This is a genomic window from Alistipes sp. AM16-43 (assembly GCF_003435745.1).
GTDB lineage: Bacteria > Bacteroidota > Bacteroidia > Bacteroidales > Rikenellaceae > Alistipes > Alistipes onderdonkii.
The window spans coordinates 1-57,671 of record NZ_QTUQ01000002.1; the positions used below are offsets into that span (position 1 = coordinate 1).

The window sequence follows — 57,671 nt, forward strand, 5'->3', positions numbered from 1 at the left end:
CCTGCCGCTAGCGTTCATCCTGAGCCAGGATCAAACTCTCCATTGTATAAAATGTTTTGTTTTTAAATCTTTAGCTCAAATCTCAAAGGTATTGTTTGAAATTCACTCTCTCGCGAGAGTGGAAAACTTTTAGCTGCTCAAATACTTCAAAGAACGCTGTTCAAATATATTGCTATAAAGAACAATTTCTTTCTTTTTGCCGGGTCTGTCCTTGCGGCTTTTCCCGTTGTTCCGACCGCTGATTTTTCAGCGGAAAGTGGTGCAAAGATAAGTCATCTTTTTGAAACCACCAAATCTTTTCGAAAGATTTTTTCAGAAATTTTCAGAACCTTTTTTCTTATCGTTTCGAACCGTATTTCTTATTCGAAGCGGGTGCAAAGGTAAGTCATTTTTCCGAATCTCCAAAAGATTTTGGAACTTTTTTCAAAATTTTTCAGAACCTGTTTTTTCCGCCCCGGAGCAGTATTTCTCTCTCGAAGCGGATGCAAAGATAAGGGCATTCCGGAGTTATTTCCAAATAATTCCGGGACTTTTTTTCGACAATTTCACCACCTTTTTTACACACGGCTATCGGTCAGCGAGTTAGTTGTGAAAAATTTTTAATATATTTGCAAAAACGAACAGCGGAGACTATGAAACAGGCTTTAATATATATAGGTATGCTTCTGCTGGTCATTTCCTGCGGCCAAAACCGCGATCGCCTGCACACGGGCGACCTGCTCTTCCAGGCCGGAAAAAACACGGAGATGACCGGGGCGATCACGGCGGCGACGGGCGAAGAAGGGCCGCTGAATTTCTCACACGTGGGGATCGCCGTCGTAGGCGGAGGGGCGGATTCGGTGCTCGAAGCCACGACCGACTGCGGCGTCCGACTTACAGTACTGGCGGAATTTCTCGGACGCTCCGCAAAAATCGACGGACACCCGGCAGTAGTTGCCATGCGGTTGAAGGACACGGCCGGCATCGCGGCTGCCGTCCGCCGTGCGCGCAGCTTCCTCGGAGTCCCCTACGATTATTCGTTCCGGCCCGGAAGGGAGAAACTCTATTGCAGCGAACTGGTGTGGGAAAGCTACCGCGCCGAAAACGGCACCCCGCTTTTCACGGCGCGGCCGATGAACTTCCGCGCCGCGGACGGAACCCTGCCGCAATTCTGGGCCGACCTGTTCGACCAACTGGGCGAGCAGGTTCCCGAAGGGCTGCCCGGCACGAACCCCAACGACATGGCACGCGAGGAGCTCCTCGAAGAAGTGTACCGTTATTTCTGACCGATGGGCACCGGCACACACCACCATGACACGGCGTTCTCGATCGTCAAGGCCCTCGGCATCGTAGCGGTGGTGATTTCACACGCCGCGATCCTGACACCGCTGGAAACCTTCACCTACTATTTCAACACGGCCGTCTTCTTTTTCGTCGCGGGCTATTTCTTCGACGACGGACAGACCGCCGCCCCGGGGCGTTTCATAGGCCGCAAGCTCCGACGCCTCTACCTGCCCTACGTCATCCTGGGCACGCTCTTCGTGCTGCTGCACAACCGATTCCTGGAGTGGCACCTGATCGCCTATGACTTCTCCGCCCGGGAGGCCATCCTGCCCTACGACACCCCGGAGCTGCTCCGGACGCTGGGCCGGGTATTCCTGTTCCTGCACCACGAGCAGATGCAGGCGCCCTTCTGGTTTCTGCAAGGGCTGTTCCTCGGGCTGATGCTCTTTTTCTGCATCACGCTGGCAACCCGCAAACTCGCCCCGACGCCGACCGTGGCGGAACGGCTGCGCGGGGGCTCCATCCTGTTCCTGTTTACGGTCGCCATGCTGCTCGCCCGCCATCCGTCGGGCATTCCGGGCGAGTGGATCGCCGTCCGGACATTCGCCATCACGGGGATAATCTACCTCGGAAAACTCTTCCGCATCTTCCGCGCGCGGCTCCCGCTGGACGGGCGCATCGCAACGCTCTGCCTGGTCATCCTGCTCGCGGCGGCAGCCGCAGGCTGCCGCATCAACCTTGGCGGGAGACTTTTCGGCAACCCGGTGCTCTTCGTCGTGCTGGTGTGCACAGGATGCTACATGCTCGTCACCGCCGCAAGCCGCCTCGCGGCAACCGGCAACAGGCTGACACGGATGCTGGACTATACGGGACGGCACACCATGGCGATCATGCTGTGGCACATCCCCGCATTCAAACTGGTGATACTCTTTCAAATGTGGGTTTGCGACTACCCGCCCCGCTACCTGGCCTGCCACCCGGTCATCCCCACGGGGTCGCCCTGGTGGTGGATACCCTACACCGTGGTCGGAATCACCCTGCCGCTGGGCTTCTGCCTGCTGTACGACCGGCTCATACGATCCGTTCGACGGTAATGTCGGGATTCTCACGCAGCAGGTCGACATAGCGGTCTTCATCCGTATTCCCCTTGGCACGGATGACCAGGGTGGCCCGGTAGACGATGCCGTCGGCGCTGCGCTGTGCCTCAACCTCATAGGAGATCACGGCATATTCGCGGCTCTGCAACTCGTTGAACATCTCGTCGACCGCAGCACGCTTCGTAGCCGAAAAGACCACCATCGTCCTGCGGCGCCCCAACCCGCCAAAGACCAGCGTAAGCACTTCGAGCGCGAAGAGCGTCAGCACCGTAGCAGCTGCAGCCACGACATACATATGCGCCCCGGCCGCAAGGCCGATGCCGGCCGTCGCCCAGAGGCTTGCCGCCGTCGTAAGCCCGCGCACCAACTGGCGGTGGATGATGATCGTACCGGCGCCGATGAAGCCGATGCCGCTCACCACCTGTGCAGCGATACGGCTGGGGTCGAGCCCCACGCCTGTATGCGTCAGGATGTCGCCGAAGCCGTACTGCGACACGATCATTATCAGCGCGCTGCCCAGCGCAACCAGGAAATGGGTGCGGAAACCCGCATCCTTGACCCGGTATTCGCGGTCGAGGCCGATCACCGTGCCGCAAAGGCCTGCCACGCACAAGCGTATGATAAAATCCCACTCCATCTCCATCGTCCTGCGTTTTTTGATTTACCTATTCAAATATACGGAAAATTATCGGGATCGGCAAACCGACCTGGGGCACAGGCGGCGGACAGCCCCCGGCGTTTCCCTGCAATAACTGCGCAACGGGAATAAAAAGAGGGAGATTTTTCAGCCCCGCGATTGCGGTATGCCGAATTTTTGTTATCTTTGCAGGCTAAGTTTAACTAATTAACTATTTACGACAATGCCGAAAATGAAAACCAATGCCGCTGCGAAGAAGCGTTTTACCTTCACCGGCACAGGAAAGATCAAGCGTAAACACGCTTATCACAGTCACATCCTGACCAAAAAGACGACGAAACAGAAGCGTAACCTCTGCTACTCGGGTACGGTTTCTGCGGCCGACGAGGCCAAAATCAAGAACCTGCTGGTCAAATAATCGACCTGCGGAATTTATTAACTGGAGCGAATCAGCCCCGAAGAACGCGGGAGAACCGCGTCGCTGACAGCTCTTCAAAAACTTTACAAGTATGCCACGTTCAGTCAACGCCGTTGCATCACGCGCACGTAGAAAAAAAGTTTTGAAACTTGCCAAAGGTAACTTTGGTTCAAGGGGAAATGTTTGGACCGTTGCGAAAAACACGGTCGAAAAGGGTTTGCAGTATGCATATGCACACCGCCAGCTCAAAAAGCGGACATTCCGCTCGCTGTGGATCATGCGTATCAACGCAGCAGTCCGCGCACAGGGAATGACCTATTCACAATTTATCGGCAAACTCAACGCCAAGGGCATCGCACTGAACCGCAAGGTTCTGGCCGACCTGGCAATGAACGAGCCAAAAGCATTCGAGGCAATAGTTAAAGCAGTTAAATAAACCCTTCACGGAAGGGTTTGCAGCGGCGGACACCTCGGTGTCCGCCTTTTTTGGCACCACAGCGCAACAAGCATGGAAAACTGGAAAAAGACATTCGGGATTATCTGGAGCGGGCAGCTCGCCTCGATCCTCAGCAGCTCGGTCGTCGGCTATGCGATCATCTTCTGGATGAGCATCGAGACCGGTTCGGCCGAGGTACTGGCACTGGCCGCGATCGCGGGTATGCTGCCCCAATCGCTGCTGGGCCCGTTCGTCGGGGTCTATGTCGACCGATGGGATCGCAAACGCACGATGATCCTGGCCGACAGCTTCATCGCGTTCTGCACGCTTATCCTGGCCGTGCTTTTCTGGTTCGACGTGGCGCAGATGTGGCATATCTACATCCTGCTGGCCTGCCGCTCGGTGGGCTCGGCCTTCCATACCCCGTCGATGCAGGCTTCCGTGCCGCTGCTGGCTCCCGAAGCCCAGCTGACCCGGGTGGCGGGCGTCAACCAGATCATCAATTCGCTGTCGAACATCATCGGCCCGGCATTGGGAGCCGTGCTCATCAGCTTCACGGGCATCGGCAATATCCTGCTTCTGGACGTCGCGGGCGCCATCATCGCCTGCACCTCGCTGCTGTTCGTACGCATTCCCAATCCCGTGCGGGGCACGCTCAAACCTAATCTCTGGCGGGAGTTCCGCGAAGGGTTCAGTGCCATGCACGCCGTACCGGGCATGGGTTGGTTCTTCACGCTGGCCATCCTCGTCTGGTTTTTCATCATGCCCGTCGGGGTAATGTTCCCGCTGATGACGCTGCAACATTTCGGCGGCAACACCTACGACATGAGCCTCATCGAGATCGTATGGGGCGGCGGGGCACTTATCGGCGGCGCCATCATGGGCGCACGCGTCTACCGGGTAAACCGCATCGTCCTGGTGAACCTGATGTACCTGACCATCGGCATGTCGTTCACCCTCTCGGGGCTGCTGCCGCCCACGGCGTTCGTCTGGTTCGCAGTACTATCGGCCATCGAGGGCATTACCAGCAGCGTTTTCAATTCGTCATTCGTCTCGGTCGTACAGACCCGCATCGACGCGGGTGTCCTGGGGCGCGTGATGTCGCTCTATTACAGCTTCGGGCTGCTTCCCTCGGCTATCGGACTGCTCGGCACGGGGTTCCTGGCCGAACAGGTCGGGCTTACCACGACCTTCGTCATCGCAGGGCTGGTGATCTGCACGCTCGGGCTCACGGCTTTCTGCATCCCCTCGGTCATGCGGCTCGACAGGCGGGTGAAAAACACGGAGCCCCAGACAAAGGCAACGGACGGGAAATAAATCCCGGGCAGGGCACGGAACGACAGTAAGCAACCACGTATCCGGGTTACCCCGGAGCAACCTCCCGGCAAAACGCCCCCTGGTACGACCGGGCAGCACCGGAGCCACCGCCCACGAAACATCACCGGAACAAGTACCCGGCAAACATACCCGGGCAACACCGGGCATACGCCCGTAAATACGCCTCGGATACCACCGGAGCCACCGCCCCGGAATATGCAGGGAACAGCCCACCAGACAACAGACCGCCCGGCAATCCGCCAGTCAACCGGCCACTTGGCTAACAGGCCGCCCGGAAAATAAAAATGCGGTGCGAAAATTCGCACCGCATTTACTTTTTACAGTCAGAATTAGATCGTCACCGTATTCCCATTGTAAGAGATCGTCGTCAGCAATTTCTTGCCGTCGGCACTTACGGCATATTGCACCGTCACTTTCGGAGAGGGGAAGGCCATAAAATCGTACCCGCCGGTCATCATCGCCTCGAACTTACCCTCGCGGATGCTCGACCTCGTGTAATACTCGACATCCGTCAGCGTCATGCTCAGTTCCAGAGGCGTTGCATTGTCCATCGTATAGAACGAAGGGCCGTAAATCGCACCCGTCGTGTTCACGACGAACTTCTCACCCACGCAATCCGAATAGGTGAAATTCATGTTATCGGGCTTCAACGTCATGCGGCCGCCCCAATTCGAGGTGAAATTGCTGCCCGAATCGAGGTAGCATGCCTGATTCGCAAGGCTGATCGCATAGGCTCCGTTCTCATCGTTGTAGAGCTGCGTGGAACCGCCCACCAGCGAAGCCTTTATCGACGTATTGCCGTTGGTGGCAACCAGCACCAGTTTTTCGTCGAACGTCACCGACCAGACCTTTCCGGCCACGGCCTCTTCGAGCAGCGGGGCACCGCCCGTATCGATCAGTACAGCGCCCTCGCGCGAATAGCCGTCCATGTCCATATATGCAGGATTGAAGGTGATTTTGTAACCGGTGGTCGTCTTTTCGATCTTCGAAGAAGTGCCGAGCAACTTGCCCTTGATGGAGATGCCTTCGATTTTCACGTCCTCGAAGTTCTCCACCCCCTGCTTGTGGGCTTCGGCCACAAGCATCGCCATACGCAGACCGATGTTGGCCTGCTCGGCCGCCATGGAATACTGGCTGGATGTCCAGTTGTAGATGTTGATCCCCTTCTCAACCGGTTGCAACTTCTTATAGGTGTCGTCCTCGTTGATACACCCGGTGAAAACCATCGACGCTACCGCCGCCACAAACAAAAAATTTTTCATCATATACAATTTTAATAATACTTTACTCCTATAAACGTCCCGATTCGAAAAATACTGCGCCCGGGCATGAAAAATGTGCGAATTATTCTATTTCCATCCTGCAAACCGGGCATCCTGCCTCAAAGCATCCGCCGCCCAAAGGTGCGCCAGGCCCGGCTCAGAAAACTTCCCGGAAACCGCCCCCCCCCGGCAAATTGTCCTGCCCCGGTGCGCCGCATGGCCCTCAGCAAACCGTTCCGCCCCCGGTGCGCCGCATGGCCCTCAGCAAACCGTTCCGCCCCCGGTGCGCCGCACGGCCCCCTGCAAAACCAAAGGAGTATCCCCCAAAAGAGGGATACTCCTTTTTTCCATCCGGAAAGGCCGGGCTATTTACGCTCCCTGCCGACGATATTGCGCTCGACGACAAACGAAACGATCAGTCCGACACCGCCGAAGCAGAGAACCGACCCGCCGTAGACGATGCTCCGCATTTCGTACGAAGCATCATAGGCACACCAGTTCAGCAACATGAAGGCGAAGAGCAGCCCGAAACCGATGCCCAGCAAAAGGCAACCGGCCTTCAGGGTTCCGGACACCCCGCCCGACACGGGACGCACCGACACGGGAGCGCCGATCCTCACACCCATCGGTACGAACTTCAGGTAGTCGATCAGGGCATTGCCGTCCATTTTATCAATGATCATGCGGCGCTCGCGACGGCACACGAGCAGTTCGAAGAACTTGTAGATTCCCAGCGTAATCACGCCTACGACCAGGGGAACAAAAATAAAATCCATCATAATTTTTTAAGTATTAGAGATTAGCGATTCGTTTTTTGCGATCTTTGCCTTATTAGACGCAGCTCCGGGAAAAAGGTTACAGGTTCCGGAAAAACGGCGTCGGCATGTAACCTTTCCAGGCAAAATGCGTCTAACCGGATAGCAATGCAACAACAGGAGGAACTGGAGCTGATCCGACGGATCGTAAACGGAGAAACCGATCTGTATGCCATCCTTGCCCGGCGGTACGGGCGGGTGGTCTACACGCTGGTTTCCCGCATCGTCGGCTGCGCAGAGGATGCCGAGGAGCTGGCTCAGGACGTTTTCCTCAAGGCGTTCCGCAACCTGCACAGGTTCAACGGGCGCAGTTCGTTCCCGACCTGGCTCTTCCGGATCGCTTACAACACGGCGGTCTCCGAGACACGGCGCCGCAAACGCGAATGGGTCTGCATCGACCAGGCGCGGCTGGCGAACCTGCCCGACAGCGATGCCGAGCGGATGGATGCCTGGGAGGGAAGGCAGGAATACCTCGACGCTCTGGCCCGTGCCGTCGGAGCGTTGGAGCCCGAAGAGCGGGCGCTCGTCACACTCTTCTACTACGAAGAGTACTCCGTAAGCGAATGCGCCGGGATCACGCAGATATCGGAGTCCAACGTCAAAGTACGGCTTCACCGCATCCGCAAAAAACTGTATATACTGGTAAATACGCAACTGCATGGAAGCGAAAAATAACATAATCCGCCGCGCGCTGGAGCAAGCCCCGGGTACGCAACTGCCCGAAGGGTTCTGCGAGAGGCTCATGGAACGTCTGGAACGCGAATCGGCGCGGCGCGAACGGCGCGAAACATGGTTGCTGGGCACGGCGGGCGTACTCTGCCTGCTGGCGGTGATCGCCGGGCTCGCCTGGTATTTCTGGTACGAACCGGACGTCGGGCTGCATCTGCCCGACATGCCCTCACTCCCCGACATGCCCGCGTTCACAGGCCCGGGCTCCTTAAAATTTCCCGAACCGGATTTCCCGGCCGAAAGCAGGCGGCTGTCCCTGTTCTACGTCTTTATCGCCGCAACGTTCCTCGGCCTCGCAGGGCTCGACCTCTACCTGCGCAGGCGCAGGCACAATGCCATGAAAACAAACGGGCACCCGCACCGATAAACCGGGCATACCGGCAGCCGGGCGGATTCCGGGCAAGCGGAACGCATCCCGGCCGTCGTTCGGCATGCACCGGCCCTTATCGGCTGTCGTCCGGAATCGTACGGTAGACAGCAGACGGTGGATAGCGGGCAGTGGATAGCGGATCGGGGGGGGGAAACCGACGGCAGTACAGGAGCCCGCCCAACAACCGAAACAAAAGGGAGGACAATGGTGTCCTCCCTTTCCAATAACAAAACCCGCCGGCGTTATTTCTTCGCGCCGGCTTTTTTCGGTTCGGCCTTGACCTTGATCGAAGCAAATCCCTTGACGATATTCTCGTCGCTGTTTTTCGCAGAGTCATAGACCACGGTCACCTCCTTCTTAGGCAGGTCGACCTTCACGTCCTTGACGCCCTTGCCGAGCGAGGGGACATTGTTCATGATCTTCTTGACACAGTGTTCACAGTCGATGTCGGTCGTGAAAACCGTCGTCACCGTCTTTTTGTCGGCAGCCTTCTGCGCTGCACACATGCCCACACCCATCACGAGTGCAAGGCACAGCATTAAAATTTTCTTCATCCTGGTGTTTATTTAAAGGTTAATCAATACAAATTGAACCGCAGGCCGATATAGAACTTGCGCCCCATCAGCGGCCCCCATACGTTCATCGAGTTGAAACCCGTCGAGTAGGGGTTGTCCGCATTGAGGATCGGGTCGTGCTGGCGGTAGTCGGCGATGTTCTCGCAACCGGCATAGATGTCGAACTTGCCGACCTTGCGGCTTATCTGGGCGAAGAACATCGGGTAGCGCGGCGAATACTTGTCGTCGGCCAGGTCGCCCGTCTGCGTCGGGATGCGTGCAGGGCCGTTCAGCTGTGCCGTCGCGTCGAACACCCAGCGGCGGAATTTCGTGGCGTACTGGATGTTGAGCAGCGTCTTGTACTGGCTCACCAGCGGCCGTTCCACGCGGGCGGTCTTTCCGTCGGGGCGGTCGATCGTCATCTCGCTGTCCGTATAACGGAACGTGGCGAAGATGTCCAACCGTTCGACGGGCGTCCACGAAAAGTCGATCTGGTAGGTATCCGTATAGGAACGCTTGTCCGAATTATAGAGCACGATCTGGTCGGCGCTGTACTCCTGGTCGGCGATCACCGAGTTGTAGAACTGCGTGCGGAAATAGTCGAAACTCAGCGTCGCGTCGCCGGAACTGACCAGCCCGAAGGTCTGCGTGAGGCTTCCGCCCACCGTGAGCGCCTTCTCCAGCCGGTTGAAGCCATCGAAATCGGGGATCACGATCTGCCGTCCGGTCGCCAGCATACCGATGTTGTCGGTGATGACGTTGGTCGAACGGTATCCCAGGCCGGCCGAGCCGCGCAGCGTGGTCGAGGGGGTGATGTTCCAGCGGATATGCCCGCGGGGAGTCACGAAGAACTTGTCATAAAACGCATTGTAATCACCGCGGATACCCGCCACGACCGAGAACTTGTCCTTGATCGAATAGGTATACTCGGCATAGGCACCCACTTCCTGCTCGTTGCGGTCGAAGTCGTAGAGCGTAGCCGGAGCTGCCGCAATCCACGGGGTGTTGTTGGCAAAACTCTCGCGGTAGTACTGCAAATGTCCCTGTGCACCGACGATCAGCGACGACCGGTAGGTGAAATAGTGGTTGTACATGAGGTTCAGCGAGAGCGTATTCTCATTGCCGCGGTAGTGGTTCAGCCCGAAATAGGCGTTCTCGTTGAAGTGGTCGAAATCGGCCACGAAAGCCAGGTTCGAACGCATCTCGTCCTGCTCGTCGGCATCGTAGACCGACGGGCCGACGGGCATACCTATTTTAAAATAACCGTTCGCGCCGCGGTTGCGGATCTTCGAACCGTAGAGGGGCATATCGGCGCCCGTCTCCTTCCAGTTCCAGTTCTTCTCCATCTCGCCGCGCATCGAATTCTTGTAGTCGAGCATACCGCCCAGGCGGTTCTCCTGTACGAATTTCCATCCCCAGCGGATCTGCGTACCGTTATCGGCCGCATAAAGCCACTTGTTGGCCACGTTGATCTGGTCGGAGAGCGGCAGGTCGCGGAATCCGTCGTCGTTGTGATCCATCTTACGGACGTCGGTATCCATCGAACCGTGGAGCAGGATGACGCTCGACAGTTTCTTGTCCTTCGTGACGGGGAACGCCGTCGAGATGTTGGCCTCGGGGCGCAGTTCGTCGTCCAGATAGAGGTTCACGAACAGCCTCTCGTCGTCCGTCGGCTTGCGGTGCTCGAGGTTGATCTGCCCCGTGATGGCCTCATGCCCGGCCGTCACCGACGCCACGCCCTTCGATACCTGAATCGAATTGAGCCACATGCCGGGCGTGTAGCTCAGTCCGTAGGGGGCGCTCAGCCCGCGCATGATCGGGCGGTTTTCGTCGAGGATCTGGGTATAGGTACCTGCCAGGCCGAGCATCTTGATCTGCCGTGCGCCCGAAATGGCGTCGCTGTACCCGACGGTCACCGACGCCGAGTTCTCGAAGCTCTCGGCCAGATTGCAGCAGGCCATCTTGCAGAGGCCCGCGAACGAGATCATCTCGCCCTTGACGATGCCGTCACGCTTGACGAAGTTGCCGCTCAGATTACCCTCGACCACCACGTCCTCCAACGCCACGCCTTCGGAAGCGAGCGTGAATTCGATACGCTCCGCACCGCCTGCCACACGCAGCGTGTCGTTCACATATCCCAGATACGAGGCGACCAGATTGTCGTAACCTTTTACCCGATGGAGCAGGAACGCCCCCTGGGCATCGGTGCTGGCACCGATCGTAGTACCCTCCCAGTAAACCGAAGCGCCCACCAGCGGCTGGTTGTCGGCGTCGCGGACTACACCCCGCAAATCCTGTGCGCTGAGGGTTCCGCACACGGCAAGGGAAGAAACAGATAAAATGATTTTGTTGATTTTCATTACATTCCGTTATTGGTTAAAACTATTTGCGGGCGGATGCGCGCAGCATCCGTCCCAAAAAGGTTTTAAGCCAATACGGGAGGGGCACGAAGGCCTGCGGAGCGCACATGGCCCCGCATGACGAAAGGATCGCCGCGTTCGGGAAGCGTCTCCCCGAAGAACTTGAGGACGGCCGCGACCGGAGCCTCCGCAACCAATGCGGGCGGCAGGTCGGTGACCGTGCAGCGGATGAATCTCTCGTGGTTATCGGAAGAAGAACCCGTATAGAGTTCGATTTCGGTCGAATGGTGGTTACCGCAGCAGGGAGCCTTCAGCGACTCGCCGGCACCCGCGGCATCGGCGCTGTGCTGGCAGTGGTGGCAGCAGACATGCGACGACATCGTGACGCACTTGCACGAAAGCGACACATACGCAGGGCCGCCCCACGCCGTCAGGTAGATGGCGAGCAGCAACAGCGATATGAGTCTTTTCAATTTCATGCTACCTTTCAGGTTTTCCGCCCGTGCAGCGGACACGTGCCGCGCAGGTTACTCCAGCACGCCGCATTCGGCGAGCTTCGCAGCCCAGGCCCCGGCATCGCGCTGTGCGGTGGCTTCGTCCACGTCGTAACGCTCCAACAACAGGGCGGCTGCGTCCCCGGTGGTAAAGTCCTTGCCGCCGAGCGCCTCCCAAAGATAGAGCGACGAATCGTTGAGCGCCAGGATACGGGTCATGTCGGCACCGCAGCGGCCCGGCATGATAATCACATGCTCCCCCGCCATCTCGCGCACTTTGAATTTTTCGCTTATCTTCATTTGTCGAACGTCTAATCCGATGCAAAAGTATAAAAAATTCCGGGAAACACCTAATTTTTCCTACCTTTGTATTCATGGAAAGGCCAGCGGACAAGATATACGACGTACTGAAACGCTACTGGGGCTTCACCGAATTCCGCCCCGTACAGGAGCGTATCATCCGTTCGGTGATGGACGGGCGCGACACCCTGGCCCTGATGCCCACGGGCGGCGGAAAGTCGCTTACCTACCAGATCCCCGGGCTTGCGCAGGAGGGGCTGTGCATCGTCGTGACGCCCCTGATCGCCCTGATGAAAGACCAGGTCGACCGCCTGCGGGCACGGCACATCCCGGCCGTGGCGATCCATTCGGGGCTCTCGCCGCGTGCAATCGACATCGCGCTGGACAACTGCGTCTACGGCGACGTCAAGTTCCTTTACGTCGCCCCCGAGCGGCTCGCAACGGAGGCCTTCCGCCTGCGCGTCGTGCGCATGAACGTATCGCTCGTGGCCGTCGACGAAGCCCACTGCATCTCACAGTGGGGCTACGACTTCCGCCCTTCGTACCTGCGCATCGCCGAGCTGCGCGAAAAACTGCCCGGCGTCCCGGTGCTGGCGCTCACGGCCTCGGCCACGAAACTCGTGGCCGAAGACATCATGCGCCACCTGCATTTCGCCGAACCGCATATCCTGCGGAGCAGCTTCGCACGTCCCAACCTTTCGTACAGCGTCCGCCACACCGACGACAAGAACGGGCAGCTGCTGCGCCTGGTACGCAACGTCCCCGGTTCGGGCATCGTCTACGTCCGTACGCGCGAAGGCACCGAGCAGGTCGCCGACATGCTGCGCAGGGAGGGTATAACGGCCGCGGCCTACCACGGGGGCATGGGGCATGCCGAACGCTCGCTACGACAGGAGGAGTGGGTCTCGGGCAGGACGCGCGTGATGGTCGCCACCAACGCCTTCGGCATGGGCATCGACAAACCCGACGTGCGCTTCGTCGCCCATTACAGCATGTGCGACTCGCTCGAGAGCTACTACCAGGAGGCCGGCCGAGCGGGCCGCGACGGCATGCGGAGCTACGCCCTGCTGCTGGTATCGTCGGACGACGGCGAACGCATCGTGCGGCGTTTCGAGCAGGAATTCCCGCCGCTCGAAAAGATCAAGGACATCTACGAACGGGTCTGCTCCTACCTGCAGGTCGGCATCGGCGACGGTGCCCAGGCGTCGTTCCTGTTCAACATCCACGACTTCTGCGCCCGCGAGCACCTCTACTCCGGCACGGTCGTGAGCGCCCTGAAGCTCCTGCAACAAAACGGGTACATGACGCTGACCGACGCACAGGAAAACCCGGCACGGATCATGTTCTGCATAAGCCGCGACGACCTCTACAAACTCCGCGTACAGCGCGACGAGCTGGATCACTTCATCCGCACGCTGCTGCGCCTCTACAACGGGGTCTTCACCGAATTCCGGCAGATCGACGAGGGCGAGATCGCCACCTGGAGCGGCTATACCGTGCAGCGGGTCAAGGAGCTGCTCAAACGCCTCTGGCAGTTGCGCGTGATCCGCTACGTCCCCTCCAACCGCTCGCCGATCCTCTTCATGGACGAGGAGCGGCTGCCCCGCGCCGACCTCTACATCGCCCCCGAGACCTACAAACGGCGGCAGGAGCTGATGCGCGAACGCTTCGAACACATGCTCGCCTACGCCGCGAACGAGACCCGTTGCCGCAGCGCCGTTCTGGAAGGGTATTTCGGTGAAGGCGCCCCTGCGGCATGCGGCGTATGCGACATCTGCCTCGCACACAAACGTGCCGGGAAGCGGCAGGCGCAGGGAGGCACAGCGCCGTCGTCCGACGGCGGGCTGCGCGAAAAACTGCTCCAAAGGTTGTCCCGCGGGGCTGCCGACCCGCACGAACTGGCCGCGGAATTCCCCGGGGAGGCACAGCAGATAGGCCGGGCGCTGCGCGAATTGCTCGACGAAGGCATCGCCGGCACGGGCAGGGACGGGAAAATCGGGTTAAAATAGGGTCGTAACCGCCCGCGGGGATGTAAAAAATCGCCCCGCATGCCGTTTTCCGGAAATAATTCCCTATTTTTGTGAGAATGTTCCACGGCATGACTACGACAAACAACTTTACGGATAAGATCAGCAACGAGGAGGCCGCAGCGCTTCCGGCCATCGAATTCAGGGGCGAAATACGCATCGTCGACAACGAGCGCGACATCGTCCCCGCCTGCAAATTCCTGATGAAACAACGCGTCATCGGTTTCGACACCGAGACCCGCCCGTCGTTCCGGCCCGGGGTGACGTTCCGCGTGTCGCTGCTGCAACTCTCCACGCCGCAGCTATGCTTCCTTTTCCGGCTGAACAAGATCCCGTTCGCTAAGCCGATCCTGCAGGTGCTCGAAAGCAAGGAGATCCTGAAGATCGGCGCCGACGTCGCCGGCGACCTGCGCTCGCTGCGCCAGATACGCCATTTCCGCGACGCAGGGTTCGTCGACCTGCAAACGATAGCCCCCCAGTGGGGCATCGGGGAGAAGAGCCTGCGCAAACTCTCGGCCATCGTGCTAGGGCAGCGCGTATCGAAAGCCCAGCGGCTGAGCAACTGGGAGGCCGCGACATTCACCGACAAACAAAAACTCTACGCCGCGACCGATGCGTGGGTCTGCACGGCGATCTACGACCGACTGCTTCACACACCCAAAATCAAACATCCCGAATTATGACACCCCAAGTATACCTGCGCAAAGGCAAGGAAGAATCACTCATGCGCCGCCACCCGTGGATTTTCTCGGGCGCCATCGACCACATCAAGGCTGAAGACGAATCGGAAATCACGGAAGGCGCCCTGGTCGAAATATATACCCGCACGGGCGATTTCATCGCCCTGGGACACTACCAGATCGGCTCGATCGCTGTGCGTGTGCTTACATTCGACAAGGAACCGATCGACCAGGCCTGGTGGAACCGGCGCATCGCCGTGGCCTACGACGTACGGCGCACGCTTGGACTCACGGACAACCCCGACACGGACTGTTACCGCCTCGTCCACGGCGAAGGCGACGGGCTGCCGGGGCTCGTGGTGGACATCTACGGCACGGTGGCCGTCGTCCAGTGCCACTCCGTCGGCATGTACCTCGCCCGTCAGGATATTGCGCGGGCGATCCTGGCTGCCTACGGCGACCGCATCACGGCCATCTACGACAAAAGTTCGCAAACCGTGCCCTTCAACGCCAGGCTGGGTGCCGTGGACGGATACCTGTGGGGGAGCTCCGACCATTCGGCGCACGTGGTGACGGAGAACGGCGAGAAATTCCTCGTCAACTGGGAGCAGGGGCAGAAAACCGGGTTCTTCCTCGACCAGCGCGAAAACCGGGAGCTGGTCAAACGCTACTCGAAGGGGCGCACGGTGCTCAACACCTTCTGCTACACGGGGGGCTTCTCGGTCTATGCCATGGCCGGTGGCGCCGAGAAGGTCTGCTCGGTGGACTCTTCGGAACGCGCCGTCGTGCTGGCCACGGAAAACATGAAACTCAACTTCGGCCCGCAGGCCAACTTTACGGAAACGGCCGCCGATGCCGTGGAGTACCTCAAGGACATCGAAGACAAATACGACCTGATCATCCTCGACCCACCGGCCTTCGCCAAGCACCACAAGGTGCTGGGTAATGCCATGCAGGGCTACAAGCGCCTCAACGCCCGCGCCATATCGCAGATACGCCCCGGCGGCATCCTCTTCACGTTCTCCTGCTCGCAGGCGGTGTCGAAGGAGCTGTTCCGCACGATGATTTTCTCGGCCGCGGCCATCGCGGGCCGCAACGTGCGCATCCTGCACCAGCTGACGCAGCCCGCCGACCACCCGGTGAGCATCTACCACCCCGAAGGCGAGTACCTCAAGGGACTGGTGTTGTATGTAGAATAAGGAAAGACCGCCCCGAACGGACATGGAAAAAACCGCACACCCGACCTATGCCCACTGCCCGATCCGCCATATCGTCGACCGCTTCGGGGACAAGTGGTCGCTGCTGGTACTCTACAACCTCCATACGAGCGGGTGCCTGCGTTTTTCGGAAATCCACCGCCGGACGGCCGACATCTCGCAGAAGATGCTCACATCGACACTCCGCAAGCTGGAACAGGACGGGCTGCTGTCGCGCAAGGTCTACCCCGAGGTACCGCCCCGCGTGGAATATGCGCTCACGCCCCGCGGCGAGTCGCTCATGCCCCACCTCACAGCGCTTATCGGGTGGGCAGAGGAAAATTTCGACGCCATCCTCGAAGACCGGGAGCGGGAAAAGATATAGCGACGGCCAGGGTCTGCCCGGCAAATCAAGCGGATACCCGCGGACAGCCCCCTGTCGTCAGCCGACAGCAAAACGTTGTCAGCCGACAGCAAAATAAGGACGCTCCCACAACGAGCAACGGGAAACGCCCATCCGCGGAACCGGGCGCCCCGCAAGCAAGACAGCGGGAGCCAGTCGCCCCCCGGAAATGCGCCCGCAAAGGCATCGGCTGGCGGCAACGAGATCGGCATCCGGCACATACCCTCAACAAAAAAAGTCCCTTCCGGGACTTTTCCTATTTTACCTTTTCATAGACATACACCTCGTGCAGTTCGCTTTCGTACCCCGGGTAGAAACCCCTGACCATTCCCAGCACGATGCGCGAACCCCGGTTCGAAAGTACCAGCAGTTCGTCCGTTGCAGGGTCGACGGTCAGCCCCTCGATCTCGCCCGCGCGCCGGAAATCGGACATCATGCGGAACGGCAACACCGTGGCATAGCTTTTCCCGTCGCGCAGGTCGGCAATATAGAGGTTGTCCGGCTCGTCCAGGTCGGCATCGCCGTCGTCGGCCGAAATGAGCATCTGCCCGTCGGCCATATATATCCCTTGCTGCCACTGCGGCACCGGACGCAAGTGGACTTTGCGCACATACTTGCCCGTCGCCAGGTCATAACCGTACAGGTAGCGCCCGTCGACCCAGTCGGCCATCCAGACCATATTCCGGTCGCGGTCTACGGCCAGCCCGCACACCTCGACCTGACCCGAGGCCGGTTCCCAGTCGATCGACCGCTTCCACGTCAGGTCGTCGGCATCGTACACGGCGACCTGGATATGCTCGCCCTTGCCGTCGTCGAAAGTCTCGATGCCGGCATAAATCTCACCGTTCCAGACGTCGATATCGCCGATATGGTTCGCGGCGAGCGGCAACCCTTCGAACGGCTGTCCGTTACGGGCGACCAGCCGCCCCTGCTTGTCGTACTTGTAGAGCGCCGTACTGCCCGAAACATAATAATAGTTCGAGTCGGCGGCGATTCCCTGCCGGCCTTCGACCGGGAAAACCCGTGACAGGCGGTACTCCCCGCCCAGTGTCTGCGCCCTAAGTACGGTTCCGCCCGCCAACAGGAGCAATACAAAAAAAGTTCGTTTCATCATGGCTGCAATACTATTTGGCAATCATATACTTGACACGTTCGGCCTCACGGCCCGGATTTTCGTTTCCCACCCTGTGCCCCTGGATTTCCGTGCTCCAAATTCCGCGCCCCGGATTCACACCCGGCTTCGTACTCCGGCAGCTGTCGTGTCCCCCCCCCGGCCGCACCCGAAACACCGTCCTGCCCCGAGGCAACTTCGGCCTTGCTGCCCGGATTTTTTCATCCCCGGCTGCGCGCCCCGGCAACTGTTGTGCAGCGCCCCGGCTGCACCCGCGGCCCGATCCTCCCCGGAGCGCTTCCCCGAGGGGACTTCTGCCTCGCCGTCCGGCAACACCTGAAAAGGCCGCCGCCGCGTAGTCGGGATATACGATCGCAAACCCGACGGAGCAAAAACGAGGCCGGAGCCGGATACCCGCATCGCAGGAACCGCCTCCGGCCTATTCATATTCGCGTATCGTCGGGCTTCGCGGAACCGCGCGGGCCACCGGGCTTCACGCATCGGCCTGCACCGTATCCGGCAATCCCCGCCGCCGGCCCTGCGCCGGTGCGAACCGTTTACTTGCGTTTGGTACGCTGCTGCGCCTCCTGCTGGCGGAGGAGCTCCTCGTAGCGCTGCTGGAACTTCGACTTCTTGCCCTTGCTCCGTTTGGCGGCATTGGCCTGCATGACGGCATGGATCTTATCGTCGTCGACCATGCGGCGGATCAGCAACGTCTGGCCGATGGTAAAGAGGTTCGACAGCAGGTAGTAGTAGCAAAGGCCGCTCGAATAGCTGTTGAACCACAACAGCATCATGATCGGCATCATGTAGACCATCATGAACTTCATACCGGCCATCTGGGGCTGGGACGAAGCCGTCTGTTGGTAGTTGAAATACGAATACCCGAACAGCGACACGGCCATCAGCAAGGCGAAAAGGCTCACATGGTCGCCGTAGAACGGGATCGAGAACGGCAGGTTCACGATGCTGTCGTACGACGAAAGGTCGTCGGCCCAGAGGAACGGCTGTTCGCGCAGCTCGATCGAAGCCGGGAAGAAGCGGAACATGGCGATCAGGATCGGCATCTGGATCAGCATGGGGATACATCCGCCCATGGGGTTGATGCCCGCTTTCTTGTAGAGCTCCATCGTCGCCTGCTGTTTTTTCATGGCGTCCTCCTTCTTGGGGTATTTCTTGTTGAGCTCGTCCACCTGCGGTTTTATCAGGCGCATCTTCGCCATCGAGACGTAACTCTTGTACGTAAGCGGAGAGATGACGAGTTTCACCAGGATCACCAGGATCAGGATGATGATGCCGAAGCTGGCGATATAATTGCGTAGGAAGTCGAAGACCGGGATCACGCACCAACGGTTCACCCAGCCGAAGATACCCCATCCCAGCGGGATCAGGCGCTCCATGTGCAGTTCCTCGCCGTCCGCAGCGACGACCTTCTTGAGGATGGCGTATTTGTTCGGGCCGAAATAGAATGCAAAGTCATACCCTTCGGTCTGCACCGTATAGGGCACGGTCATCTGCGCCGAAAAACTCTTCAGTAATTCCGAACCGGGAGCCGCCGTATCGAACGCCAGGTTGGCGTTGGTGACATTTTGCGGGGCGATGAACGCCGACGAAAAGAACTGCTGCTTAAAAGCCACCCAGTTGACCGATGTGGAGATGCTCTTCGACTTGGATTTTTCGCTCATCCCCAGATCCTCGATCGAGCTCTCGCCCGGGAACCGGTACGAGATCGTCGTGTACATGTTCTCGTTCTGGAATCCCTTTTCGTTCTGGTAGGAATTGTTCGACCAGTCGATACCGATCGACGCCTGGTTGGCCATCTGCGGCGCCATATTCACCAGCCGCACGTTGAAGTCCACGAGGTAGTCGCGCTCGGGCACCTGCTTATTATATATAAGGTACTCATATTCGAGCCAGGCATCCGCTGCCACAGGCAGGCGCATCACCACCCTCCGGGCATCGCCTTCGACCTGTTCGGGCTGGGCCCGGAAGACATAGTCCATCGTGTTGACCTTGACGTTATTCAAGCCGTTCTTCACGTAGAACGAAAGGTCGAACCTGGCACTCGCGGGATCCATCAGCTCGATCAGCTGGTCACGCTTGCCGCGGGGTGCATACTTGGTGTAATCCTTGAGCGTCACGCCCGTGATCCGGCCGCCGCGGGTCGAAAAGGTCACGATCATCACATCGTTCTCGACGGTAAACTCCTCCGCCTCCGCGTCGCGCGCACCGGCGAGGTATTCGCCCAACGCAGCGACCTGCTGCCGGCGTACGGCATCGGCGGCATTTGCCGCAGCCTCGGGCGCAGCCGTATCCGAAGCCGCCACGGCCGTACTGTCGGCTACGGGGACTACGGGGCGCGTCGCAGCGGCCACAGAATCCTGATAGGCCTGATACGCGGCCATTTCCTGCTGATATTTCTCCTGCTGTTTGGTATTGAAATAGGCGAACCCCAGGAAAAGCGCCGCCACGACGACAATACCTAAAATTGTTTTTTTATCCATTTAAAATTGTTTCGTTCTTTCGCTGTTATGAGTGTTGATATTATTTCTTCCCGGCATATTCGAGTGCCGCTCCCACAAATGCCACGAACAGCGGCGAGGGGCTCAGCACCGTACTCTTATATTCGGGATGGTACTGCGTACCGACGAACCAGGGATGCCCCTCGACCTCGACGACCTCGACCAGCCCCGTGTCGGGATTGATACCCACGGCCTGCATACCGGCACCTTCGAACGCAGCCAGGTAATCATTGTTGAATTCGTAACGGTGACGGTGACGCTCCGAAATATGGAGCTTGCCGTAGGCCGCCGCGACTTTCGAACCTTTCTTCAGCGTACAGGGATAAGCGCCCAGACGCATCGTGCCGCCCTTGGCCGTCACGCCCTTCTGCTCTTCCATCAGGTCGATCACCGGATGGGGCGTAGACTCCATTTCGCTCGAATTCGCATCGGCCAGACCCAGCACGTTGCGTGCGAATTCGATCACGGCGCACTGCATACCGAGGCAGATTCCCAGGAACGGGATCTTGTTCTCACGTGCATAGCGCACAGCGACGATCTTACCTTCGATACCGCGGTTGCCGAAGCCCGGGGCCACGAGGATACCGGACATCCTGCCCAGCTTCTCGGCCACATTCTCGGCTGTGACCTTTTCCGAATTGACATAGCGCAACTTGACCTTGCAGTCGTTCACGGCCCCTGCATGGATGAATGATTCGCAAATCGACTTGTAAGCGTCGGGCAATTCGGTATATTTGCCGACCAGCGCGATCTCGATCTTCTTGGCCGGGTGCTTCACCTTCTCCACGAAGGCCGTCCACGCCGCCATGTCGGGTTCCTTCTCGGCCGGCAGGTTCAGCTTGTCGAGCACCACCTCGTCGAGGTGCTGTTCGTGCATCTTCAGCGGCACTTCGTAGATCGTCGGCACGTCGATCGACTCCATCACGGCGTTGGCGTCGACATTGCAGAACAACGCCACCTTGCGGCGCAGGTTGGTCGACAGCGGATGCTCCGTGCGCAGCACGAGGATGTCGGGCTGCAACCCGTTTTCGAGCAGGGCCTTGACCGAATGCTGCGTGGGCTTGGTCTTCAGTTCGCCCGAAGCGGCCATATAGGGGATCAGCGTCAGGTGCACGAGCGCCGTGCTCTTGTAGCCCAGCGAATAGCGCAGCTGGCGTACCGATTCGATGAACGGCAGCGACTCGATGTCGCCCACCGTACCGCCGATCTCGGTGATGATCACGTCGTAAACTTTCTTCTGCGCCAGCATCTGGATACGGCGCTTGATCTCGTCGGTGATATGGGGGATGACCTGCACGGTCTTGCCCAGGTACTCGCCCTTGCGCTCCTTCTCGATCACGCTCTTGTAGATCTTGCCCGTCGTGACGTTGTTGGCCTTCGACGTGGGCTGGTTCGTGAAACGCTCGTAGTGCCCCAGGTCGAGGTCGGTCTCGGCGCCGTCCTCGGTCACGTAGCATTCGCCGTGTTCATAGGGGTTCAGCGTGCCGGGGTCGACGTTGATGTAGGGGTCGAGTTTCTGGATGGTCACCGAATAGCCTCGGGCCTGCAGCAAGCGGGCGATCGAGGCCGAAATAATACCCTTGCCGAGCGACGATGCGACACCGCCCGTAACAAATATGTACTTGGGTTTGGAAAGTATCATTACTGACTATATCTATTTATTTTCGTTGTGCTCCTGGTTCTCCTCCTGTGCCTGGCGGTCGATGAGCTTCACCTTCTCGATCGCGGCGGCCATCTCTTCGCGGGCGCGGTCGATCTTGGCCTTCACATCGGCGACGAGCGCCTCGGCGTTCTTCGACTTGGCGAAGAAACCGATGTTGTTCTCCAGCAGGCCGATCTCCTGTTCGAGCTGGCGCACCTTATTGTAAAGGCGCTCGCGCTCCGAACGCAGGCGGTTGCTGCCCGCCGATTTGAGCGACGAGACCTTCTCGCGGAAACGGTTCATCGAACGGTCGCGCTCCGAACCGCGCAGCGTGTTGAACAGCGCATCGACGGCGGCCTTGTATTTCTTCTGTACGGCATCCTTCTGCTTGATGGGCACGAACCCGATCTCGCCCCAGCGGCGCTGGAACTCGCGGATTACGTCGTATCCGCCGGCCTTGACGTCGGCCGCGGCCATCTCATCGAGCAAGGCGAGTTTCTGCCGGAGGTTCTCCTCGTGCTCGCCGTCCACACTGGCGAAATGCGAAGCCTTGCGCTCGAAGAACTTGTCGCATGCGGCACGGAAACGCTTCCAGATCGCATCCGAATGGCGGCGCGACACGGCACCGATCTCCTTCCAGCGGGCCTGCAGGGCGATCAGCTCGTCGGTGGCCTTCTTCCACTCCTCGCTGTTCATCAGCGACTCGGCGGCCTCGCATATCTCGGTCTTCAGCTGCAGGTTGTGCTCCATCTCGGTCTTCACCCCGGCATAAAACTGCCGCTTGGCCTCGAAGAACCTGTCGCATGCCGTGCGGAAACGCTCGTAGATACGGTTGTTGTCCTTCTTGGGTGCGAAGCCGATGGTTTTCCAGGTCTTCTGGATCTCCAGCAGGCGGTCGCTCGCACGGTTCCACTCCTTGCGGGTCGTGAGCGGCTGCGCGGCCAGCTCCTCGGTGGCGGCACAAAGCTCCGTCTTGAGTTCGAGGTTTTTGACCTGCTCGCCCTTGAGCGATTCGAAATGCTCCTGATGCTGTTTGTTGATACGGCTCGACGCCGCCTTGAAGCGCTCCCAGAGCACCTCTTTATATTCATTGGCTACGGGGCCCGTCTCGCGCCACTCGTCATGCAGCTTCTGCAACTTGTGGAACGCCTCCACGACCGAAGGCTCCAGCACCAGCGCTTCGGCCTGCTCGCAGAGGGCGATCTTCTGCTCGTAGTTCTTCTTCAGGTCGAGGTCGCGCAGCTCCTTGTTGATTTTGATGAAGCTGTAAAAATTCTCGACATGCAGGTTGTAGGTCTCCCACAGGTCTTTGACGTTCTGCTGCGGCACGATGCCGGTCTCCTTCCAGCGCTGCTGCAATTCGCGGAACTTATTGAAGGTATGGTTGAGCGTCTCGTCCGAATTGACCAGTTCCTTGAGCTCCTCGATGATCCCGAGCTTGACCTGGAGGTTCTTCTCCTTCTCGGCCTCGAGGTTTGCGATGAACTCGTCGCGGCGATGGCGGTACTCCTTGAACAACTCCTTGAGCTGTACTTCGGCGCCGTCCACGGCCGGTGCGAAATCCTCTTCGCTGCCCCCCTCCTCGACGAACTTGCGGCGTGCGGCCTCGACCTCGGCGCGGCGGATGCGGTAGAAAGCGATCTTCAGCGCCTCCACATCCCGGCGGATCGACTGCACGGGCTGCTCTTCGAGCATACGCGTAAAGAGGGCTACCAGCTCTTCCTTGCCCTTCCCGGCAAACTTGTCCTCGGCGGACGGCGCTTCCTGGGCCAGTTGGTCGGCAGCGGCCTCTTCAGCCGTCTCGCCCTCCAGTTCCAGCCCGGCATCCTGCGCGGCGAGCGCCGCCTCCTCGTCCGCGAAATCCACTTCGGCACCGGCCGGCACGGCCTCCTCGCCGGATTCGGTCTCCACCGCCTCGGCAACGGGCTTGATACGGGCACGCTTCGCACGCGGCGCGGCCTCGGGTTCCGCCACGGGCTCCTCCGCCGCAGGCGCTTCAGCCACGGGCACCTCTGCCGCGGGCACCTCTGCCGCGGGCGTTCCCGCAACGGATTTTTCCGTCTCGGGTTCTTCTGCCGCGGGTGTTTCCACGACGGGTTCCGCCTCCGCTGCTGCGGAGGCCTCGGTTTCAGGGACTTCGGAAGTCACTTCGGAAGTTACGGTCTGCACATCTTCAGCAGCATCGCTGACTCGCTCCTCGGGAGCAGGAAGATTCGGATTTTCAGTAGCCATCTCAGTACACGTTTTTGATTTCCATATATACGGAAGTATATAAATCTCGCAAATATAACCATTTTTCCCGGGCTACCGAACGATTTAGCCGGAAATTTGCTAACTTCGCCCGAGATATGAGCGGCACGCAACCGCGCCCAATTGCCGCGTGCGATACAAAACCTGTCAACCGGAACCATGAGCCACCGCATCCTGCTTGTCGACGATGAAATCGACATCCTCGAATTCGTGAGGTACAACCTCCAGAAGGAGGGCTACGAAGTATTCACGGCGCAGAACGGCGCCGAGGCGCTGAAGGCCGCCGCCGAGTGCCGTCCGCACCTGATCCTGCTGGACATGATGATGCCCGTCATGGACGGTGCGCAGACCTGCCGTGCCATCCGCCAGGATCCGCAGCTGCGCGACACGATGGTGGTATTTCTCTCGGCGCTGGGCGAGGAGGATCAGCAGCTTACGGGCTTCGGTGTCGGGGCGGACGACTACCTCACCAAGCCGATCAAGATGAAGCTGCTGGTCAGCCGCGTGCAGGCCATCCTCAAGCGGATCGACGCCGAAACCGCGCCGGCGGAACCTGCCGCGGCAGGCATCGCCGTCGACCGCGAGCATTACACCGTGACGCGCGACGGCCACGAGATAGCCCTTCCGCGCAAGGAATTCGCGCTGCTCGACCTGCTCTATTCGTCGCCCGGGAAGCTCTTCTCGCGCGAAGAGATATATACGAAGATCTGGGGCACCGAGGTGGTCGTGGGCGACCGCACCATCGACGTGCACATCCGCAAACTGCGCCAGAAGATCGGCGACGAACGCATCGTCACCATCAAGGGCGTGGGCTACAAATTCGAACCCTGAGCCGGGCCATTCCCGGCGAATGAAACGCATATGGACACACAGAACAAATACCGGCGCATCGTCATCAAGGTGGGCAGCAACGTGCTGACGCGCGACGACGGCCGTCCCGACACCACCCGCATCTCAGCCCTGGTCGACCAGGTGGCCCGGCTCCACCGCGCGGGCACCGAGGTCATCCTGGTTTCGTCGGGAGCCGTGGCCTCGGGGCGCAGCATCCTCGGGCAACGCGCCGGGAAGCTCGATTCGGTCTCCGCACGGCAGCTCTTCTCCGCCGTGGGGCAGGTCAAGCTGCTCAACCGCTACTACGACCTCTTCAACGAATACGGCATCGTCTGCGGGCAGGTGCTCACCACCAAGGAGAGCCTCTCCACACGGCGGCAGTACCTCAACCAGCGCAACTGCATGGAGACGATGCTCGCCAACGGCGTACTGCCGATCGTCAACGAGAACGACACCATCTCGGTCACCGAACTGATGTTCACCGACAACGACGAGCTCTCGGGGCTCGTCGCGGCCATGATGAACGCCGAGGCGCTCATCATCCTGAGCAACATCGACGGCATCTACGACGGTTCGCCCGCCGACCCCGCGTCGCAGGTCATCCGCCGTGTGAAACCCTCGGAAGACCTCTCGCAGTACATCGACCCCGTACGCTCGTCGCGCGGCCGCGGCGGCATGGCCACCAAGAGCCGCGTCTCGTCGCGCGCCGCGGCTGAAGGCATCGAGGTCATCATCGCCAACGGCCGCCGCGACGGCATCCTCACCGACCTCGTACTGGCCGCAAAGGATGTGCCCTGCACCCGGTTCGAACCGGCTCCGAGGGCAGCCTCGGGCGTCAAGAAATGGATCGCCAGCAGCGAAGGCTTCGCCAAGGGCGTGCTGCGCATCGACCAGGGCGCCGCCGAAGCCGTCCGCGCCAGCAAGGCCGCCAGCATCCTCGCCGTGGGCGTCACAGCCGTCGAAGGCGACTTCGAGCGCGACGACCTGGTGCGCATCCTCGCCCCCGACGGGGCACAACTGGCCGTGGGACGCATCTCGTGCGACAGCGGCACCGCCCGCCGCAACATCGGACGCAAAGGGCTCAAGCCCCTCGTCCACTGCGATTACCTCTACCTGGAATAAACGATTATGGACTACGAATCCCTGTTCAAGGCCGCCCGGAAGGCCGGGACGGCGCTGACCGACGTCGAACCCGAACGCCTCGGCCGCATCCTGCAACACGCCGCAAGGCTCCTGCGCGGGCATACGCCCGCATTGCTCGAAGCCAACGCCCGCGACATCGAGGCCATGCCCGCCTCGTCGCCCATGCTCGACCGCCTGCAGCTGACCCCCGAACGCATCGACGCCATCGCCTCCGACATGGAGGCCGTTTCGCACCTGCGTTCGCCGCAGGGCGAGGAACTGGCGCGCTGGACGCGCCCCAACGGCATGACCATCGTCAAGCGCCGCGTACCGTTCGGCGTGGTCGGCATGGTCTGCGAAGCCCGCCCCAATGTCACGGCCGACATCTTCGCGCTCTGCGTCAAGACGGGCAACGCCTGCGTCCTGAAAGGGGGCAGCGACGCCCGCCATTCCAACGAGGCGATCGCGGCGCTGCTGCACGAAGCACTCGCAGCCGAGGGCATCGACGAAAACACCTTCACGCTGCTCCCCGCGGGGCACGAAGCCGTGGGGGCGCTGCTGGGCGCCGTGGGCTATGTCGACGTAGTCATCCCGCGCGGCGGGGCGGGGCTGATCCGCTTCGTCCGCGAGAACGCCCGCATCCCGGTCATAGAAACGGGCGCCGGCATCGTCCACACCTATTTCGACATCGACGGCGACCTCGAAAAGGGGCGTGCCGTGGTCTGCAACGCCAAGACGCGCCGCGTGAGCGTCTGCAACGCCCTCGACTGCCTGGTCGTCCACCGCGGACGCCTCGCAGACCTGCCCGGGCTGTGCGCACCACTGGCCGGGGCGCATGTGACGGTCTACGCCGACGAAGAGGCTTTCGCCGCCCTCGACGGGCACTACCCCGCCGGGTTGCTGGAGCATGCCGCCGAAGAGCATTTCGGCACCGAGTTCCTCGACTACAAACTGGCCGTCAAGACCGTCGCGTCGCTCGACGGGGCACTGGCGCATATCGCCCGCTACTCGTCGCGCCACAGCGAGGCCATCGTCACCGAAAACAAGCAGGCCGCCACGCAGTTCACGCGCAGCGTCGACGCCGCCTGCGTCTACGTCAACGTCTCGACCGCCTTCACCGACGGCGGGCAGTTCGGCTTCGGCGCCGAAGTGGGTATCTCGACGCAGAAACTCCACGCCCGCGGCCCGATGGGGCTGCCCGAACTCACGACCTACAAGTATATCGTCTCGGGCGACGGACAAATCCGCCAACCTTAAACCCCGATACGACAAAAAACCTCGAAAAAACGGCAGGAAAAATAACAATCCGTAAGCATTTTTTCTGTAAATTTGCATATCCTTAAAATTTGGTGTATATTTAACTTATGATTCGTGAACTTCTGGCCGTAGGATGCGGCGGCGCTGCCGGCAGCATCGTCCGGTATCTGCTTTCCGGCGGGATCATGGCGGGGCAGACGCTGCTGGGATTCCCGGCAGGTACGTTCACGGTCAATGCCGCGGGTTCGCTGCTGATCGGCATTCTGCTCGAAGCTACCAGCTCCGAGACACTCGGATGGCTGCTCATCGTGGGTTTCTGCGGCGGGTTCACCACTTTTTCGACCTTTTCGGCCGACGCGGTGCGCCTGCTGCGTGCGGAATGTTACACGGCGGCGGCGGCCTACGTGGGGCTGAGCGTGGCAGTATGCATTGTTTTTGCAGCCGCCGGCATGTGGATAGGAACGACATTTAGAAATTAACTATAAAGAGAAATGGTAATTTTGGTATTGAACTGCGGCAGCTCGTCGATCAAGTATCAGGTGATCGACATGGAAGCCGCATCGAGCAAACTGCTCGCGAAAGGAATCGTGGAACGCATCGGCCTGCCGGAAGGCGACCTCACCCATAAGCCCGTCGGCAAAGAACCGTTCGAGCTGCACCGTCCCATCCCCGACCACACCACCGGCATCAAGCTGGTGCTCGACGCACTGACCGACCCCGCACACGGCGTCATCGGCTCGCTCGACGAGGTGAAGGCCGTCGGCCACCGCGTGGCACACGGCGGCGAGTTCTTCCCCGAGAGCTGCATCGTGACCGAAGAGGTGAAATCCAAGATCCGTTCGCTGTTCGAAATCGCACCGCTGCACAACCCGGCCAACCTCGAAGGCGTGCTGTCGATCGAGAAAGTCCTGCCGGGCGTCCCGCAGGTCACCGTCTTCGACACCTCGTTCCACCAGACCATCCCGGCCGTAAACTACATGTACGCCCTGCCCCACGCCTATTACGACAAGTACCGCGTGCGCAAGTACGGCTTCCACGGCACCAGCCACAAATACGTGGCACAGACCGGCGCCCGGCTCGCGGGCCTCGACTTCGAGAATTCGAAGATCATCACCTGCCACATCGGCAACGGCGCATCGGTCACGGCCGTGCTCAACGGCAAGTCGCATGACACGTCGATGGGCTTCTCGCCCGTGGACGGGCTGGTGATGGGTACCCGCTGCGGCAACGTCGACCCCAGCGCCATCACCTTCATCGGCGAAAAGGAGGGCATGTCCTACGCCGAGGTGAACGAGATGATGAACAAGAAATCGGGCGTTTTGGGGCTCACCGACCTTTCGAGCGACATGCGCGACATCGACCGCGCCTACGACGAAGGGAACCCCCGCGCCATCCTCGCCCGCGATATGCACTACGGGCGCATCCGCAAATTCGTCGGGGAGTATGCCGCCGAAATGGGCGGCGTCGACCTGATCGTCTTCACGGGCGGCGTGGGCGAGAATTCGTGCGAGATGCGCGAGACGGTCTGCACGGGGCTCGAATTCATGGGCGTCGAGTTCGACCGCGCAGCCAACAAGGGCGCCCGCGGCGTGGACAAAATCCTTTCGAAACCCTCCTCGCGGGTCAAGGTCGCCGTCATCGCCACCGACGAGGAACTGGTCATCGCCACCGACACGTACAATCTGGTAAAATAAATAAAAGCAAAACACCACAATGATCCAACATCTTACAGAAATCGTCGACGAGGCGAGAAAAAGGGGTAAAAAACGGCTGGCCGTAGCCTACGGCCAGGATTCGCATACGCTGGAAGCCGTCTACGAAGCCTACAAGGAAGGTATCGTGGAGCCCACGCTGTTCGGCGAGAAGAAAGTCATCGAACAGGTATGCGCCGAAAACGACATCGACATCAAGGCATTCAACATCGTCGACGAGGCCAGCGACGTGAAATGCGTGCAGCAGGCCGTGGCCGCCGTCGTGGCAGGCAACGCCGACGTGCTGATGAAGGGACTGGTCTCGACCGACAAATACATGCGCGGCATCCTCAATAAGGAAGCCGGATTGTTCCCCCCGAAGGGCGTGCTGAGCCACGTGTCGATCGTCGAGATGCCCTGCTACCACAAGTTGCTCGTCATCTCCGACGTCGCGGTCATCCCGCTGCCCGATTTCAAACAGAAGATCAAGCAGATCGGATACCTGGCCAACGTTGCCAGCCTGCTGGGTATCGAAACTCCGAAGATCGCCTGCATCGCCCCCTCCGAGCAGTTGCTTCCCAGCGTCATTTCGTCGACCGAAGGCGCCCTGCTGGCCAAAATGGGCGACCGCGGACAGCTGGGCAACGTCATCATCGACGGCCCCCTGTCGCTCGACGTAGCACTCTACAAGGATGTCGCCGAGCACAAGAAAGTCAAAGGTTCGTCCGTAGCGGGCGACCCCGACTGCCTGCTTTTCCCCAACCTGGAGTCGGCCAACGTCTTCTTCAAGTCGGTTACGCACCTCTGCGGTGGCGAACTGGCCGCCATGGTCGCAGGCACGAAGGTGCCCTGCGTACTGACCTCGCGCGGCGACACGAGCAAGACCAAGCTCTACTCGATCGCCCTGGCCTGCCTGGCCGTAAAACAATAGGCACACACCTACACCAACCTACCAACTACTAACCGGAACCGAATTTATGGGCTTCAAAATCTTAGCGATAAATCCCGGCTCTACGTCCACCAAGGTCGCCCTCTATGACGAGGAGCGTCCTTCGCTGGATCTGACCCTGCGCCACACGGCCGAACAGATCGCACGTTACACCAACATCATCGACCAGTTGGGCTGGCGCCGGGAAATGATCCTCACCGCGCTGTCCGAACACGGGTTCGACATCATGCAGCTGTCGGCCGTCATCGGACGCGGCGGGCTCGTACGCCCCATCCCGGCCGGCGTATACGAAGTCAACGAAGCCATGCGGCGCGACCTGACGAACGCCACGATGGAACACGCCTCGAACCTCGGGGGGTTGCTGGCCGCCGAGATCGCCGCCATGGCGGGCGTCAAAGCCTACATCGCCGACCCGGTGGTCGTCGACGAGATGGAGGAGGTGGCACGCCTGAGCGGCCATCCCGACTGCCCGCGCAGGTCGATCTTCCACGCACTCAACCAGAAAGCCACGGCACGCCTGCACTGCGACCGCATCGGCATCGTCTACGAAAAGGCAAACCTCGTGGTCGCACACCTGGGCGGGGGCATCTCCGTCGCCGCGCACAAACAGGGACGTGTCGTCGACGTCAACAACGCGCTCGACGGCGACGGCCCCTTCGCACCCGAGCGGGCGGGCAGCCTGCCTGCGGGCGAATTCGCCGACCTTTGCTTCTCGGGGCGTTACACGCGCCGCGAAGTCCAGAAAATGCTGGCCGGCCAAGGCGGGCTCGTCGCGCACCTGGGCACCAATTCCATGATGCAGGTCTCGGAGCGTATCGCGCAGGGCGACGAAAAAGCCCGGCTCGTGGCCGAGGCCATGTGCTACGGCATCTCGAAGCAGATCGGCGCCATGGCCGCCGCCATGTGCGGCCGGGTCGACGCCGTCATCCTTACCGGGGGCATCGCCCACAACGAGTTCGTCGTGCGGTACATCGAACAGCACTGCTCGTTCATCGCCCCCGTTTCGGTCTACCCCGGCGAGAACGAACTCGAATCGCTGGTCGCCAACGCACTGGTCGTCCTCCGCGGCACCATCGTCCCGAAGGTCTACGCCTGACGGGCAAAGGAGCTGCGCACGCGATGGAGCCGCCCATGCGGCAGCAACCGCCAAGGCAGCAACTCCCGGACACCGCATACGCCGTGCAAAACGGCGAACCGCGCCGTAAACGGAACCGCGCGTCAAACAGCAACCGGGCTGCAAAACATAACCGCGCACCAAAGAACCTCACTGGCAAACAGGGAACACACTGCCAAACAGGTACCGCGCCGCAAAAGAAACGTCCGCCGGATCAATATCCGGCGGACGTTTTTCCTGTGTATATCCGGCAGTGACTGCCAGCCCCGGCAGCCGCACCCGGCAGCCGGCCTATTTGCGGATGAACTGGCGCCTGGCCAGTGCGACCACCTCGCGGAAGGCTTCGAGCCGGAACAGTGCAGAAAGCAGGACGTAGCTGACCACGCCCGCGGCGACTTCGGCCAGCAACCGCAACAACGCATTGCCCGGCACCGCCAGTGCCGTAAGCCGCACGACGGCGTACATCGCCCCGGCCACGAGCAGCGTCGGCAATACCGTGCGCACGAAGCGTCCTGCACCGAACGACGTGAAACGGGTCGTGGCGAAGAAGTTGATCGCCATCTCGCAGAAGGCGATCACCACCTGACCCCAGATGACGGCCTGGACGCTGACCGGAATCGTCACGGTGAACACCACCGACATCATCGCTTTCTTGGCGACCTCCAGTTTTACGATCAGCGCACCGCCGCTCTTGACTTTCAACACATTGTAGGCCACCAATCCCAGCGGGTAAAAAAGCCCGGCCAGACATACCGCTTCGAAATAAGGCACCGTCGCCATCCACTCCCCGCCCAGGAAGACGGCGAACATGTCCTCGGCGATGGCCGACAGGCCGAGCATCACGGGGAACATGGCATAGGCCACGACCATGACGATCTGCCGGTAACTTTCGGCCAGTTTCGGCGCGTCGTCCTTGATCTTGGCCAGCGCCGGGAATGTCACGCTCTGCACGGCCTGCATGGCCGAAGTCGCCGGCTGGTCTTTCAGCTTGACGGCCTGCTCGTACGAGCCGAGTGTCTCCTGCGGATAGAGTTTCCCGAGAAATATCTGGGGCACCTTGTTATAGAGGGTCGAGATGAAATCGGTAGCCAGCAGGCTGAAACTGTACGGCGCCATTTCGCACAGCGGCCGCCGGCTGCACTTCCCGCAGGGACGCCAGTCGCTCAGCCACCACAGCAGCAAGGCCCGCACCGAGGCCTGCAATACGCGCTGCACCACGATGCACCAGATCCCGAACCCGGCCAATGCGAGGCCGATGGCCACCATCCCGGCGATGAACCACGAGGCGAAGGTGACCTTCGAGAGCAGTGCGAAGCGGAATGTCCGGACAAAAATCGTATTCTGGATCGCACATGCGGCGCTCAGCGGCAGTTGGAGGAAGAATACCGGTGCTATCCGCGTGATTTCCGGCATGTCGTAGAACCGCGCGATGCTCCCCGCCAGCGCTACCAGCACCCCGTAAAGCACGAGCGCAACCCCGACGTTGAAGGCGAAGACCGATTTGTAATCGTCGGCCGTAGGTGACCCCTTGCGGATCAGCGCCTGCGAAAAGCCGCTGTCGGCAATCACGATCGCCACGGCAAGGAAGGCCGTCGGGATCGCGATCACACCCATGATGGCGGGGTTCAGAAGCCGCAGGATCGTAAGGCTCACGGCCAGCTGGAGAAGCATCGTACCGACTTTCTCGGCCATGCTCCACGCCACGCCGCTGGCTACCTTATCCCTGAGCTGCCCGTCCACCGCCTAAGATTTTTGCGCGGCAACGATCTCTTCGTTACGCTTGCGGATATTGAGGATGTTGGCGATCTCGACGTACGACGCACCGCCGTCGGGGCCGAAACTGCCGCCCACGATTGCCAGCAGGTCTTGCCCGTCGAGCTTCTGGTGCTGTTCGATGACCTCCAGCGCGTCGATCAGGAAGTGGTACCTGTCCTTCAGCTCCTGGTTGCGCAGGATCGGCACCACGCCGTACGACAGGGCCAGGATACGCTGTGCATGCAGCTGATAGCATACGGCCATCACGGTTTTCTGCCCGCGGAATGCCGCCAGGTAACGGCCCGTACGGCCGGTCTTGGTATCGAGCACCACATATTTTATCGGCAGGTTGGTCGAGGCACGCACGGCCGAACGTGCCAGCTGCGCCGTGATCTCGTGGTTCACCGAGACCATGTCCATGTCGATCATCGGTTTGAAATGCGTCTCGTCACGCTCGATCTCGCGGGCGATGCGGGCCATCGTTTCCACCGATTCCACGGGAAAGTCGCCCATCGCCGTCTCGTCGCTCAGCATCACGGCGTCCACGCGCTCGTAAATGGCACTCGCCACGTCGCTCACCTCGGCGCGCGTCGGACGCGGGCTCTTGACCATCGAATAGAGCATCTGAGTGGCGATAATCACCGGACGCTTGGCGCAGATGCACTTCTCGACGATACGCCGCTGGGTATTGGGAATCGCCTCGGCGGGAAGCTCCACGCCCAGGTCGCCGCGCGCCACCATGATGCCGTACGACGCTTCGATGATCTCGTCGATGTTGTCGAGCCCCTCGCGGTTCTCGATCTTCGAGATGATCTTGATCTTGCTGCCGTGGGCATCGAGGATGTCCTGCACGGCTTTGATGTCCCTGGCGCTGCGCACGAACGAATGTGCGATGAAGTCCACGTCGTTCTTCACGGCCCACTCGATAAACCGGCGGTCTTTCTCCGTCACCGAAGGCAGGTTGATCGACACCGACGGCACGTTGACGCTCTTGCGCGAACGCATGGCGCCGCCCACGACGAATTCGCAGATCAGCTCCTCGGCGGTCTTTTCCACAACACGGATCTCCAGCTCGCCATCGGCGATGAGCATCCGCGCCCCGACGGGTATGTCATCCACGATGTTGGGGACGTTCATGTAAACCACCTTGCGGGTCGTCTTGTCGCTGCCGTCCGAGCCGCGCACGGCGACACGGTCGCCCGGCCGGAAATTGATGCTGTTGCCGTACTCGTCGGCGATCGTCGTGACACGGATTTCGGGGCCCTTCGTATCTATCATGATCGGGATAGCCGGGTTAACGCGGTGTACGGTCTCGACAATATGCGTAGCGCCCTCTTCCGAGACATGCGCCGAATTGACACGAACCACGTCCATACCGGCATCGAAAAGGTTTTTCACGAACTCTTCGGTGCAACGGAAATCCGACATTGTTGCGACGATCTTGGTTTTTTTCATTCTATACATAAAAGTATGATGCTAAAATATTAGTATTTCGACATTTTACGTTACGCCCGGTGCCGCTCCTGCACACGCTCTGCGCGGACAGCCCCGGGGAACTTCCGCACGCCCTCCCCTACCGGGCCGGGGAATGGGCCGCTCCGGGAACCCGGGGCTCACTCCCTGCCGCGGAGCAACAGGGCCTCGACGCCCAGCCGGTAGGAATCCAGCCCGAAACCCATGATCGAGCCCACGGCCACGGGAGCCAGGAGCGAGACGTGGCGGAACTCCTCGCGCGCGAGGATCGACGAAATGTGCACCTCGACGACCGGCACCGACACCGCCGACACCGCATCGCGCAGCGCCACCGACGTATGGGTATATCCGCCGGCATTGAGCACCACACCGTCGTAGGTACCGTCGGCCTGCTGTACGGCGTCGATCAGCTCGCCTTCGAGGTTGGACTGGAAATAACCGAACCCGACGGCCGGATAGAGTGCTTCGAGCTCCCCGAAAAAGGTTTCGAAAGTCCGGGTGCCGTAGACCCCGGTATCGCGCCGCCCCTGCAAATTGAGGTTCGGGCCGTTGAGAATCAATATCTTCATCTTCGAGACTGTTTGACACGCACGGCACACCCGGGCGCAATCCGCAGGCAAAGATAGTGATTTTAAAGAATTTTTAATACCTTTGTTCGACATCGCCCGTTAAATAATGATTTCAAACGCCGCCCACGCCCCTGCCGCGGTTCGCACAGGCTTCGTTCCCGTCCCCAGGCGGGGACTCCGCCCCCGGGGCGGCAGCCGCACGTGAAAAACCCGAAAACCCGCACCGGCCGGCGGGGCGCCGCGGCCGGACACACCCGAGAACCATGACCGAATTCGGATTCATAGACCACATAAAAGAACTCTTCGCCGCCCTGCCCGACAACGGGTTCGAAGGGATCGGCGACGATTGCGCCGTGCTCCCCGTCGGGGAGGGCGAATCGCTGGTCTTCACGACCGACATGCTCGCCGAAGGCGTCCATTTCCTGCGTTCCGCAACTTCGCCCCGCGAACTGGGGCGCAAATCCCTTGCCGTAAACCTGAGCGATGTCGCTTCGATGGGCGCCCGCCCGGTGGCCACCCTGCTGTCGCTGTCGCTCCCGACCGACACGGCCGGCACATGGGCCGAAGAGTTCATGCTCGGCTACCGGGAACTCTCCGAAGCGTTCGGCGTCACGCTCGCCGGGGGCGACACGACCCGCTCGGCGGCAGGCATCACGATCAATGTCACGGCCATCGGCCGCATCGCCGACGCACACATCAAGCGCCGCAGCGGGGCACGCCCCGGCGACGCGATACTCGTCGCCGGAGAACTCGGACTTTCGGGCGCCGGACTGCATGACATCCTCGCCGGACGCTACGACACCCCCGCCGCCGCAGCCCACCGCAACCCGCTGCCCCAGGTGGCCGAAGGCATCTGGCTCGGCGCACGCTCCGAAGTACACGCCATGATGGACCTCTCGGACGGGCTGGCCTCGGACATCCGCCACATCATGGAGCGCTCGGGGGTAGGCGCCGCGATCGACATCGGCCGTATCCCCCTCGCCCAAGGGGCAGACGTCGAAACAGCCGCCTGCGGGGGCGAGGATTACAAGCTCCTGCTCACGGCCGACGCGGCGGCCGCCGACAGGCTCGCCGCCGATTTCCGCGCACGCTTCGGCACGCCGCTCCACCCCGTCGGCCGCATCACGGGCAGCGGCAAATTGGAGTGGCTCGAAAACGGCCGGCCCCGGGCCCTGGACTGGCACGGGTTCACGCATTACTGACCGGGTGTTGGCAACGGCCACCACCCCGGATTTACCGGGCAGGCGGAAAACGGCCGCATCCCGGCAGGCACGGCTGTAACACAAAAAAACGGCAGCCCGCCGGGTCGCCGTCAAGTCATACGGATCGGAAAAATCACTCCTTGATGATGTATACATGCTCGTCGCTGCGCTGCATGTGATAGTTCTCGCGGGCATACTCCTCCAGATAGTCGTCGTAGCGCAGGCGCTCCAGCAGCGTGCTGTCCTGTTCGATCCTGGCCCGGTAAAACTCCCGTTCCCGCTCCAGGGCGTTGATCTGCCGCTTGATCTTCACTGCATGCAAAAGGTTCCGCCCCACCACAAACAACGTGACGACGACGATGACCGCCGTGGCGGCGATCCAGAACTTTTTGCCTACTTCGAAGCCCATTAGGGTATGTGCATGTATTTATGAGTCTGGATCGAGATATTCCATTTCGGATGCGCCTTCGCATACTCGACGATCGCGGGCATCATGCGTTCCGCAACGCTCCACTCGGGTTGCAGGTAGAGGATGCACCCGGCTCCCACCCGTGCGGCATTGCGCTCGGCCCATTCGAAATCGGCCTCGTCCCCGACGATCACCTTCAGTTCGTGCGCCTTCCCGAACGCTTCGTCCAGCGGCGGTTGCTGCCGCTTGGGCGACAGGCACACCCAGTCGAAATACCCCGAGAAGGGGTGCGTCCCCGACGTTTCGAGGAATATCTCCAGCCCCTTGGCGTGCAGTGTTTCGGTCAGCACCCCCAGCGGATAAAGCAGCGGTTCGCCGCCCGTGATGACGATCGCCTGCGCAGGACATGCCGTAGCACGGTCGATCACCGTCCGTACGTCGGTCGGGGGATAGAGCCTGGGGTTCCACGTGTATTTGGCGTCGCACCAGCGGCATCCCACGTCGCATCCGCCCAGGCGGATGAAATAGGCGGGTTTCCCGGCATGGAAGCCCTCGCCCTGGATCGTGTAGAAATCTTCGACCAGGGGCAGCTTGCGCCCGCCGTCGAGCTGTTCGATATCGGTCTTCAGAGCCATCTATTCGGTAACCACGTAAATATCCTTCAGGCTGCGTCCCAACTGGTCGTAGTCCAGGCCGTAGCCCACGATGAACTCGTTGCCGATCTCCATGGCGCGGTACTTGATCGGCAGTTGCTTGCGGTAGGAACCCGGTTTGAAAAAAAGCGTGCAGACCTCGATGCTCGCGGGATTATGCGACTTCAGCTCGCCGATCATGTGCTCGATGCTCTCGCCCGTGTCGACGATGTCCTCGACGATGATCACATGGCGGCCTTCGATGCTGTTGTTCAGCCCGATCAGGTTCTTCACGCACCCCGTCGAGCAAGTACCTTCGTACGAGGCCAGCTTCACGAACGACAGCTCGTTGTTGAACTCGATTTTCTTGATCAGGTCGCTCATGAACATGAACGAGCCGTTCAGTACGCCCACGAACAACGGCGTCTCCTTGTCGCGGTAGTCCTCGTTGATGCGGCAGGCTACGGCGGCCACGGCCTCGTCGATCTTGGCGGCGGGGATCATGATCCTGAACTTTTTGTCGTGAAGTTTGATGATATCCTCCATTTCAGTTACGGTTATTTGTGCAAAAATAACTATTTGCCTGCAAGAAACGAACGATTCCGACAAAAATAATCCGAAATAATGCGAATCCCCCAAAGGCTGTTGCCCGTTTCCGAGCCGGCAGCAGGCCGGATCGACAACACATAATTCCGGCAGGAGGCAAGAAAAAACCGTCCCATGCAGTGAGGACGGCCTTTCAATATTACACCTAATCGTACTTACGGGATATTGGGTGTATCCCAGACTTTGGTTTGCGTGCAACTGATCCGAAGCGTTTCACTGCCGCAGCGCATCCTGAATTCCCCCTCCTCGAGCCTCCAGCAGCCGTCGTGCCCGACGAAGGCCAGGTCGCTGGCCGGAACAGCGAACGTCACCGTGCGGGATTCGCCCGGTTCGAGCGCAACCTTCTCGAAATCACGCAGGCGGATTACATCCGGTGTAAGGCTGGCGACCAGGTCGCTCGAATAGAGCATCACGGCCTCCTTGCCGGCCACTTTACCGACGTTGGTCACATCGACCGTAAAGGTCAGCACATCGTCGGCACCGAACATGCGGCGGTCGACACCGAAATTGCTATATGCAAATTCCGTATAGCTCAGCCCATGCCCGAACGGCCACTGCACATCCATCACGGCGTCGTAATTGTATTCGCCCGTCATGGCTGCCATATTCTCGCAGGGCTTATAGTCGTAAGTCGCCAATGCACCGACCATGCGCGGATAAGTGAACGGCAATCGGGCGCTGAAATTTGCATCTCCCGCAAGCAGGTCGGCCAGGGCATCGCCGCCGTAATTGCCCGGCAGCAGGATGTCGACCACGGCCTGCGCAAGCGGCTCGATATCGCCTATGACGCGCGGGCGGCCTTCATTGAGGATCAGCACAAGCGGCTTCCCGGTCGCTGCAAGGGCCCGCACCAGCTCCTTCTGGTTCTGAGAAAGGTTCAGGTCATCCATGTTACCAGGCGTTTCGCAGTAGGAATTTTCGCCTATACAGGCAATAATCACATCGGCTCCGGCCGCCGCTGATACGGCCTTGTCGATCCCTGTCACGCACTCTTCCTGCCAGTTGTCATAGCGGGGCGGCGCATACTCCACACCGGGGACATAGTCCACATGGTCGAATTTATTGCGTAAAGCCTCATAAATGGTATTGTAGTCCCCGGCAAATTCGTCACAGCGGTCGCCCTGCCACGAATACGACCATCCTCCGTTGAGGCAGCGCATCGAATTGGCATTCGGCCCCGCGAGCAGTATCCGTGCAGACCGCTCCAGCGGCAACAGGCCGCCTTCGTTCTTGAGCAGTACCTCCGACTCCACGGCAGCCTGCAATGCCACGGCAGCATATTCGTCACTGGCGAATTCCGGGAAATCGCCGGTATTCCAAAACGGTTTTTCGAAAAGGCCGAGGCGGAATTTCAGGCGCAGCACACGGCTCACCGCATCGTCGATGCGCTCCATGGAGACCTGCCCCTCCTCGACAAGTTCCCTGAGATAGATACAGAAATCCCAACTCGACGGTACCATAGCCATGTCGATACCGGCATTGACCGCAATGCGCACGGCATCCTTACGGCTCGCGGCAATATGGTCGCGCTCGCAAAGGTTGTAGATGTCATTCCAGTCCGTCACGATCAGACCGTCCCAGTTGAGTTCCTCCTTGACCCATCCCGTGAGCAACTCCCGGTCTGCATGGAACGGCATACCGCCGTTGCTGGCCGAGTTGACCATCAGCGACAGCGCCCCGGCCCGAATGCACTCCATAAAAGGAGCGAAATACTTCTCCCTCAACACATTTCGAGTCACCGAAGAGGGTGTGCGATCCTTGCCCGACACGGGTACGCCATAGGCCATGAAATGCTTGATGCAGGCCGCGACATGACGGTCGTCGACACGGTTGGGATCATCCCCCTGGAATCCGAGCACCGACGCCACGGCCATCTGCGAATTGACGTAAGTGTCCTCGCCGTAACTCTCCCACATGCGCGGCCAGCGCGGATCGCGCCCCAGATCCATGACCGGGGCAAAGGTCCACGGTATCGCACATGCCCGGGTCTCATAAGCCGAAATTTCGGAGCATCTGCGCATGAGTCCGCGATTGAACGACGCCCCCATATTGATGCCCTGCGGAAAGAGGGTCGCCCCCTGCGTATAGGATGCGCCGTGAATCTGGTCTACCCCATAGATACAGGGAATCCCCAGTTCGTCGAGCGAACGTTGCTGGATGCAATTGATAAACCTGGCCCACACCTCACGGGGCTGCCCCACGCCGAAGGGAATATTCAGGATCGACCCAACCTTATAGCGGCCGATCACCGTATCGAGCAGCGCCTCGCTCAGCTCCGGATGCTGCGGGTCGCTCTCATCGATGAGCACACCGGCCGTCAGCTGGCACATCTGCCCGATCTTCTCTTCGAGGGTCATTTTTCTAAGCAATTCTTCGATGCGGGCTTCTATTTCCTTATCGGGTGCTATGGCCGGGGGTATCCGGGTACATGCGGCCAGTCCGCCCAGCAAGCCCAGAAACAAAATCGGAATTTTTTTCATTTCTATTTTTGATATTCGGTTTTCTGGTATATCCACTCAAGGTCTTTTCTGAACCGGCACCTGCCCCGAATCCGTACCGGCAACGCAAATACCACAGGTACAAACCCCGGAGGCCATGCTGTCCGGGTTCCGGCACGAGAGAATCAGGGGGGGGGCATCAGCGGTTCGTCGAAGCATATACCTCGGGAGTTTCGAGATAGGCATAATAATTCTCCACATTATGGCACGCATCGACATAGAGCCCGGCAATGCTGCCGGCAGGTTTCCCTCCGACAAACAGGGCCGCCTTCACGGTCGTCCCGGCCTCCACGACGAACGGGCCGGAGTAGATGTCCGACCCGGCCGTCGGGTCGCTGCCGTCGAGCGTATAACGCACTTCGGCCGGATATTTTTCCGTATCCAGCGTAACCCGGGCCTTGCGGCCCTCCCTGACGATGCGTGCCGTGATCTCGACATCGTTGCTAAGCGTGAAGGCATTGATCCCACGGGCAAGCAAGCGGGGGATCTGGCTATTGACACGACGGCGGAAGTCCGCCCACAGACGGCGCTCCCGGGGTGTCCATCCCAATTCGGCAATGGCGAGCAGGCGCGGAAACATCATGTATTCCAAATGCTCGGGAGTACCTATGAACTCGGCCCATGTGCATCCCTGCACCCCGATAATATGCGATGCAGCATTCGGGCGGATGTGCTCGACCGAATCCGGGGCCACATATTCGCCTTTAACAAGCGACTCGTTGGCCGCAGCCCTTTCGGGCGTATCGGGGACAGGTTCGAAGCTGTACATTTTCTTGATGGGTGAGAATCCGCTCATCGCCCGCGGCTGCGTGTGCGGATTAGCCTGGTACCAGTCGAAATAGATGATTTCGCCCGGAGACATGACCGCGTCGTACCCGCGGTTGGCGGCTTCGATAGCCCCCCTCTGTCCGCGGTACGAAATCGCAACGGACGTAGGCCGCAGATTGTTCCGCAGTATCTCGTCCCACCCGACCATCATCCGACCGTGTTCGGCAAGGAATTTTTCGGCATGTTCGATCAGGTAACACTGCACTTCGTCCAGACCACCCAGCTCCTTGGCGAGCAACTGGCATTTGGGGCAGGTTTTCCAGGCGGCCTTGCGGGCTTCGTCGCCGCCGATGTGTATCCGCCGGGAAGGAAAAAGCTCCATAACCTCGGTCAGCACACCGTCCATGAATTCGAAAGTTGCGGGATTGCCCACGCAGAATTCGCCGCTCGTATAGGGCTTTCCGCTGCAACACAATTCCGGATAGCCGATAAAAACCTCGTCGGAGTGCGCCGGGAATTCAATCTCGGGAATCACCTCGATATAACGGGCCGCAGCATAAGCCACGATCTGCCGGATGTCATCCTTCGTATAATAACCGCCATAGGCCCCGGGCGTCCCCTCCGGAACGTAGCGTCTGTCGCCGAATTCCCACCACTTGAGCCAGTCGGCCTCCGTCCGGAAAGCTCCGAGCCGGGTCAGCAAAGGGTACCTGTCGATCTGAATGCGCCAGCCACCGTTGTCGGTCAGGTGCAGGTGGAAGACATTAAGCTTGTAACGTGCCATTTCATCGAGTATCTTGAAAACCTCTTCTTTGGCAAAGAAATGGCGCGAAACGTCGAGATGGATACCCCGGTAGCCGAAACGCGGATTATCGGTAATCTTCACACACGGGATACCTTTTGCCGTGAGCAGCTGCAGCAGCGTCTGCCGGGCATAGAACAGCCCGGCGGAGTCGGCCGCGGTGATCCGGATGCCGTCGCTGCGGACTTCGAGCCCATACCCCTCGCGTGAAAGGTTCGGCGAAGAGGCATCGAGTTCACAGACGACCCTGCCGTCGGCGACACCCCGGGCGAAAGACACGCTGTCGGTCTGGAAATAGCCGCCGGTAAAGGTCATCTCCGCGGGCAGGGGAACAAGGTCTGCACCTGGCTGCGGATCGTGGCATGCCACCGCAAAAAGCAGGCTCGCGGCAACGGAAATCTCTGAAATGATTCTCATATACGGAATAGAAATTAATACTCCTTGCCGGGGAGCCCGGACAACCGGGCTCCGCCGGAAAGAGCAGAAATGAATAAAATGGATTGAATGTACTATTTGAACGATATCCAGGTGTGTTCCCAAGGCTCGCTCGAAGCATCTTTCAGGACGATCTCCTTGCCGAAGGAGGTGATCTTGCGCGAATTATAGATCAGGTTGTCGAAATCTATACTCGTATAGGTATTGTTGACATTTACCTGCGAGGGCTGGCACCCGAGCCCGTCGAGGATCGTCACATTGCGGAAGACCACATTCTTCATCTCGCAGGACTCGCCTTTGTTGACCTGGCTGGTATAGATCGGGGTGCCCGAAGAATGGATATTGTCCACCACGCAGTCTTCGAAGAGCACGTTGTCGATCAGCGCCGGCCCTCCGGCCTCCGAAAAATCGCCCAGTTCCTGCATAATGGCGAGCGCCTGTCCGCGGGCAGCCTCCAGCACGGTACAGTTGCGGATCTCGATATTGCGGATATCGCCCGATGCCCACCATACGTTGCCGCACTCGGGGCCCACGACGATGCCGCGGGCATAGTCGCCCCAGATGATGCAGTTGGTGATTCTGATGTCGTGGACATTGCCATAGGGATCGGCATTGGAACGCACCTTGAGCGTGATGCAATCGTCGTAAGCACGCAACATGCAATCGTTGATCGTGGCCCCGGTGACCGTACACAGGTCGATACCGTCGCCGTTGAGATCCCAGTGGATCATATTGATGTTTTCAATGGCCACGTTATCGGTATTCATGACGCGCAGGCACCAACTCGGGGCATCGATCATCGTAACGCCTTCGATCCGGAAGTCCGTATAGCCGCCCTCGTGTTTGTTCCCCTGCACGTCGATCATCACATCGGCGTTGGAAAACTCCTCGCCCCAATGGCGCATCTTCTCGCCGGAGATGACGCCCCGGCCTGCAATCGTCACGCCGTTGCCCCTGACCTGTATGTTCTGCGGATAGAGCACCGCCCCTTCGTCGACATAGAGCGTTTGCCCCTCGGTCAGGACGATAATGCCTTCCGTATGCTCACCGGGGCCATAGTAGCTCACATTGCCGCCCGACACCGCAGGCTTCCGTGTATCGGGACGGCTCGGCATGAGGAACAGGTTGTGGTAGCGGTCGCCGTCGAACTCGACCGACACCTTGCGTTTCTCATACGCCGGGAGCGTGAATTCGACCGTATTGCTGCTGGCGTTCTCCCTGGTCGTAATCCCGTACGCCGACGGACGTACGGCCACACGCGAAAATCCGCTGCGTTTTTCGACCTTCACACGCACGGCATCCGCAAAATCGTGGGTAAAGAGCGCATAACACATCGTATCGCGCAGTTTTTTGGAGTTGTCCCAGTCGTTCCATATTTCCTCGTGATGGTTCGGGGAGTCGGAACAAAGAGCATTCCGCACCTCGACGGTCTGCCAGCGGCGATCCTTGAGCACATAGACGTTGTAATAGGGATTCGCGTCCCTGAACTTGTCGTCGCCCGGCAGCACCGGGAAGAATTCGCCTTTCGTCAATTCACCGTCCTGCTCACCGTAGGCCGCAACCCGGTAGGCCACATCGTACGTGAACTCCTCTTCCAGTTTCGAGAAGTCTATCTCCAGGTCGATCGTCTGCCCCGCAGCGACCCCCTCCCGCAGCATCATGTAACCGTCCGCTTCCGAATTGGGAAACCTGACCTTGAACCCCAGTTTCCAGGCCGAGGCCTGTCGGGCCATCGGAAAGACGTTGAACTCCGCCCCCGCGCGGCCTACTTCGACCTGTTTTTCCAACGCCTCACCGGAAGGTTCGGTCTTTCCCGAAGCGATGTAGAGCGCATCGGTCATACGCGGAAGCGTGAGTACGACGGATCGCAGCGTATCGGGGGCATTTACCAGTACCACCTTCACGGACGAGGTAAGCGGTTTGAGCGTAAAACCCTTGCTTATCTGCTGCCGCGTCGCGCATTGCATCCAGATCGCAGGGATTTCGGCGTCGATATCCTCCACACGCAGGATATACTCGGTCGAGTGCGCCCCGGTGGAGGTGTTCGTAAACGAGAGGTTGTCCTGCGAGGCGAATGCGAGCGCCGTCGCCCGGTTGCCGGATGTTTCGATCCCCCGCAGGGCGGCCTGGCTGGGAGCCATTTCCACCTCCGTACAGCGGTTGTCGTCGAAGCAGAAGATAGCCTGCGGCCAGGAGGCGATCCCGTCAGGAGTATAGCCGCCCTGGGTATTGTAATCGGGATTGAAGGCAAACGTATCGTCCTCGGCGCAGGATGCCGAACAGAAGATCGCCGCAAACGCGAATGTCGCCCAAATCTTGTTTTTCATCGTATCGTGTTTTTATCGGTTTGACTATTTCCAACCGTCGTTCTGGACGAGGTTGTGATTTTTGAAAAGCTCGGCATCCGCAATCGGATAGTAATTCATCCTGTCGTCCCAGCCGCGCTGCTGGATCACCGACCGCACATAGCTGAACGAGCCATCGTTCTGCGGGGTAATCGTAAGCCCATAAACCTTCGTCGTTTCGGCACCGATCTTCCAGCGGCGGATGTCCCAGAAACGATGCCCCTCGAAAGCCAGTTCCACACGACGCTCGTTGCGCAGACGCTTCACGAAGGCCGCATAATCCGTTTCCGTAATCCCCGGCATATTGTACCGGGCACGGACTGCGTTGAGCGCCTCGCGTGGTGAGAGCGTATACTCCACCTCCCCCTTCATGCCCGTAAAATCGGGGTTCTGCGTAGCGGCAGCCAATGCCTCGGCATAGTTCAGCAACACCTCGGCATAACGGAAGAAGGGAAAGATGTGCTGATAACTCATCTCGCTGCCCGTCACGAAACTCGTCGCCTCGACAATGTGTTTGCGCAGGTAGTACGAAGTCGGTGTAGCACCGTCGAGCGGCCGGCCATTACGGCCGCCGACATACGACTGGACGGACTGTCCCTTGAACGTCGCCCCGTTGTATATCAGCGTCCTGGCAAAGCGCGGATCGCGTGCCGACGCAACGAACATCCGCGACCGCATCGACTCGTCGTTCCAGTCGAACGGTTCGCCCGTCGCCATATCGAATGCCTCGGCGAGGTTCTGCGACGGGCAGACGCCCGAATTCCCGCCTTCGAAGCCTACCGGGAAATTGGCCGCCTCGAAATCGCTGCTCACCGGGCACCACTTGCCGTAGATCAGCCCCTGCGCATCGGCATTGTTCGTGGTTTCCTCGCTGACAAGCTTGTAAATACCGGCATCTATGAGCTCCTTGGCCGCGGCCGCGGCTTCCAGGTAACGGGCTGCATCACCGCCGGGATTGTTGAGCGGACTGGCGGCATACAGCAGCATACGCGCCTTGAGCGCCATCGCCATGCCCTTTGTCACACGGGCAACTTCGCCTTTTTCCGTTCCCAGATAGGTCTTAGGCAGCGACGGGATTACAGCATCGCATTCCGAGACGATCCATCCGGCGGCATCGTCGTACGAGACCGGAACGAGCGTATTGACCTCCTGCATCGTGAACGAACGGTCGCCGATCACGATCCGGTTATAGCGCCGGAGCAATTCGAAATGGAAATAGGCACGCAGGGCCCTCACTTCGAACGGATAGTTCTTGAGCTCCGCCAGGTTCGCCTTGTAATTGTCCTGGTACTGCGCCTCGGGGAAATCATCCGGGCAGTTGTCGAGGAAATAGTTGGCCGCGGCAATAGCCGAGTAGAGCGAAGCCCAGCGGTCGTCGATCAGGTTCGTACCGTTCCAGCTCCCGTCGTAAAAGCGTTTGATACCGCCCGTAGACCAGGCGTATACCGCATCGTCGGTCGCAGCGTCGATCATCGTACCTTCGACATCCAGCAACCCTTCCTGCACATACGAGTAGACGTTCGTCGCACTCTGCTTCACGCGGTCGAAGGTCGAGAATTGATATTTCGTCGTCTGGTACACCGACTCGTCGAGTTCCAGGAAATCGCTGCACGCAGCCATCAGGAGCGTGCATCCGGCGAATAAGATCAGGTATTTTTTCATCGTTGTGGCGTATTTAGAATATGACGTTCAGGCCGATCTGGTAGCTGCGTGACGAGGGATACCCCGTGCTGACGTATTCCGGATCGAGAATACCGACATGGTCGGCCGAGAAAAGGTTCAGACCGCGGAAATAGAAGCTGCATTCGCGCATACGCAGTTTGCGGGCAATCTTCGACGGCAATTTGTAGTAAGCCTGCAATGTACGCAACTTCAGGAAATTGCCGTTTTCCGTCCATAGTGAGCTTTGCGTGTAGTTATTCCCGTTTGCCAATGTGGTCAGGCGCGGATAGCGGCCTTCGGTATTGAAGCGTGACCAGCGGTGCTCCATATAGTACTCCGAAACGTTGCGGTCGTTGCCGTACAGCGGCTGGTAGATGCTCGACAGCGTCGTCTCCAGCGTCGAATGGGCGACACCCTGGAAATAGGCGCTGACACCGAAGCCCCTGTATTTCAGCTCGACGCTGAAGCCGTAATAAATCTCGGGCACCGCGGCATAGAGCTGGTAGGTGCGGTCGTAGTCGTCGATCCTGCCATCGCGGTTCAGGTCGCGGTATTTCACGTCGCCCGGGCGTACCGTATTCTGGTACGAGGAGACAGGAAGCCCCTCCCGGAGCGAACCGTCGGCATTGAAATCGCCGTCCTGGTACATCCCATCGGCCACCAATCCGTAGAACGTCCCTACCGGCTGCCCTGTAATACGCATATAGTCAAAAGGTTTGTATTCCTCTTCCTTGTTGAGTATCTTATTGCGGGCATAGGCGATATTCCCCCGCACGGCATATCCGAAGTCGCCTGTGCGGCGGCGCCATCCCACAGCCAATTCCCCGCCATAGTTGCGCACCTTACCGGTAAAGACGTCGGGCACGCCGACTCCCAGCACGCTGGAAACGGTACCCGCGGCCGACGTCCGGATGTTATGACGCATGTTGCGGAAGAAATCCACCTCGACGCTCAGGCTTCCCAGCAGGCTGAGTTCCAACCCGACATTGGTTTTATAGTCGCGTTCGGGTTCGATCCCCGCAGACGGCAACGCCCCTTGCGCGAGGCTGTTCGACGAAGTGATCCCGGCAAAAATATAACTGTTGCCCGGGCCGTTGAACTGCTTGTCCATGTCATACGACAATCGCGCGTCCATACCCACAATGCCGAACGACGCGCGCAGTTTCAGCAGGTCGACGACACGGCTGTCACGCAGGAACGCCTCGTTCGAGATGATCCATGCGCCCGACACGGCAGGATAGAAGCGGTACTTGTCCCCGTAGGGCATACGGCTGCTCCCACCGTAAGTAGCGACGGCATTGACCACGTAGCGGTCGTCGTAATTGTAGCCGGCGCTGGCGATATAGTCACGGTACATGTACGTATTGTTGGCTCCGCGGTAACGGGATTTGTTCTCGCTGAAAATCAGACGCCCCGTCACCGTATGTTTTCCGAAAGAACGGTCGTAGAGCACCTTGGCCCACACCGACGCCCGCATGACCGAATAGGAAAGGAAGCTGTCGAATGCCAGTTCGGTATCGTTCCCCTGCGGAACGAATGCCAGGGAAGCGGCATTGCCGTCCGCATCGAAGACCGTCGAGGTATTCGAATAGGCGTATTTGCGTGAGTGCGCATCGGTAATCTCCGCGGAATTGTCATAGGCGACGCGCACCTGTACCGAAAGTCCCGGGGTAAGCGCCGACAAGTCCTGGTCGATCGTCAGGTCGGCGAACAGCGTACGTTGCAGCAGCGTGTTGTACCCACCCGCGGTCTTGTCGGCCAGGGGATTGGCGAACAGCTGGCTGCGGGCCCAGCCCCCGCCGGGAACCCGGATCGGGAACGCTGCCGACGGCGTGTCGTACATATCATCGAGCGCGACGCCCGCATTTGGCAGTTGGTATTGCATCAGCCGCCCCATCAGGTTCATCCGTGCAGTCGTGGTTTTCGTGATCGCGGCCTCGAGGTTCGAACGCAGCTTGAGGGAGTACATCTCGACCTGGGTCGAATAGCCGTCGTTCAGGTCGGTATTATCCAGGAACCCGCGGTTGGAGTTGTAGTTGGCCAGCACGAAATAGCGCATACGGCCGCCGCTCCCGTCGAACGAGAGATTCAGGTCGTGGTTGAAACCCGCATTGCGGAGCACGGCCTTCCGCCAGTCGACATTGGGCAGTACATCGGTGCGCTCCCCCCGCACCATCGAACGGATGTCGCGCTGCGTATAGCGGGGTGCGAGCCCGTCGTTTTCCAACGCCTCGTTGACAGCCGTCGCATAGGTCGCGGCATCGGCCATATCGGGAATCCGGAACGGGGTCTGCACACTGAAATTGTAGTCGATACGGGTACGCAGGCCGTGGTCGCCGCCGCGCCGGGTCGTAATGGCGACGATACCGTCGGCACCCCGATTACCGTAGAGTGCCAGCGATGCGGCGTCCTTCAGCACGGTGATGTGCTCCACTTCCTCCCGATCCAGGCAGGCCGCATCGCGTTCGATACCGTCGACCAGTACGACCACACTGTTCCCGCCGAACGAACCGACGCCGCGCACATTCAGGTCGGGCGCCGAGTCCCACGGCAGGTTCTCGCCCTGGCGCACGCCGAGTCCCGGAATCAGGCCGTAAAGGTTGCTCATCAGGTCGGTACGGCCGCCCGCTTCGATCTCACGTGCCGTAGCGCCGGCGAGCGATGCCGACGCGGAGCCTTTGCGGATGCGCTCGTCATAGCCCACGTCGAACAGCACGTCATCGTCCGTCAGACGGATATGCATCTCGCCACCGCTGACGGCTACCGTGCGGCTCATGCGGTTCAGAAGGGTCAGCGTCATGCGGTCACCCTCCCCGGCATCGACCTCGGCCATGCCGTCGGCGCCCGTAACCGCCACGGGGGTTCGCCCGCGGCCGAGCGTCACGGCAACCTCGCCCAGCGGCTTGTCCCATGCATCGGTCACATACACCTTGACGCGCTGCGCCTGTGCCAGCGGGCAAACGGCAGTCAGGAACAGCAGTATGATTGATATCTTTTTCATTGTATGCTCTCTGTTTGTTTAACCATGTATGTCTACCATCCGGCATTCTGAGTCAGGCCGTACCCCTTGTTGACTTCGTTCGAAGGAAAGGCGCTCAGATACCACTTCGGATCAAAGCTGTTCTTCCAGGCGCGGTCGGTTTCGGGAACCGGCTCAGAGAAATTGAACCGGAAATTCGAGGAATCCGTTCCGTCCAGGATCGTCACCCTGATCCCGTAAAGCGTCTGCCGGAAAATATCGGCACGTTTCCAGCGCACGATGTCGAACCAACGAATCTCCTCGAAGGCGAATTCCCGGGCCCGCTCGTCGAGTATCTCCTCGCGCAGCTCGGCATCCCCGGCAAGCGCACATTCGGGATAGGACGGCAGCACCTTGCCGCGGTGCAGGCGGTGCAGCAATTCGTCGGTCATGGAGGGCAGCCCCACGCGGTTGCGGGTTTTGTCGAGCCACTTGCAGGCCTCGTCCTTGCGCCCCGTCTCGTTCAGTGCCTCGGCATAGGCCAGGTAAACCTCGGCCAGGCGCATATAGGAATAGTTCATCGGTTTGTCGTAGAACGTCGCACGGTTATAGTCCCAGAGGTATTTACGGTTGCAGAAACCCGTTGCGGCCCGATCCTTGGCATAGTTCACCAAATCCTCGCTGCCACCGCCTTCCCACATCTGGGCCACACGGTCGCGGAACGGGCCGCCGGGCACCATCACCGACTGGTAGAGGCGCGGATCCCGGTTCGAGAAAGGATTGTCCGTCACCGTTCCGGCCGAATTGTGCGTCCGGATCCATTCGGCATAAGGCGCCGGTTCCCCGTTCGAGAAAGGGAATTTATCGACATAGTTAAGCGTCACGCAGCCACCGCCGTACCCCTGGGCGTTCGCGCCGTTGAAATCGGTCGAAATGCCGAAGTAATAGGCATGGTAAGTATCGCCGTAGGTACGCTTCGACCGCCCGGTGGCAATCAGTATTTCGCCGTTGTAACGGTCTGCATAGCACGCACCGAATGCCTTTCCGTAACCTTCGGCCGTCTTTTCAGTCGCCTCGACGAGTTTATAGGGATTGCCGTTGTTGGCATTCTCCGTGATGAACTCTTCGCAAGCCGTAACCACGCGGTTCCAGCGCTGGGCATCGTAATTACCATACCACGCCACTTTCCGGACACTCTCCTCGGCGATCTTGCCGATATTGCCCAGTACCGGTTGTTGCGGCTCGGCATAAGGCTGGTTCGCATTGAACAAGGGGCTGGCCGCATAGAGCAGCACACGAATCTTGAGCGCCAGCGCCGAAGCTTTCGTAAAACGCCCGTCATCGGCCGGGTCGACCGTCCACGGGAGCTCCCGGGCAGCCTGTTCGCACAGCGCGACGATGTATTCGACCGTCTCTTCGAAAGTCCGGCGCGAATAGTCTATATCGGCCTCCTTACCCGCCTCGACGGCTGTCTTGAGCAGGGGAACCCCACCGAAGTGGCGCAGCAATTCGTGGTACTGGCACGCAATGACCATTCGGGCCTCGCCCTTGCGCCGAATCTTTTCCGCCTCGCTCATGTCGGGCACACGGTCAACATTCTCGATGTAGAGGAACGCCTTGCGGATACCCGTCCACGTCACGTCCTGCTCGGGGTTGAACCCCATCTTCGTACCGCTCGACTCATTCTCGGTCTCGGCGTCGTATGCGCCCCCGTAATACATGCTGTAAACGCCGCCCCACGAACAATGCGTGCTGATGATATCGGTCAGGGCATCGAGGTTGTCCCATGCCAGTTTGTTACCGGCATTCTGGTGTTCGTACGACCCGCCGTTAACGCTGGGATTGTGCATCGTGAGCCCGCAGCGCAACGTGGCATAGGCCGAATTGAGGGCCCGGTCGGCATAGAGCTTCGACGAGAAGATCGTGTCGACGGTCACATCGCCGCCGGGCGCTTTCTCCAGGAACCCGTCCCCGAATTTCAGGTCGCTGCAATTGGTCAGTCCCGACACGAAACCGCCCAAGATCAGAATGGATATTATCGTCTTTTTCATAGTGGAGTGTCGATTAGAATGTGATGTTAACACCGAAGTTGAAAATGCGCACGTTCGGGTAGGAATCGATATTCGAACCGCTCGTCGCCCCCTCGGGGTCGATATCGATGTCGTTGAGATCCGAGAAAAGCGTCAACAGGTTGTACCCGCTGAAATAAACCTTCAGCGACTTGACGCCGACCTTCCGGAATGCCGGAATATCCCTGAACGTATAACCTATTTCGGCAACCTTCAGCCGCAGGTACGAGCCGTCCATCAGCCACAGGTCGGAATCTTCCAGATAGTGCGACTTGTTGAGGAAGGTCAGCCGTGGAAAACGCGCATCGGGGTTCTCGGGCGTCCAACGCCCGTCGGCCAGGAATTTGAGCAGCGCACGGCCGTTTGTACTGCCGAAAGCATTACGGTATTCGCCGCTGAGCATACGCGAGGCATGCAGGCCGGCCGTCCACTGCATCGAAATTTCGAAATTCTTGTACCGGAATCCGCCCAGCAGGCCGAGCACGTAGTCCGGACGCTGACTGTAACCGAAGTAGGTCTTGTCGTTGCCGTCGATCTTGCCGTCCCCGTTGAGGTCTTTAAAGAGCGCGTCGCCTGGGCGGGGTGATCCCAGCGACATGACGGGTAGCAGCGGCTTCCCCTCGCCGTCGGTCTTCAGGGCCCCGTCGGCATCGAAGTCGTCGGCTTGCAGGAAACGGTCGAACCTGTACCCGTAGTTCAGTCCCGTGCTGCGTCCGGTCTGAGCCATCCACGGATAGTTGGGCATGACTTCGTCCATAAAAATAATCTTGTTCTTCGAGTAAGAGACATTGCCCTGCACCCACCAATCGATCTTCTCGGTACGCGAATTCCAGCCCAGTGAGATTTCATAGCCCCGGTTATCGACCTCTCCCAGATTGATCAGCGGCAGCTCGATGGCGACGATCGACGGCAGCGTATTGCGGGTCGAAAGAATGTCGTAGCGGTGTTCGAAGAAGTAGTCGGCCGTCAGGCTGAGGCGCGCACCGAACATTTTGAGGTCGATGCCATAGTTCTGCTTGCGGACTTTTTCCCAGGTCACCTCGGAGTTCCCGACCGTGTTTTCGACCGCATCGGGCAGCATCGTCATACTTCCGCCCATACCGAACTGATAGCTGCCGTAGCCGTTCTGCCATACGGCATGGTTGCCCGTCCACGAGCCGTCGAGGTAGAGGAAACGGGCACCGCTGTACTTGTCGTTCCCGACCAGTCCGAACGAGGCCCTCAGCTTCAGGAAGTCGACGGTTTGCTGGTTCTTCATGAAATTCTCCTCGGAGACGATCCAACCCACGGAACCTGCAGGGAAGAACCCGTAGCGCTTTTTGGGGGCGAAATTCTCGGAGCCGTTGTAACCGGCGTTGAAATCGACCAGGTAGCGGTTCTTGTAGGCATAGGTCAAACGCCCCACATACCCCACATAGGCGGTCGGGATGTCGGTATACTGGCCCGGGTAGTAGGTCTTCGACTGGTTGTAAAGCAACAGTGCCGACACCGCATGGTCGCCGAACGTACGCTGATAATTGAGGCTCGCCTCGACATACCAGTTGCGTGATTTGCCCGACCCGTCCTCACCATAGGTCATCGGCTCGCGCATACCCGTCACGCCGTCGGTCTGGTAGACGATCGTATTGTCGAACCGCGGGTCTGAAACATCCATTCCGGGTTGGGTGATCGACCCCAGATAAATCGGGGTATAGGAACTGTTCGTACCGGTCGGCGCGCGTTTGGTCGCCAGGTAGTAGGAAGTATTGTACGCTCCCTTCACATTGAGGGTCAATCCCTTGGTAATCACATCGAGGTTCTGGGAAAGCGCAAGATCGAGGTTCAGTTCATTCTGGGTCGTTTTGCGGTAACCCCAGTTGTAGTAGCAGTCCAGCCCGCTCGTGAGTTCCGTAAGTGGGATGTAGTTGTTCTTGTAATTGTAGATGTACTTCCCGTCGACGAAACCCGGACTTGCGAACGGCGTACACCACATGATATTCTGCCAGAGCGAATAGGTCAGCGGTTCTCGTTTGTCGCTCACGCGCCCGCCGATATTGACTTTCAACTGAGTCGTATTCGTAATGTCTACGTCGATGTTCGAGCGGTAGTTGAAGCGCTGATAATTGTAATTCGGGTCATAACTCTCGTCGAAACGCTTCATCATACCGTCCTGGTCGAGGTAACCCAACGACACGAAATAGCGGATGCGGTCACCGCCGCCCGACAGGGTCGCGTTGTGCTGTGTCTGCCAGGCGACGTTCTTGAAGATGTATTTGCTCCAGTCCACATCCGGGAACATGATCGGATCGGCCTTCGTGCGGAACATTTCCGTTACGAACGGCGAAAAGGTGAGCTGGTCATCCTTAATGCCGGGATTGTCGGAGCGCTGGGCCTCGGAATAGAGCGTAGCGTAAGTATAACTGTCGACACCGGTCAGGTGTCGCAGCGACTGAGTCAGTCCGAAGGTCGAATTCCACGAAATCTGTGGCTTGCCCTTCGTACCGCGCCGTGTCGTGACCAGGATGACGCCATTGGCGCCGCGAACCCCGAATACGGCCGTCGACGATGCATCCTTGAGGACGGTCACACTCTCGATCTCGTGCGAGTCCATCTGGAAAAACGAACGCTCGACACCGTCCACCAGGATAAGCGGCTTCGACGCCTCGTTCGAAAGCGATCCCGTACCGCGGACATAAATATCGGGGTCTTCGGCACCGGGCTGTCCGGAAATCTGTACCGACGAAATGCCTGTCACGGCCCCCGCAAGGGCACTGCCGGCACTGCCGCTCGGTGACTTGAGCAGGTCTTTGGTATTGATCGAGGCGATGGCGCCCGTCACCGACACCTTTTTCTGTTGCCCGTAGGCGATGACCTGCACCTCCTCCAGCGCCTGCGCCTCTTCCTTCAGGCGGATTTCATTGTCCGCCGCAGCCACGAGCACCGACTCCCGGGGCTGGTAGCCAATATAGGAAACCGACACGAGCGGTTGATAGCGGACGGGAATCGTGATCCGGAATTCACCCTCGGAGTTGGTCGTCATACCGATTTGCGGGGCGTCCTTGACAACAATGGCGACACCGGCGAGCGGTACGGAACTTCTTTCGTCGACCACACGGCCCTTATACGTTACCGACCGGCTGCCGCCCTGGATGGCCTGCAAGCCCGCCGCATCCGGCTCTCCCGCGCCGGCGGCAAGTGCAAACGCCGGGAACATCAGGCAGACGGCGATCAGATATATGGTTTGCTTCATGATTTGCGAGTTGTTACTGTTTGACATCTATGGCGATTGCATATTGCGCGGCCTGGTCGGCCTTTCCCACGACGACGTTTCCGCCCACCTTGAGCGTCGGCGTGAAACCGTCATCCAGGTAGTTGCTTCCGGCCACGTAGAACACGTCTTTCCAGCCCATCTTGTAGAGCAGCCACGCAGCCTGGCAGGTTCCCGTCCCCTCGGACACGGCGGCGACACCGAGTTTGTTGTCATAGGTCAGCCCGATGTACGAACGGCTGCGCGTGCCGTTCCAGGCTTCGCCCAGGGCCGTTTCCCATCCCGAATCGTTCCAATACATCTCCAGGCGGGTCAGCAGATGCCCCTCGCGTACCAACCACGGATGTCCCGACGCTGCGGAGACCACGTCCCACGGAATCCCCGACGCAAGATACCCGTCGCGTCCCGCCTCATCGACCCATTGGGTCATCCTGACCAGTCCGCCGTCGCGGATCCCCGCGTTCCAGAATTCGATGTGCCCGTCCTCGTAAAAACCGACCGTTCCGCGCCAGTCGCCCTCGGAATTGCGGTCGGAGAGCACTTTCCCATTGTAGTAAATCATCGTGCTCTCCTTGGTCATCATCCCGGTGAGTGCGACCAGCGAGGCCACGTCGTTCATGACCACCGAGCGGGCATCGTTGCTGACCATATAGGCTTTCGCCTTGTCAATGTCGATCGTGGCGAAGGCGAATTCGATTCCCTCGATCGTTTCGGTCGGGCGGTTTGCGGCCCAGTTGCCGATAAAGGCAAGGTAAACGTCCAGGTCACCGGCACCGGGATCCCAGCTCCATGGGGTTTCGGATGTTGCCGCACCGCGTACGGGTACGCTGTTGACCGTAGTTGCCTTATAGACATTGAGGAGCGGATAGAGCTGCTGGTCGACATAATTGCCCGTGACCTCGCTAAACCCGTAGACGATCGGTTTGTCCATCACTTTCGAATAGTCGATCCTGACGTTGTAGATGCGCTCTTTGCCATCCATCTCGACTTTCAGTTGCCGGGTAAGCGACTCCGTGAAATCGAACGTCGTAGACGAGGCGATCGAAGCTCCCTCCATCAAAGCACCTTCGGCAAAATCGAGTTCGATTTCACCCCGATCCATACTCCGTTCATAAGTGATCGTAAGCGTCTTGCCCGATACGGAGACGCAGCCCCCGATTCCCGAAGCGGTCACCTTCGTGGCATCGATAATCGGAAATGCCTTCGACGAAGTCGTGAACCACACCTTGACGATCCGGTTGTCGGGTGCCCGGAAATTCAGCACCGGATAGGTGTCCAGATCGGCGGCGGTAACGTCCGTCGGGAAAATGACCGAATAGCCCTCGCTGAGCTCGACGTCGATCCGGGCATGTGAGAAATCCTCGGCCATATCGAATCTCAGGGCCAGGTTTTTATCATCTATCCGCTCCGCCGTAACCGTCTCGCCGTCGACGGTCACGCGGATTGACTTATAAGGCAGACCGCCGGACGCGACCGTCCGGTCGTCGGAACAGGAACAGAAGGACAGCGCCGCCGCGACGAATACGGCGCTCACGTAATTCACGTAATTCTTGTAGAAATCTGCTTTCATAGGTTAGGGTTTAGTTGGTTTATTCGGAAAGAAGGGAAAGGGATCGGACACTACGGTTCATCCGGGATGGCTGCAACATGTCATGGCATTGTTTTTTAGGTTAGTTTTCGGTTCCGCCAGCCCGTCCAAAGGGCTTTTGCCGGATACGAAAATACTCTGCCCGGACGGCTTCGAGGTTGAAATTTTACCGTAAAACGGCTCTGACGCAAATCGGCCGGCTGCAACAGCCGACCGACACAATGCAGGCAATACAATGCATAACAACACATTACACAAACACCTTCGGAAAATATCCGGGTTATACGATTTTTTCACCCTTGCCCTCGAGTTGTTCGATGAATTCCTTGGGGCTGATCCCGAACTTTTTCCGGAAACAGGTGCTGAAATACTTCGGGTCGTTGAACCCTACGGCATAAGCCAGATCGGCGATCCGCATGTGGCGCTGCTGTTCCAGCAACCGGTAAGCCGCGCGCAGCCGTATGTCGACCATAAACGCGGTCGGAGTAAGCCCTGTCAGCGATTTGAGTTTCTCGGTGAGGACGGTACGCGACGTGTTCATCTCCCGCGTGAAATCGGCCTGCGAAAATTCGCCGTCGTCGATATGCGCATTGACGCACGCCATAGCCCGGCGCATGAAATCTTCGTCCATCGAGGTATATTCCAACGCTTCGATCTCAAAGACAAGCTGGTTGCGGAAATGCGAACCCTTACGCTCCAGCTTTCGGAGCTGGTTCACGATCTGTGCATGGAGCAGTTTGAAGTTGAACGGCTTGGTAACATAACCGTCAGCCCCCGAGTCATACCCTTCGATACGGCTGTCGTCCGTATTCTTGGCCGTCAGAAGAATGACCGGGATATGGCAATATTCGAACGTTTCCTTGATCTTGGCGCACAACTCGATCCCGTCCATCCCGGGCATCATAATGTCGGACACAACCAGGTCGACCGGCTTTTCGGCCAAAAGGCACAACGCCTCTTCGCCGCCGGACGCCATTTCTATGTGGAAGTATGCCGCCAGCAGGTTGGACACCAGCACCCGCAGTTCCTCGTTGTCATCCACGATCAGAATCGTATACATCCGCCCGTCTCCGGCAACCGCCTCGTCCGGCCGCATGGACGGCAACTCCGCCGATCCCGGCATCAAATCCGCCGAATCGGGCCCTGGCACCGATTCGTCGACCTCTTCCCCGGAGTAGGCGTCCCGGCCTATGGGCAATACGACCCGGAAACAATTTCCCTCCCGTTCGCTGCTCGAAACCCGGATATGCCCCTTGTGGATATCGGTCAGATCCTTCACCAGCGACAACCCGATACCCGTACCGATGGTATGGAACTTACGGTAATTACCGTCGTAGAAGCGCTTGAAAAGCCCGTCGATGGTCTGCTGGCTCATGCATTCACCGCTATTGGCGATCATTATACCGACAAAACCGGGGCTTTCCATCCCCACACGGATTTTTATTTCCCCTTCGTCGGGTGTGTATTTGGCAGCGTTGGAAAGCAGGTTGTAGACGATCTTATCGAGTTTGTCGGAATCGAACCAGCCTTCGATACGGTCGGCAGAACTCTGGAAGTAGACCCGAAGGCGCTTTTTCGATACCAGCGGGGCGAATGCCTCGACACATTTGCGAACGAATGCCGCCACATCGCCTTGCGAAACCCGGATCTTCAGGTTACCACTCTCGACCTTGCGGAATTCGAGTATCTGCTGGATAAGGCGCATCAGACGCGTCGCGTTGACCGAGATTACGTTGTAGAGCGCCTCCCGGTCTGTGGAGGTGCTGCGCAGGCTGTCAAGCGAG

45 protein-coding genes (1 of these 45 running past the window's edge) are annotated in these 57,671 nt (G+C 59.4%); 19 read left to right on the top strand and 26 right to left on the bottom strand.

The features are described from left to right. The first annotated feature begins 632 nt into the window (after nucleotides 1-632). Both DW189_RS03245 and DW189_RS03250 read left to right on the top strand, forming a co-directional pair. Complete coding sequence (locus DW189_RS03245; RefSeq protein WP_117506870.1) at nucleotides 633-1,265, top strand: YiiX/YebB-like N1pC/P60 family cysteine hydrolase; 633 nt, start codon at nucleotides 633-635, stop codon at nucleotides 1,263-1,265. A 3-nt stretch (nucleotides 1,266-1,268) separates the two neighbouring features. Then, the gene (locus DW189_RS03250; RefSeq protein WP_117506871.1) at nucleotides 1,269-2,357 is read left to right on the top strand and encodes an acyltransferase family protein; all 1,089 of its coding nucleotides are present in this window, start codon (nucleotides 1,269-1,271) and stop codon (nucleotides 2,355-2,357) included. Here DW189_RS03250 and DW189_RS03255 read toward each other — a convergent pair. Continuing rightward, nucleotides 2,335-3,003 (bottom strand): MgtC/SapB family protein, encoded by a 669-nt coding sequence (locus tag DW189_RS03255; protein ID WP_117506872.1) that lies wholly within the window; start codon nucleotides 3,001-3,003, stop codon nucleotides 2,335-2,337. The genes DW189_RS03250 and DW189_RS03255 overlap by 23 nt on opposite strands. A 217-nt stretch (nucleotides 3,004-3,220) precedes the next feature. Between DW189_RS03255 and rpmI the strand changes: the two genes are divergently transcribed. The 3 genes from rpmI (at nucleotide 3,221) to DW189_RS03270 (ending at nucleotide 5,168) form a co-directional block, all read left to right on the top strand. Then, on the top strand, nucleotides 3,221-3,415 hold the full coding sequence (gene rpmI, locus DW189_RS03260; protein WP_009598828.1) for a 50S ribosomal protein L35: 195 nt from the start codon (nucleotides 3,221-3,223) through the stop codon (nucleotides 3,413-3,415). Nucleotides 3,416-3,506: 91 nt separating this feature from the next. After that, nucleotides 3,507-3,851 carry a 50S ribosomal protein L20 gene (gene rplT, locus DW189_RS03265; protein ID WP_022333332.1) on the top strand — a complete coding sequence of 115 codons (345 nt, stop codon included), beginning with the start codon at nucleotides 3,507-3,509 and terminating at the stop codon, nucleotides 3,849-3,851. A gap of 72 nt (nucleotides 3,852-3,923) precedes the next feature. Next, nucleotides 3,924-5,168, top strand: a complete 1,245-nt coding sequence (locus tag DW189_RS03270; protein WP_117506873.1) for an MFS transporter — start codon at nucleotides 3,924-3,926, stop codon at nucleotides 5,166-5,168. Between the two features lie 350 nt (nucleotides 5,169-5,518). On the opposite strand, the gene DW189_RS03275 is transcribed toward DW189_RS03270, so the two are convergent. Together DW189_RS03275 and DW189_RS03280 are read right to left on the bottom strand one after the other, a co-directional pair. Continuing rightward, nucleotides 5,519-6,451: a hypothetical protein gene (locus DW189_RS03275; RefSeq protein WP_141417943.1), complete on the bottom strand. Its 933-nt coding sequence runs from the start codon at nucleotides 6,449-6,451 to the stop codon at nucleotides 5,519-5,521. A gap of 365 nt (nucleotides 6,452-6,816) precedes the next feature. Beyond that, entirely contained in the window at nucleotides 6,817-7,230 is a 414-nt protein-coding gene (locus DW189_RS03280; protein WP_117506875.1) for a hypothetical protein, read from the bottom strand. Between the two features lie 144 nt (nucleotides 7,231-7,374). Between DW189_RS03280 and DW189_RS03285 the strand changes: the two genes are divergently transcribed. Further along, a complete protein-coding gene (locus DW189_RS03285) occupies nucleotides 7,375-7,941 on the top strand; it encodes an RNA polymerase sigma factor (RefSeq protein WP_117506876.1) in 567 nt (188 codons plus the stop codon). Beyond that, the gene (locus DW189_RS03290) at nucleotides 7,925-8,362 is read left to right on the top strand and encodes a hypothetical protein (protein WP_117506877.1); all 438 of its coding nucleotides are present in this window, start codon (nucleotides 7,925-7,927) and stop codon (nucleotides 8,360-8,362) included. Before DW189_RS03285 ends, DW189_RS03290 begins: the two co-directional genes overlap by 17 nt. A gap of 245 nt (nucleotides 8,363-8,607) precedes the next feature. Here the strand turns inward: DW189_RS03290 and DW189_RS03295 are convergent, their stop codons facing one another. From DW189_RS03295 to DW189_RS03310, 4 genes are all read right to left on the bottom strand, one after another. Further along, nucleotides 8,608-8,919 (bottom strand): heavy-metal-associated domain-containing protein, encoded by a 312-nt coding sequence (locus DW189_RS03295; RefSeq protein ID WP_055211056.1) that lies wholly within the window; start codon nucleotides 8,917-8,919, stop codon nucleotides 8,608-8,610. A gap of 23 nt (nucleotides 8,920-8,942) precedes the next feature. Next, on the bottom strand, nucleotides 8,943-11,279 hold the full coding sequence (locus tag DW189_RS03300; RefSeq protein ID WP_117506878.1) for a TonB-dependent receptor: 2,337 nt from the start codon (nucleotides 11,277-11,279) through the stop codon (nucleotides 8,943-8,945). A gap of 65 nt (nucleotides 11,280-11,344) precedes the next feature. After that, entirely contained in the window at nucleotides 11,345-11,758 is a 414-nt protein-coding gene (locus DW189_RS03305) for a hypothetical protein (protein ID WP_117506879.1), read from the bottom strand. Between the two features lie 48 nt (nucleotides 11,759-11,806). Then, nucleotides 11,807-12,073, bottom strand: a complete 267-nt coding sequence (locus DW189_RS03310) for a PqqD family protein (protein ID WP_055204114.1) — start codon at nucleotides 12,071-12,073, stop codon at nucleotides 11,807-11,809. A 74-nt stretch (nucleotides 12,074-12,147) separates the two neighbouring features. On the opposite strand from DW189_RS03310, the gene DW189_RS03315 reads away from it, so the two are divergent. From DW189_RS03315 to DW189_RS03330, 4 genes are all read left to right on the top strand, one after another. After that, on the top strand, nucleotides 12,148-14,082 hold the full coding sequence (locus DW189_RS03315) for an ATP-dependent DNA helicase RecQ (RefSeq protein ID WP_117506880.1): 1,935 nt from the start codon (nucleotides 12,148-12,150) through the stop codon (nucleotides 14,080-14,082). Between the two features lie 89 nt (nucleotides 14,083-14,171). Continuing rightward, nucleotides 14,172-14,783, top strand: a complete 612-nt coding sequence (locus DW189_RS03320) for a 3'-5' exonuclease (RefSeq protein ID WP_117507179.1) — start codon at nucleotides 14,172-14,174, stop codon at nucleotides 14,781-14,783. Next, a complete protein-coding gene (locus tag DW189_RS03325; RefSeq protein ID WP_022333321.1) occupies nucleotides 14,780-15,979 on the top strand; it encodes a class I SAM-dependent rRNA methyltransferase in 1,200 nt (399 codons plus the stop codon). Before DW189_RS03320 ends, DW189_RS03325 begins: the two co-directional genes overlap by 4 nt. A 22-nt stretch (nucleotides 15,980-16,001) precedes the next feature. Continuing rightward, entirely contained in the window at nucleotides 16,002-16,361 is a 360-nt protein-coding gene (locus tag DW189_RS03330; protein ID WP_022333320.1) for a winged helix-turn-helix transcriptional regulator, read from the top strand. Between the two features lie 274 nt (nucleotides 16,362-16,635). On the opposite strand, the gene DW189_RS03335 is transcribed toward DW189_RS03330, so the two are convergent. The 4 genes from DW189_RS03335 to DW189_RS03350 all read right to left on the bottom strand — a co-directional run bounded on the left by DW189_RS03335 (nucleotide 16,636) and on the right by DW189_RS03350 (nucleotide 23,802). Then, complete coding sequence (locus DW189_RS03335; protein WP_117506881.1) at nucleotides 16,636-17,493, bottom strand: hypothetical protein; 858 nt, start codon at nucleotides 17,491-17,493, stop codon at nucleotides 16,636-16,638. Between the two features lie 554 nt (nucleotides 17,494-18,047). Next, a complete protein-coding gene (gene yidC / locus DW189_RS03340; protein ID WP_018695028.1) occupies nucleotides 18,048-19,994 on the bottom strand; it encodes a membrane protein insertase YidC in 1,947 nt (648 codons plus the stop codon). Between the two features lie 40 nt (nucleotides 19,995-20,034). Beyond that, the gene (locus DW189_RS03345) at nucleotides 20,035-21,654 is read right to left on the bottom strand and encodes a CTP synthase (protein WP_117506882.1); all 1,620 of its coding nucleotides are present in this window, start codon (nucleotides 21,652-21,654) and stop codon (nucleotides 20,035-20,037) included. Between the two features lie 12 nt (nucleotides 21,655-21,666). Then, nucleotides 21,667-23,802, bottom strand: a complete 2,136-nt coding sequence (locus DW189_RS03350) for a DUF349 domain-containing protein (protein ID WP_181969293.1) — start codon at nucleotides 23,800-23,802, stop codon at nucleotides 21,667-21,669. 261 nt (nucleotides 23,803-24,063) lie between these two features. Between DW189_RS03350 and DW189_RS03355 the strand changes: the two genes are divergently transcribed. The 7 genes from DW189_RS03355 to buk all read left to right on the top strand — a co-directional run bounded on the left by DW189_RS03355 (nucleotide 24,064) and on the right by buk (nucleotide 30,850). Beyond that, entirely contained in the window at nucleotides 24,064-24,735 is a 672-nt protein-coding gene (locus DW189_RS03355; protein WP_055204100.1) for a response regulator transcription factor, read from the top strand. A gap of 30 nt (nucleotides 24,736-24,765) precedes the next feature. Continuing rightward, nucleotides 24,766-25,857, top strand: a complete 1,092-nt coding sequence (proB, locus tag DW189_RS03360) for a glutamate 5-kinase (RefSeq protein ID WP_117506884.1) — start codon at nucleotides 24,766-24,768, stop codon at nucleotides 25,855-25,857. Between the two features lie 6 nt (nucleotides 25,858-25,863). Continuing rightward, the gene (locus DW189_RS03365; protein WP_117506885.1) at nucleotides 25,864-27,114 is read left to right on the top strand and encodes a glutamate-5-semialdehyde dehydrogenase; all 1,251 of its coding nucleotides are present in this window, start codon (nucleotides 25,864-25,866) and stop codon (nucleotides 27,112-27,114) included. A gap of 107 nt (nucleotides 27,115-27,221) precedes the next feature. Next, nucleotides 27,222-27,593, top strand: a complete 372-nt coding sequence (gene crcB / locus DW189_RS03370; RefSeq protein ID WP_055204092.1) for a fluoride efflux transporter CrcB — start codon at nucleotides 27,222-27,224, stop codon at nucleotides 27,591-27,593. 12 nt (nucleotides 27,594-27,605) lie between these two features. Then, nucleotides 27,606-28,808: an acetate/propionate family kinase gene (locus DW189_RS03375; protein ID WP_018695021.1), complete on the top strand. Its 1,203-nt coding sequence runs from the start codon at nucleotides 27,606-27,608 to the stop codon at nucleotides 28,806-28,808. A gap of 19 nt (nucleotides 28,809-28,827) precedes the next feature. Continuing rightward, nucleotides 28,828-29,736, top strand: coding sequence for a phosphate acyltransferase (locus DW189_RS03380; protein WP_117506886.1), 909 nt, complete (start codon nucleotides 28,828-28,830; stop codon nucleotides 29,734-29,736). Between the two features lie 46 nt (nucleotides 29,737-29,782). Further along, on the top strand, nucleotides 29,783-30,850 hold the full coding sequence (gene buk / locus DW189_RS03385) for a butyrate kinase (protein WP_117506887.1): 1,068 nt from the start codon (nucleotides 29,783-29,785) through the stop codon (nucleotides 30,848-30,850). Between the two features lie 309 nt (nucleotides 30,851-31,159). Here buk and DW189_RS03390 read toward each other — a convergent pair whose 3' ends face one another. The 3 genes from DW189_RS03390 to aroQ all read right to left on the bottom strand — a co-directional run bounded on the left by DW189_RS03390 (nucleotide 31,160) and on the right by aroQ (nucleotide 34,665). After that, the gene (locus tag DW189_RS03390) at nucleotides 31,160-32,608 is read right to left on the bottom strand and encodes a lipopolysaccharide biosynthesis protein (protein ID WP_117506888.1); all 1,449 of its coding nucleotides are present in this window, start codon (nucleotides 32,606-32,608) and stop codon (nucleotides 31,160-31,162) included. Between the two features lie 3 nt (nucleotides 32,609-32,611). Beyond that, nucleotides 32,612-34,087, bottom strand: a complete 1,476-nt coding sequence (gene pyk / locus DW189_RS03395) for a pyruvate kinase (RefSeq protein WP_022333310.1) — start codon at nucleotides 34,085-34,087, stop codon at nucleotides 32,612-32,614. Nucleotides 34,088-34,236: 149 nt separating this feature from the next. Further along, entirely contained in the window at nucleotides 34,237-34,665 is a 429-nt protein-coding gene (gene aroQ, locus DW189_RS03400) for a type II 3-dehydroquinate dehydratase (protein WP_018695016.1), read from the bottom strand. Nucleotides 34,666-34,928: 263 nt separating this feature from the next. On the opposite strand from aroQ, the gene thiL reads away from it, so the two are divergent. After that, complete coding sequence (gene thiL / locus DW189_RS03405) at nucleotides 34,929-35,867, top strand: thiamine-phosphate kinase (protein ID WP_117506889.1); 939 nt, start codon at nucleotides 34,929-34,931, stop codon at nucleotides 35,865-35,867. Nucleotides 35,868-36,000: 133 nt separating this feature from the next. Here thiL and DW189_RS03410 read toward each other — a convergent pair whose 3' ends face one another. From DW189_RS03410 to DW189_RS03465, 12 genes are all read right to left on the bottom strand, one after another. Continuing rightward, the gene (locus DW189_RS03410; RefSeq protein ID WP_022333308.1) at nucleotides 36,001-36,276 is read right to left on the bottom strand and encodes an FtsB family cell division protein; all 276 of its coding nucleotides are present in this window, start codon (nucleotides 36,274-36,276) and stop codon (nucleotides 36,001-36,003) included. Continuing rightward, on the bottom strand, nucleotides 36,276-36,911 hold the full coding sequence (locus tag DW189_RS03415) for a 7-carboxy-7-deazaguanine synthase QueE (RefSeq protein ID WP_022333307.1): 636 nt from the start codon (nucleotides 36,909-36,911) through the stop codon (nucleotides 36,276-36,278). Before DW189_RS03415 ends, DW189_RS03410 begins: the two co-directional genes overlap by 1 nt. Then, on the bottom strand, nucleotides 36,912-37,454 hold the full coding sequence (gene hpt / locus DW189_RS03420) for a hypoxanthine phosphoribosyltransferase (protein WP_022333306.1): 543 nt from the start codon (nucleotides 37,452-37,454) through the stop codon (nucleotides 36,912-36,914). A 215-nt stretch (nucleotides 37,455-37,669) separates the two neighbouring features. Then, nucleotides 37,670-39,994 (bottom strand): glycoside hydrolase family 3 N-terminal domain-containing protein, encoded by a 2,325-nt coding sequence (locus DW189_RS03425; RefSeq protein ID WP_117506890.1) that lies wholly within the window; start codon nucleotides 39,992-39,994, stop codon nucleotides 37,670-37,672. Between the two features lie 157 nt (nucleotides 39,995-40,151). Next, entirely contained in the window at nucleotides 40,152-41,999 is a 1,848-nt protein-coding gene (locus tag DW189_RS03430) for a beta-N-acetylhexosaminidase (protein ID WP_117506891.1), read from the bottom strand. 92 nt (nucleotides 42,000-42,091) lie between these two features. Further along, nucleotides 42,092-44,344 (bottom strand): glycosyl hydrolase family 28 protein, encoded by a 2,253-nt coding sequence (locus tag DW189_RS03435; protein WP_117506892.1) that lies wholly within the window; start codon nucleotides 44,342-44,344, stop codon nucleotides 42,092-42,094. A gap of 24 nt (nucleotides 44,345-44,368) precedes the next feature. After that, nucleotides 44,369-46,024 carry a RagB/SusD family nutrient uptake outer membrane protein gene (locus DW189_RS03440; protein ID WP_117506893.1) on the bottom strand — a complete coding sequence of 552 codons (1,656 nt, stop codon included), beginning with the start codon at nucleotides 46,022-46,024 and terminating at the stop codon, nucleotides 44,369-44,371. Between the two features lie 13 nt (nucleotides 46,025-46,037). Continuing rightward, nucleotides 46,038-49,025 carry a SusC/RagA family TonB-linked outer membrane protein gene (locus tag DW189_RS03445; protein ID WP_117506894.1) on the bottom strand — a complete coding sequence of 996 codons (2,988 nt, stop codon included), beginning with the start codon at nucleotides 49,023-49,025 and terminating at the stop codon, nucleotides 46,038-46,040. A gap of 32 nt (nucleotides 49,026-49,057) precedes the next feature. Next, nucleotides 49,058-51,034 (bottom strand): RagB/SusD family nutrient uptake outer membrane protein, encoded by a 1,977-nt coding sequence (locus DW189_RS03450; protein WP_117506895.1) that lies wholly within the window; start codon nucleotides 51,032-51,034, stop codon nucleotides 49,058-49,060. Between the two features lie 13 nt (nucleotides 51,035-51,047). Beyond that, nucleotides 51,048-54,281 (bottom strand): SusC/RagA family TonB-linked outer membrane protein, encoded by a 3,234-nt coding sequence (locus DW189_RS03455; protein WP_117506896.1) that lies wholly within the window; start codon nucleotides 54,279-54,281, stop codon nucleotides 51,048-51,050. Between the two features lie 13 nt (nucleotides 54,282-54,294). Continuing rightward, the gene (locus DW189_RS03460; RefSeq protein WP_117506897.1) at nucleotides 54,295-55,869 is read right to left on the bottom strand and encodes a hypothetical protein; all 1,575 of its coding nucleotides are present in this window, start codon (nucleotides 55,867-55,869) and stop codon (nucleotides 54,295-54,297) included. A gap of 298 nt (nucleotides 55,870-56,167) precedes the next feature. Beyond that, nucleotides 56,168-57,671: the 3' end of a two-component regulator propeller domain-containing protein gene (locus tag DW189_RS03465; protein WP_117506898.1), read on the bottom strand. Its footprint extends 2,615 nt past the window's final position; 1,504 of the gene's 4,119 nt are visible here — the last part of the coding sequence; its start codon lies beyond the right edge, outside the window; the stop codon is at nucleotides 56,168-56,170.

What these genes read in the sequence shown, in the direction of transcription:
- DW189_RS03245 (WP_117506870.1), top strand. Translation starts at nt 633, where the DNA reads ATGAAACAGGCTTTAATATATATAGGTATGCTTCTGCTGGTCATTTCC.
- DW189_RS03250 (WP_117506871.1), top strand. Translation starts at nt 1,269, where the DNA reads ATGGGCACCGGCACACACCACCATGACACGGCGTTCTCGATCGTCAAG.
- DW189_RS03255 (WP_117506872.1), bottom strand. Translation starts at nt 3,003, where the DNA reads ATGGAGATGGAGTGGGATTTTATCATACGCTTGTGCGTGGCAGGCCTT.
- rpmI (WP_009598828.1), top strand. Translation starts at nt 3,221, where the DNA reads ATGCCGAAAATGAAAACCAATGCCGCTGCGAAGAAGCGTTTTACCTTC.
- rplT (WP_022333332.1), top strand. Translation starts at nt 3,507, where the DNA reads ATGCCACGTTCAGTCAACGCCGTTGCATCACGCGCACGTAGAAAAAAA.
- DW189_RS03270 (WP_117506873.1), top strand. Translation starts at nt 3,924, where the DNA reads ATGGAAAACTGGAAAAAGACATTCGGGATTATCTGGAGCGGGCAGCTC.
- DW189_RS03275 (WP_141417943.1), bottom strand. Translation starts at nt 6,451, where the DNA reads ATGAAAAATTTTTTGTTTGTGGCGGCGGTAGCGTCGATGGTTTTCACC.
- DW189_RS03280 (WP_117506875.1), bottom strand. Translation starts at nt 7,230, where the DNA reads ATGATGGATTTTATTTTTGTTCCCCTGGTCGTAGGCGTGATTACGCTG.
- DW189_RS03285 (WP_117506876.1), top strand. Translation starts at nt 7,375, where the DNA reads ATGCAACAACAGGAGGAACTGGAGCTGATCCGACGGATCGTAAACGGA.
- DW189_RS03290 (WP_117506877.1), top strand. Translation starts at nt 7,925, where the DNA reads ATGGAAGCGAAAAATAACATAATCCGCCGCGCGCTGGAGCAAGCCCCG.
- DW189_RS03295 (WP_055211056.1), bottom strand. Translation starts at nt 8,919, where the DNA reads ATGAAGAAAATTTTAATGCTGTGCCTTGCACTCGTGATGGGTGTGGGC.
- DW189_RS03300 (WP_117506878.1), bottom strand. Translation starts at nt 11,279, where the DNA reads ATGAAAATCAACAAAATCATTTTATCTGTTTCTTCCCTTGCCGTGTGC.
- DW189_RS03305 (WP_117506879.1), bottom strand. Translation starts at nt 11,758, where the DNA reads ATGAAATTGAAAAGACTCATATCGCTGTTGCTGCTCGCCATCTACCTG.
- DW189_RS03310 (WP_055204114.1), bottom strand. Translation starts at nt 12,073, where the DNA reads ATGAAGATAAGCGAAAAATTCAAAGTGCGCGAGATGGCGGGGGAGCAT.
- DW189_RS03315 (WP_117506880.1), top strand. Translation starts at nt 12,148, where the DNA reads ATGGAAAGGCCAGCGGACAAGATATACGACGTACTGAAACGCTACTGG.
- DW189_RS03320 (WP_117507179.1), top strand. Translation starts at nt 14,172, where the DNA reads ATGACTACGACAAACAACTTTACGGATAAGATCAGCAACGAGGAGGCC.
- DW189_RS03325 (WP_022333321.1), top strand. Translation starts at nt 14,780, where the DNA reads ATGACACCCCAAGTATACCTGCGCAAAGGCAAGGAAGAATCACTCATG.
- DW189_RS03330 (WP_022333320.1), top strand. Translation starts at nt 16,002, where the DNA reads ATGGAAAAAACCGCACACCCGACCTATGCCCACTGCCCGATCCGCCAT.
- DW189_RS03335 (WP_117506881.1), bottom strand. Translation starts at nt 17,493, where the DNA reads ATGATGAAACGAACTTTTTTTGTATTGCTCCTGTTGGCGGGCGGAACC.
- yidC (WP_018695028.1), bottom strand. Translation starts at nt 19,994, where the DNA reads ATGGATAAAAAAACAATTTTAGGTATTGTCGTCGTGGCGGCGCTTTTC.
- DW189_RS03345 (WP_117506882.1), bottom strand. Translation starts at nt 21,654, where the DNA reads ATGATACTTTCCAAACCCAAGTACATATTTGTTACGGGCGGTGTCGCA.
- DW189_RS03355 (WP_055204100.1), top strand. Translation starts at nt 24,064, where the DNA reads ATGAGCCACCGCATCCTGCTTGTCGACGATGAAATCGACATCCTCGAA.
- proB (WP_117506884.1), top strand. Translation starts at nt 24,766, where the DNA reads ATGGACACACAGAACAAATACCGGCGCATCGTCATCAAGGTGGGCAGC.
- DW189_RS03365 (WP_117506885.1), top strand. Translation starts at nt 25,864, where the DNA reads ATGGACTACGAATCCCTGTTCAAGGCCGCCCGGAAGGCCGGGACGGCG.
- crcB (WP_055204092.1), top strand. Translation starts at nt 27,222, where the DNA reads ATGATTCGTGAACTTCTGGCCGTAGGATGCGGCGGCGCTGCCGGCAGC.
- DW189_RS03375 (WP_018695021.1), top strand. Translation starts at nt 27,606, where the DNA reads ATGGTAATTTTGGTATTGAACTGCGGCAGCTCGTCGATCAAGTATCAG.
- DW189_RS03380 (WP_117506886.1), top strand. Translation starts at nt 28,828, where the DNA reads ATGATCCAACATCTTACAGAAATCGTCGACGAGGCGAGAAAAAGGGGT.
- buk (WP_117506887.1), top strand. Translation starts at nt 29,783, where the DNA reads ATGGGCTTCAAAATCTTAGCGATAAATCCCGGCTCTACGTCCACCAAG.
- pyk (WP_022333310.1), bottom strand. Translation starts at nt 34,087, where the DNA reads ATGTATAGAATGAAAAAAACCAAGATCGTCGCAACAATGTCGGATTTC.
- aroQ (WP_018695016.1), bottom strand. Translation starts at nt 34,665, where the DNA reads ATGAAGATATTGATTCTCAACGGCCCGAACCTCAATTTGCAGGGGCGG.
- thiL (WP_117506889.1), top strand. Translation starts at nt 34,929, where the DNA reads ATGACCGAATTCGGATTCATAGACCACATAAAAGAACTCTTCGCCGCC.
- DW189_RS03410 (WP_022333308.1), bottom strand. Translation starts at nt 36,276, where the DNA reads ATGGGCTTCGAAGTAGGCAAAAAGTTCTGGATCGCCGCCACGGCGGTC.
- DW189_RS03415 (WP_022333307.1), bottom strand. Translation starts at nt 36,911, where the DNA reads ATGGCTCTGAAGACCGATATCGAACAGCTCGACGGCGGGCGCAAGCTG.
- hpt (WP_022333306.1), bottom strand. Translation starts at nt 37,454, where the DNA reads ATGGAGGATATCATCAAACTTCACGACAAAAAGTTCAGGATCATGATC.
- DW189_RS03425 (WP_117506890.1), bottom strand. Translation starts at nt 39,994, where the DNA reads ATGAAAAAAATTCCGATTTTGTTTCTGGGCTTGCTGGGCGGACTGGCC.
- DW189_RS03430 (WP_117506891.1), bottom strand. Translation starts at nt 41,999, where the DNA reads ATGAGAATCATTTCAGAGATTTCCGTTGCCGCGAGCCTGCTTTTTGCG.
- DW189_RS03435 (WP_117506892.1), bottom strand. Translation starts at nt 44,344, where the DNA reads ATGAAAAACAAGATTTGGGCGACATTCGCGTTTGCGGCGATCTTCTGT.
- DW189_RS03440 (WP_117506893.1), bottom strand. Translation starts at nt 46,024, where the DNA reads ATGAAAAAATACCTGATCTTATTCGCCGGATGCACGCTCCTGATGGCT.
- DW189_RS03445 (WP_117506894.1), bottom strand. Translation starts at nt 49,025, where the DNA reads ATGAAAAAGATATCAATCATACTGCTGTTCCTGACTGCCGTTTGCCCG.
- DW189_RS03450 (WP_117506895.1), bottom strand. Translation starts at nt 51,034, where the DNA reads ATGAAAAAGACGATAATATCCATTCTGATCTTGGGCGGTTTCGTGTCG.
- DW189_RS03455 (WP_117506896.1), bottom strand. Translation starts at nt 54,281, where the DNA reads ATGAAGCAAACCATATATCTGATCGCCGTCTGCCTGATGTTCCCGGCG.
- DW189_RS03460 (WP_117506897.1), bottom strand. Translation starts at nt 55,869, where the DNA reads ATGAAAGCAGATTTCTACAAGAATTACGTGAATTACGTGAGCGCCGTA.